Source organism: Saccharopolyspora antibiotica (genome assembly GCF_047200635.1).
In the GTDB taxonomy this organism is placed as follows: Bacteria; Actinomycetota; Actinomycetes; order Mycobacteriales; family Pseudonocardiaceae; genus Saccharopolyspora_C.
In genome coordinates this window covers 170,291-225,620 of sequence record NZ_JBJZOI010000006.1, presented here as the reverse complement: position 1 = coordinate 225,620, position 55,330 = coordinate 170,291, and the positions used below count along the sequence as shown (strand labels likewise).

At 73.5% G+C, this 55,330-nt stretch carries 57 protein-coding genes (2 of these 57 cut by a window edge); 32 read left to right on the top strand and 25 right to left on the bottom strand.

What is annotated here, in order from left to right; translation table 11 throughout:
* Window positions 1-83: the start of a helix-turn-helix domain-containing protein gene (locus tag ACL03H_RS06695; RefSeq protein WP_412810213.1), read on the bottom strand. 625 nt of this gene lie to the left of the window's left edge; the window shows 83 of its 708 coding nt (coding positions 1-83); it begins with the start codon at window positions 81-83; its stop codon lies beyond the left edge, outside the window.
* A 206-nt stretch (window positions 84-289) separates the two neighbouring features.
* Between ACL03H_RS06695 and ACL03H_RS06690 the strand changes: the two genes are divergently transcribed.
* From ACL03H_RS06690 to ACL03H_RS06675, 4 genes are all read left to right on the top strand, one after another.
* Window positions 290-547, top strand: coding sequence for a hypothetical protein (locus ACL03H_RS06690; RefSeq protein ID WP_412810212.1), 258 nt, complete (start codon window positions 290-292; stop codon window positions 545-547).
* Window positions 544-753 (top strand): hypothetical protein, encoded by a 210-nt coding sequence (locus tag ACL03H_RS06685; RefSeq protein ID WP_412810211.1) that lies wholly within the window; start codon window positions 544-546, stop codon window positions 751-753. The genes ACL03H_RS06690 and ACL03H_RS06685 overlap by 4 nt, the downstream gene beginning before the upstream one ends.
* Before the next feature lie 210 nt (window positions 754-963).
* Window positions 964-1,497 carry a PadR family transcriptional regulator gene (locus ACL03H_RS06680; RefSeq protein WP_412810210.1) on the top strand — a complete coding sequence of 178 codons (534 nt, stop codon included), beginning with the start codon at window positions 964-966 and terminating at the stop codon, window positions 1,495-1,497.
* Window positions 1,497-2,717, top strand: a complete 1,221-nt coding sequence (locus tag ACL03H_RS06675; protein ID WP_412810209.1) for a cytochrome P450 — start codon at window positions 1,497-1,499, stop codon at window positions 2,715-2,717. The genes ACL03H_RS06680 and ACL03H_RS06675 overlap by 1 nt, the downstream gene beginning before the upstream one ends.
* Window positions 2,718-2,744: 27 nt before the next feature.
* Here ACL03H_RS06675 and ACL03H_RS06670 read toward each other — a convergent pair whose 3' ends face one another.
* Window positions 2,745-3,608: an aldolase/citrate lyase family protein gene (locus ACL03H_RS06670; protein WP_412810208.1), complete on the bottom strand. Its 864-nt coding sequence runs from the start codon at window positions 3,606-3,608 to the stop codon at window positions 2,745-2,747.
* Window positions 3,609-3,857: 249 nt separating this feature from the next.
* Between ACL03H_RS06670 and ACL03H_RS06665 the strand changes: the two genes are divergently transcribed.
* The 3 genes from ACL03H_RS06665 to ACL03H_RS06655 all read left to right on the top strand — a co-directional run bounded on the left by ACL03H_RS06665 (window position 3,858) and on the right by ACL03H_RS06655 (window position 5,971).
* Entirely contained in the window at window positions 3,858-4,772 is a 915-nt protein-coding gene (locus ACL03H_RS06665) for a pseudouridine synthase (protein WP_412810207.1), read from the top strand.
* A 147-nt stretch (window positions 4,773-4,919) separates the two neighbouring features.
* Complete coding sequence (locus ACL03H_RS06660; RefSeq protein ID WP_412810206.1) at window positions 4,920-5,426, top strand: nitroreductase family deazaflavin-dependent oxidoreductase; 507 nt, start codon at window positions 4,920-4,922, stop codon at window positions 5,424-5,426.
* 50 nt (window positions 5,427-5,476) lie between these two features.
* Window positions 5,477-5,971 (top strand): GNAT family N-acetyltransferase, encoded by a 495-nt coding sequence (locus tag ACL03H_RS06655; protein WP_412810205.1) that lies wholly within the window; start codon window positions 5,477-5,479, stop codon window positions 5,969-5,971.
* Between the two features lie 141 nt (window positions 5,972-6,112).
* On the opposite strand, the gene ACL03H_RS06650 is transcribed toward ACL03H_RS06655, so the two are convergent.
* A complete protein-coding gene (locus ACL03H_RS06650) occupies window positions 6,113-6,739 on the bottom strand; it encodes a LysE family translocator (protein ID WP_412810204.1) in 627 nt (208 codons plus the stop codon).
* A gap of 435 nt (window positions 6,740-7,174) precedes the next feature.
* Here ACL03H_RS06650 and ACL03H_RS06645 point away from each other — a divergent pair, with 435 nt between their 5' ends.
* The 6 genes from ACL03H_RS06645 to ACL03H_RS06620 all read left to right on the top strand — a co-directional run bounded on the left by ACL03H_RS06645 (window position 7,175) and on the right by ACL03H_RS06620 (window position 14,191).
* Complete coding sequence (locus ACL03H_RS06645) at window positions 7,175-7,870, top strand: methyltransferase domain-containing protein (RefSeq protein ID WP_412810203.1); 696 nt, start codon at window positions 7,175-7,177, stop codon at window positions 7,868-7,870.
* Window positions 7,867-9,606, top strand: coding sequence for a thiamine pyrophosphate-binding protein (locus tag ACL03H_RS06640; protein WP_412810202.1), 1,740 nt, complete (start codon window positions 7,867-7,869; stop codon window positions 9,604-9,606). Before ACL03H_RS06645 ends, ACL03H_RS06640 begins: the two co-directional genes overlap by 4 nt.
* Before the next feature lie 25 nt (window positions 9,607-9,631).
* Complete coding sequence (locus ACL03H_RS06635) at window positions 9,632-10,684, top strand: Rossmann-fold NAD(P)-binding domain-containing protein (RefSeq protein ID WP_412810201.1); 1,053 nt, start codon at window positions 9,632-9,634, stop codon at window positions 10,682-10,684.
* The gene (locus ACL03H_RS06630) at window positions 10,681-11,826 is read left to right on the top strand and encodes a saccharopine dehydrogenase family protein (RefSeq protein ID WP_412810200.1); all 1,146 of its coding nucleotides are present in this window, start codon (window positions 10,681-10,683) and stop codon (window positions 11,824-11,826) included. Before ACL03H_RS06635 ends, ACL03H_RS06630 begins: the two co-directional genes overlap by 4 nt.
* A gap of 63 nt (window positions 11,827-11,889) precedes the next feature.
* Window positions 11,890-12,852, top strand: coding sequence for an EamA family transporter (locus tag ACL03H_RS06625; RefSeq protein WP_412810199.1), 963 nt, complete (start codon window positions 11,890-11,892; stop codon window positions 12,850-12,852).
* Window positions 12,853-12,970: 118 nt separating this feature from the next.
* Window positions 12,971-14,191: an ATP-grasp domain-containing protein gene (locus ACL03H_RS06620; RefSeq protein ID WP_412810198.1), complete on the top strand. Its 1,221-nt coding sequence runs from the start codon at window positions 12,971-12,973 to the stop codon at window positions 14,189-14,191.
* Here ACL03H_RS06620 and ACL03H_RS06615 read toward each other — a convergent pair.
* Window positions 14,182-15,069, bottom strand: coding sequence for an alanyl-tRNA editing protein (locus tag ACL03H_RS06615; RefSeq protein ID WP_412810197.1), 888 nt, complete (start codon window positions 15,067-15,069; stop codon window positions 14,182-14,184). The two genes, ACL03H_RS06620 and ACL03H_RS06615, sit on opposite strands and share 10 nt — an antisense overlap.
* A 308-nt stretch (window positions 15,070-15,377) precedes the next feature.
* Window positions 15,378-16,736 carry a pyridoxal phosphate-dependent decarboxylase family protein gene (locus ACL03H_RS06610; protein WP_412810196.1) on the bottom strand — a complete coding sequence of 453 codons (1,359 nt, stop codon included), beginning with the start codon at window positions 16,734-16,736 and terminating at the stop codon, window positions 15,378-15,380.
* Between the two features lie 425 nt (window positions 16,737-17,161).
* Between ACL03H_RS06610 and ACL03H_RS06605 the strand changes: the two genes are divergently transcribed.
* The 6 genes from ACL03H_RS06605 (at window position 17,162) to ACL03H_RS06580 (ending at window position 23,723) form a co-directional block, all read left to right on the top strand.
* On the top strand, window positions 17,162-17,326 hold the full coding sequence (locus tag ACL03H_RS06605) for a hypothetical protein (RefSeq protein ID WP_412810195.1): 165 nt from the start codon (window positions 17,162-17,164) through the stop codon (window positions 17,324-17,326).
* Between the two features lie 77 nt (window positions 17,327-17,403).
* A complete protein-coding gene (locus ACL03H_RS06600; RefSeq protein ID WP_412810194.1) occupies window positions 17,404-19,278 on the top strand; it encodes an ABC transporter ATP-binding protein in 1,875 nt (624 codons plus the stop codon).
* Between the two features lie 58 nt (window positions 19,279-19,336).
* Window positions 19,337-20,551, top strand: coding sequence for an FAD-dependent monooxygenase (locus ACL03H_RS06595; RefSeq protein ID WP_412810193.1), 1,215 nt, complete (start codon window positions 19,337-19,339; stop codon window positions 20,549-20,551).
* A gap of 240 nt (window positions 20,552-20,791) precedes the next feature.
* The gene (locus ACL03H_RS06590) at window positions 20,792-21,991 is read left to right on the top strand and encodes an ABC transporter substrate-binding protein (RefSeq protein ID WP_412810242.1); all 1,200 of its coding nucleotides are present in this window, start codon (window positions 20,792-20,794) and stop codon (window positions 21,989-21,991) included.
* On the top strand, window positions 21,988-22,899 hold the full coding sequence (locus tag ACL03H_RS06585) for a carbohydrate ABC transporter permease (protein ID WP_412810192.1): 912 nt from the start codon (window positions 21,988-21,990) through the stop codon (window positions 22,897-22,899). The genes ACL03H_RS06590 and ACL03H_RS06585 overlap by 4 nt, the downstream gene beginning before the upstream one ends.
* A complete protein-coding gene (locus ACL03H_RS06580) occupies window positions 22,896-23,723 on the top strand; it encodes a carbohydrate ABC transporter permease (RefSeq protein ID WP_412810191.1) in 828 nt (275 codons plus the stop codon). The genes ACL03H_RS06585 and ACL03H_RS06580 overlap by 4 nt, the downstream gene beginning before the upstream one ends.
* A gap of 307 nt (window positions 23,724-24,030) precedes the next feature.
* Here the strand turns inward: ACL03H_RS06580 and ACL03H_RS06575 are convergent, their stop codons facing one another.
* Complete coding sequence (locus ACL03H_RS06575; protein WP_412810190.1) at window positions 24,031-24,681, bottom strand: response regulator transcription factor; 651 nt, start codon at window positions 24,679-24,681, stop codon at window positions 24,031-24,033.
* A 17-nt stretch (window positions 24,682-24,698) separates the two neighbouring features.
* Window positions 24,699-26,081: a sensor histidine kinase gene (locus ACL03H_RS06570; RefSeq protein WP_412810189.1), complete on the bottom strand. Its 1,383-nt coding sequence runs from the start codon at window positions 26,079-26,081 to the stop codon at window positions 24,699-24,701.
* A 115-nt stretch (window positions 26,082-26,196) separates the two neighbouring features.
* On the opposite strand from ACL03H_RS06570, the gene ACL03H_RS06565 reads away from it, so the two are divergent.
* Together ACL03H_RS06565 and ACL03H_RS06560 are read left to right on the top strand one after the other, a co-directional pair.
* On the top strand, window positions 26,197-26,382 hold the full coding sequence (locus tag ACL03H_RS06565; RefSeq protein WP_412810188.1) for a hypothetical protein: 186 nt from the start codon (window positions 26,197-26,199) through the stop codon (window positions 26,380-26,382).
* A 27-nt stretch (window positions 26,383-26,409) separates the two neighbouring features.
* Window positions 26,410-27,426, top strand: coding sequence for a CobW family GTP-binding protein (locus ACL03H_RS06560; RefSeq protein WP_412810187.1), 1,017 nt, complete (start codon window positions 26,410-26,412; stop codon window positions 27,424-27,426).
* Between the two features lies 1 nt (window position 27,427).
* Here the strand turns inward: ACL03H_RS06560 and ACL03H_RS06555 are convergent, their stop codons facing one another.
* Together ACL03H_RS06555 and ACL03H_RS06550 are read right to left on the bottom strand one after the other, a co-directional pair.
* On the bottom strand, window positions 27,428-28,189 hold the full coding sequence (locus tag ACL03H_RS06555) for an MBL fold metallo-hydrolase (RefSeq protein ID WP_412810186.1): 762 nt from the start codon (window positions 28,187-28,189) through the stop codon (window positions 27,428-27,430).
* A gap of 96 nt (window positions 28,190-28,285) precedes the next feature.
* Complete coding sequence (locus tag ACL03H_RS06550) at window positions 28,286-28,927, bottom strand: carbonic anhydrase (RefSeq protein ID WP_412810185.1); 642 nt, start codon at window positions 28,925-28,927, stop codon at window positions 28,286-28,288.
* Window positions 28,928-29,330: 403 nt separating this feature from the next.
* Between ACL03H_RS06550 and ACL03H_RS06545 the strand changes: the two genes are divergently transcribed.
* Together ACL03H_RS06545 and ACL03H_RS06540 are read left to right on the top strand one after the other, a co-directional pair.
* Window positions 29,331-30,458: an NDMA-dependent alcohol dehydrogenase gene (locus ACL03H_RS06545; protein ID WP_412810184.1), complete on the top strand. Its 1,128-nt coding sequence runs from the start codon at window positions 29,331-29,333 to the stop codon at window positions 30,456-30,458.
* 61 nt (window positions 30,459-30,519) lie between these two features.
* On the top strand, window positions 30,520-31,035 hold the full coding sequence (locus ACL03H_RS06540) for a hypothetical protein (protein ID WP_412810183.1): 516 nt from the start codon (window positions 30,520-30,522) through the stop codon (window positions 31,033-31,035).
* Window positions 31,036-31,039: 4 nt separating this feature from the next.
* On the opposite strand, the gene ACL03H_RS06535 is transcribed toward ACL03H_RS06540, so the two are convergent.
* Entirely contained in the window at window positions 31,040-32,812 is a 1,773-nt protein-coding gene (locus ACL03H_RS06535) for an FAD-dependent oxidoreductase (protein ID WP_412810182.1), read from the bottom strand.
* Window positions 32,813-33,158: 346 nt separating this feature from the next.
* Between ACL03H_RS06535 and ACL03H_RS06530 the strand changes: the two genes are divergently transcribed.
* Together ACL03H_RS06530 and ACL03H_RS06525 are read left to right on the top strand one after the other, a co-directional pair.
* Window positions 33,159-34,016 (top strand): p-hydroxycinnamoyl CoA hydratase/lyase, encoded by an 858-nt coding sequence (locus ACL03H_RS06530; RefSeq protein ID WP_412810181.1) that lies wholly within the window; start codon window positions 33,159-33,161, stop codon window positions 34,014-34,016.
* Between the two features lie 69 nt (window positions 34,017-34,085).
* A complete protein-coding gene (locus ACL03H_RS06525) occupies window positions 34,086-35,570 on the top strand; it encodes an acyl-CoA synthetase (RefSeq protein WP_412810180.1) in 1,485 nt (494 codons plus the stop codon).
* A 46-nt stretch (window positions 35,571-35,616) separates the two neighbouring features.
* On the opposite strand, the gene ACL03H_RS06520 is transcribed toward ACL03H_RS06525, so the two are convergent.
* Together ACL03H_RS06520 and ACL03H_RS06515 are read right to left on the bottom strand one after the other, a co-directional pair.
* The gene (locus ACL03H_RS06520) at window positions 35,617-37,077 is read right to left on the bottom strand and encodes an aldehyde dehydrogenase family protein (protein ID WP_412810179.1); all 1,461 of its coding nucleotides are present in this window, start codon (window positions 37,075-37,077) and stop codon (window positions 35,617-35,619) included.
* A gap of 110 nt (window positions 37,078-37,187) precedes the next feature.
* Window positions 37,188-37,682: a MarR family winged helix-turn-helix transcriptional regulator gene (locus ACL03H_RS06515; protein ID WP_412810178.1), complete on the bottom strand. Its 495-nt coding sequence runs from the start codon at window positions 37,680-37,682 to the stop codon at window positions 37,188-37,190.
* A 244-nt stretch (window positions 37,683-37,926) separates the two neighbouring features.
* Between ACL03H_RS06515 and ACL03H_RS06510 the strand changes: the two genes are divergently transcribed.
* Both ACL03H_RS06510 and ACL03H_RS06505 read left to right on the top strand, forming a co-directional pair.
* The gene (locus tag ACL03H_RS06510) at window positions 37,927-38,328 is read left to right on the top strand and encodes a cold-shock protein (protein ID WP_412810177.1); all 402 of its coding nucleotides are present in this window, start codon (window positions 37,927-37,929) and stop codon (window positions 38,326-38,328) included.
* A gap of 25 nt (window positions 38,329-38,353) precedes the next feature.
* Entirely contained in the window at window positions 38,354-39,130 is a 777-nt protein-coding gene (locus tag ACL03H_RS06505) for an alpha/beta fold hydrolase (protein WP_412810176.1), read from the top strand.
* 20 nt (window positions 39,131-39,150) lie between these two features.
* On the opposite strand, the gene ACL03H_RS06500 is transcribed toward ACL03H_RS06505, so the two are convergent.
* The 3 genes from ACL03H_RS06500 to ACL03H_RS06490 all read right to left on the bottom strand — a co-directional run bounded on the left by ACL03H_RS06500 (window position 39,151) and on the right by ACL03H_RS06490 (window position 40,759).
* Window positions 39,151-39,555 carry a hypothetical protein gene (locus ACL03H_RS06500; protein ID WP_412810175.1) on the bottom strand — a complete coding sequence of 135 codons (405 nt, stop codon included), beginning with the start codon at window positions 39,553-39,555 and terminating at the stop codon, window positions 39,151-39,153.
* 194 nt (window positions 39,556-39,749) lie between these two features.
* Window positions 39,750-39,923 carry a DUF397 domain-containing protein gene (locus ACL03H_RS06495; protein ID WP_412810174.1) on the bottom strand — a complete coding sequence of 58 codons (174 nt, stop codon included), beginning with the start codon at window positions 39,921-39,923 and terminating at the stop codon, window positions 39,750-39,752.
* Window positions 39,920-40,759 (bottom strand): helix-turn-helix domain-containing protein, encoded by an 840-nt coding sequence (locus ACL03H_RS06490; RefSeq protein WP_412810173.1) that lies wholly within the window; start codon window positions 40,757-40,759, stop codon window positions 39,920-39,922. The genes ACL03H_RS06495 and ACL03H_RS06490 overlap by 4 nt, the downstream gene beginning before the upstream one ends.
* Window positions 40,760-40,953: 194 nt before the next feature.
* On the opposite strand from ACL03H_RS06490, the gene ACL03H_RS06485 reads away from it, so the two are divergent.
* Window positions 40,954-41,160 carry a hypothetical protein gene (locus ACL03H_RS06485; RefSeq protein ID WP_412810172.1) on the top strand — a complete coding sequence of 69 codons (207 nt, stop codon included), beginning with the start codon at window positions 40,954-40,956 and terminating at the stop codon, window positions 41,158-41,160.
* A gap of 285 nt (window positions 41,161-41,445) precedes the next feature.
* Here ACL03H_RS06485 and ACL03H_RS06480 read toward each other — a convergent pair whose 3' ends face one another.
* From ACL03H_RS06480 to ACL03H_RS06445, 8 genes are all read right to left on the bottom strand, one after another.
* Window positions 41,446-41,790 carry a TraR/DksA family transcriptional regulator gene (locus ACL03H_RS06480; RefSeq protein WP_412810171.1) on the bottom strand — a complete coding sequence of 115 codons (345 nt, stop codon included), beginning with the start codon at window positions 41,788-41,790 and terminating at the stop codon, window positions 41,446-41,448.
* Between the two features lie 91 nt (window positions 41,791-41,881).
* The gene (locus ACL03H_RS06475) at window positions 41,882-42,295 is read right to left on the bottom strand and encodes a DUF6896 domain-containing protein (RefSeq protein WP_412810170.1); all 414 of its coding nucleotides are present in this window, start codon (window positions 42,293-42,295) and stop codon (window positions 41,882-41,884) included.
* Window positions 42,296-42,350: 55 nt separating this feature from the next.
* A complete protein-coding gene (locus ACL03H_RS06470) occupies window positions 42,351-42,797 on the bottom strand; it encodes a hypothetical protein (RefSeq protein ID WP_412810169.1) in 447 nt (148 codons plus the stop codon).
* 8 nt (window positions 42,798-42,805) lie between these two features.
* Window positions 42,806-46,555 (bottom strand): RHS repeat-associated core domain-containing protein, encoded by a 3,750-nt coding sequence (locus ACL03H_RS06465; RefSeq protein WP_412810168.1) that lies wholly within the window; start codon window positions 46,553-46,555, stop codon window positions 42,806-42,808.
* Window positions 46,556-46,565: 10 nt separating this feature from the next.
* The gene (locus ACL03H_RS06460; protein ID WP_412810167.1) at window positions 46,566-47,264 is read right to left on the bottom strand and encodes a WXG100 family type VII secretion target; all 699 of its coding nucleotides are present in this window, start codon (window positions 47,262-47,264) and stop codon (window positions 46,566-46,568) included.
* On the bottom strand, window positions 47,261-47,578 hold the full coding sequence (locus ACL03H_RS06455) for a type VII secretion target (protein ID WP_412810166.1): 318 nt from the start codon (window positions 47,576-47,578) through the stop codon (window positions 47,261-47,263). Before ACL03H_RS06455 ends, ACL03H_RS06460 begins: the two co-directional genes overlap by 4 nt.
* Before the next feature lie 2 nt (window positions 47,579-47,580).
* Window positions 47,581-48,033: a YbaB/EbfC family nucleoid-associated protein gene (locus ACL03H_RS06450; RefSeq protein WP_412810165.1), complete on the bottom strand. Its 453-nt coding sequence runs from the start codon at window positions 48,031-48,033 to the stop codon at window positions 47,581-47,583.
* Window positions 48,034-48,760: 727 nt separating this feature from the next.
* Window positions 48,761-50,131 carry an MFS transporter gene (locus ACL03H_RS06445; RefSeq protein ID WP_412810164.1) on the bottom strand — a complete coding sequence of 457 codons (1,371 nt, stop codon included), beginning with the start codon at window positions 50,129-50,131 and terminating at the stop codon, window positions 48,761-48,763.
* A gap of 652 nt (window positions 50,132-50,783) precedes the next feature.
* On the opposite strand from ACL03H_RS06445, the gene ACL03H_RS06440 reads away from it, so the two are divergent.
* On the top strand, window positions 50,784-51,584 hold the full coding sequence (locus ACL03H_RS06440) for an AfsR/SARP family transcriptional regulator (protein WP_412810163.1): 801 nt from the start codon (window positions 50,784-50,786) through the stop codon (window positions 51,582-51,584).
* Window positions 51,585-51,587: 3 nt separating this feature from the next.
* On the opposite strand, the gene ACL03H_RS06435 is transcribed toward ACL03H_RS06440, so the two are convergent.
* Window positions 51,588-52,247 (bottom strand): DedA family protein, encoded by a 660-nt coding sequence (locus ACL03H_RS06435; protein WP_412810162.1) that lies wholly within the window; start codon window positions 52,245-52,247, stop codon window positions 51,588-51,590.
* Complete coding sequence (locus ACL03H_RS06430) at window positions 52,247-52,945, bottom strand: class I SAM-dependent methyltransferase (protein ID WP_412810241.1); 699 nt, start codon at window positions 52,943-52,945, stop codon at window positions 52,247-52,249. Before ACL03H_RS06430 ends, ACL03H_RS06435 begins: the two co-directional genes overlap by 1 nt.
* 132 nt (window positions 52,946-53,077) lie before the next feature.
* Here ACL03H_RS06430 and ACL03H_RS06425 point away from each other — a divergent pair, with 132 nt between their 5' ends.
* The 3 genes from ACL03H_RS06425 to ACL03H_RS06415 all read left to right on the top strand — a co-directional run.
* Entirely contained in the window at window positions 53,078-54,190 is a 1,113-nt protein-coding gene (locus tag ACL03H_RS06425) for a sensor histidine kinase (protein WP_412810161.1), read from the top strand.
* Window positions 54,187-54,837 (top strand): response regulator transcription factor, encoded by a 651-nt coding sequence (locus tag ACL03H_RS06420; protein ID WP_412810160.1) that lies wholly within the window; start codon window positions 54,187-54,189, stop codon window positions 54,835-54,837. The genes ACL03H_RS06425 and ACL03H_RS06420 overlap by 4 nt, the downstream gene beginning before the upstream one ends.
* A gap of 134 nt (window positions 54,838-54,971) precedes the next feature.
* Window positions 54,972-55,330 carry the 5' portion of a DurN family substrate-assisted peptide maturase gene (locus ACL03H_RS06415; RefSeq protein WP_412810159.1) on the top strand. It continues 13 nt past the right edge of the window, so the window shows 359 of its 372 coding nt (coding positions 1-359); its start codon is at window positions 54,972-54,974; its stop codon lies beyond the right edge, outside the window.

Genomic DNA, 55,330 nt, shown 5'->3' with positions numbered 1-55,330 from the left:
ATCCTGGCCATCGCGGCCAGGCTGACGCCAGCTTCCCTTCGCGCCCTCCGCAGTGTCGAACCCTCCTCCGCCTCTGAAAACACCTGAAAACCTCCGGCCGCTTCCCGATAACGCAGTGTGCCCACAAGATTACGCACAGCGTCAGAAGTGATCTCGCCGCAGCTCAGGATCGAAGGGGCAACAAACGATGAACGCGGAACATGCCCGCCCGGCGGGCAGAACCGGTACCGCCTCCCCCGTCCCGGCGTGGGCGGCGTCGCGGGGGCCGGTGGACACGCGGTGGCACGCCGTGCGGCGGACCAGCGGGGACGCGCTGCCGTCGCGGTGCGGCGCCTACGTCTACGGCCCGGTGCACCTGCGGCGCGGCGCGCACGTCCCGGAGGGCGCGGCGGATCGGGAGGTGTGCCGCGCGTGTTCCGCGGGCACCGGAGTCGTCGCGGCGGGAGCGCTGCCGGCAACGCCGATCGCCTGGCCCACCGCCGAACCGGTGGCGGGCGGACGGCACCGATGGCGGCACCGGATTCCGTGCACCCGGCGCCGCACGTGAGCGGGCGGCATCACTGGCGCCCGTCCGGAGACGGGATCCGGCAGGCCTTCCGGCGCTGGCGCTGGAACGGGAAGGCGGCGGACGTCTCGATCCGCGGCGTCCGCGCGGCGCTGACCGAGCAGCTCTCCGGGACCGACCGGGTCCGCGCTCTCTCCTGCCCCGGGTGCGACGCCGAACCGCACCACGAGCGGAACGGCGCCAGCTGATCCCCGCCAACTCCGGCCGCCGCCTCGCCTCCCCCGACCGGGCGCGGCCGGACACCGGGCCGGGCGCGGGCGCCTCCCCGCCCGCGCCCGGCCCGCCCCCGAACGACGAGCCCGAGGCCGCCGGGAGACCTCGGCGCGCGAACGGGAGGTTCGGCGCGAAGCGGTCGTCAGCCATCGACGGTCACCCTGACCTAGGTTATCGTGACCTAGGTGTGGATCGAGGTCCTGCTGCTCGCGAGTCTGGCGAAGCAGCCCAGCCACGGGTACGAGCTGCGCAGGCGCGTGGAGGAGACCACCGGCTACGCCCTGTCGAACAACTCCCTCTACCCCGCGCTGCGGCGCTTCACCGAGGCCGCCGCGGTGACCCGCACCGCCGAACCGCAGGAGGGCAGGCCGCCGCGGAACGTCTACACGATCACCGAGGTCGGCCGGGAGCTGCTGCACGACATGCTCGCCGAGCTGCCCGCCGAACTCGCCGGTGACGACTCGGAGTTCCTGGCCCGGCTGGCGCACTTCCACCTGCTGACCGCCGATGAGCGGCTGGGCGTCGTGGAGGCCCGCCGCCGGGCGCTGCGGCAGCGCCGGGCGCGGGTCGAGTCGCTCGCCCGCGACGGCATCGGTGGCTGGGGCCGGGAGGCGCTCGACGAGTCCGCCCGCCGCCTGCACGCCGAACTCGGCTGGCTCGACGGCATCGCCGCCCGGGCCACCGCGGATTCCCCGCCACCCCAGGAGAAGGAGCACTGATGAGCACCACCGCCGAAGCCCTCCCGCAGCTCCCGTTCGACCGGCCGAACGTGCTGGAGACCGCGCCGCTGTACGAGGTGTTGCGCAAGCAGGCGCCGATCACCCGGGTGCGCACGCCCGCCGGCGACCCGGCCTGGCTGATCACCTCCTTCGAGGAGGCGCGCGTCGTGTTCGGCGACGCGCGGTTCGGCCGCTCGCACCCGGCGCCGGAGCAGGCGTCGCGGATCTCGGACGCGGGCGTGCTCGAAGGCCCCCAGGGCGAGTACGACACCGAGCAGGCGCGGCACACCCGGATGCGCAAGCTGCTCACGCCCGCCTTCTCCGCGAAGCGGATGCGGCTGCTCACCGAGCACGTGCAGGAGCTCGTGCTCGGCTGCCTGGACTCGATGCAGGCCGCCCACGAGGCCGACCCGGCCGCGCCCGTGGACCTGCACGAGCACCTGTCGTTCCCGTTGCCGGTGCTGGTGATCTGCGAGCTGCTCGGGGTGCCGTTCGAGGATCGGGAGTACTTCGCCGGGCTCTCCGACCGGATGAGCCGGATGGGCACCGGTGACGCCGCGCAGGCCGCGCGGGCCGAGCTGGCCGGGTACATGGCCCGGCTCGCCGAGGTCAAGCGCCGCTCCCCGGGCGAGGACGTGGTGACCGACCTGGTGCGGGCGCAGGAGACCGACCCCGACTTCGACGACGGCGAGATGAGCACCCTCGCCTCCGGCCTGCTGTTCGCCGGGCACGAGACCACCGTGACCCGCATCGACCTGGGCGTGCTCCTGCTGCTGACCGATCTCCAGCGGCGCGACGCCTTCACCGCCGACCCCGCGGGTCGCGTGCAGTCCACGGTGGAGGAGATCCTGCGGGTGGCCGACCCCAGCGGGCTCGGGCTGCTGCGCTACGCGCACGAGGACGTGGAGATCGGCGGGCAGATCATCGCGCGCGGCGACGCGGTGCTGATCCCGACCGGCGCGGCCAACCGGGACGACTCCGTGCACGCCGAGCCCACGCGGTTCGACCCGGCCCGCAAGCCCAACGTGCACCTCAGCTTCGGGCACGGGATGCACTTCTGCATCGGCGCGAGCCTCGCCCGCACCGAGCTCAAGGTGGTGTTCACCGAGCTGTTCCAGCGGTTCCCGGAGCTCCGGCTGGCCGCCGAGGTCGACGCCCTCGACGTCCGCAGCGACCGCATCACCGGCGGCGTGAAGTCGTTGCCGGTCACCTGGTGGTGAGCGGCTGAGCGGCGACCGCCGACCGGGTCAGATCGCGGCGGGCTCCGGTGCGCGCTCCGCCGTGGGGCGGGCCCGCTGGAGGTAGCGGCGGGCCCTGGCGGCATCGGCCTCCTCGACGTCGGGGAGGCGGGCGGCGCTGCGCTTGAGCACGTCGTGGGCCCAGCGCAGCTCCTCCGCCGTCGGTGCGAACGCCGCGTTGATCGCCGCGAGCTGGCCGGAGTGCACGGCCGCCTTCGCCGTGCACCCGGAACCGGCCGCCCCGCGCGCCTGCCGCTCCAGCTCGGCCGGATCCGCCCCGAAGAACGGGGAATCGATGGCGACGACCTCCGCCGCCGAGGCCGCCCGCACCGCGGACGCGCGCACCGACGCCGCCACCTCCGGATCCCCGGCGCCGCCGAGGTCGGCGGCGATGTCGGCGGTGCTGGCGAGCACGCCCACGACCCGGGTCTGCGAGGCGAGCAGCCGGGGCAGGGCCCGCAGGCCGCGAGCGGTCTCGATCAGCGGCACCAGCATCGTCCGGCTGCCCGCCTCGAACAGCAGGTTCTCGATGACGCCGAGCGCTCCGGCGGACTCGGTGCGCGGCAGCACCAGCACGTCCGGGTCGTTCCCGGCGGAGATCAGCGCCGTCAGGTCAGCCAGCCCGACCGCCGTGGCCGCCGGGTTGATGCGCACCGAGGTGACCAGGCCGTCGCCGTGCGCGCCGCTCAGGTGCTCGACGACGAACGCGCGGGCGATCGCCTTGTCCTGCGGCCGCACCGAATCCTCCAGGTCCAGGATGACCGCGTCGGCCCCGCACCGGGCCGCGGCCTCGAAGTCCTCCCGCCGCGTCGCGGGTGTGAACATCCAGCTCCGCGCCGCCCGCACCGCGGTCTCCACGTCACCTTCCACCATGTCCGCTCCCCCCAGATCGGCCGTTCCCGACGGTAAGAGCAGGTCGGGCGGGCGGCCATTCCGAGCGGGGGCGGCCCCGCGTGATTCATCCGCCCGGGGGCAAGGCCGTCCCGGGCCTCGCCTCGCGGGCGGGGCCTGGGCCACGCGGGCCGCCGCACCGATCGTCGGCTCCCCCGCCCCGGCCACCGCGCGTCACCCGGCCGGGCTGGACGGCCGCCGCCGGCTGCGGGCCGTCTAGGCTGGCCGGTGATGCGACGCAAGCCCCGCTCCCCGCTCCCGCAGCAGGACGGCCTGGACGCCGTCCGCCTGCGCACCCCGGGGTCGGGTCCGTGGGCGACGGTGCGAGACCACCTCGTCGAGCGGCTTCCGGTGCCGGCCGTCGAGGTGGACCGGATGCTCGCGGAGCGCCGCGTGGCCGCGCACGACGGGACCGTCGTGGACGGCGGAACTCCGTTCTCGCCGGGCAGCGTCCTCTGGATGCGGCGGGAGCTGCCCGCCGAGATCCCGGTCCCCTTCGAGGTGGAGGTGCTGCACCGCGACGAGCACCTGGTGGTGGTGGACAAGCCGCACTTCCTCGCCACCACCCCGCGCGGCGGCCACGTCGCCGAGACCGCGCTGGTGCGGCTGCGCCGGAGCCTGGGGCTGCCGGAGCTCAGCCCGGTGCACCGGCTGGACCGGCCGACCGCCGGGCTCGTGCTGTTCACCGCGCACGCGGGAGCTCGCCGGGACTACCAGCTGCTGTTCCAGCACCGCGAGGTGCGCAAGGAGTACGAGGCGATCGCGCCGCACGACCCGGAGCTCGCGCTGCCCCGCGTCGTGCGCAGCAAGATCGTCAAGGAGCGCGGGGTCCTGCAGGCCCGGGAGGAACCGGGGCAGCCGAACGCCGAGACCCGGGTGGAGCTCGCCGAACGGCGGGGCGGCCTCGCCCGCTACCGGCTGCTCCCCGCGACCGGCCGCACCCACCAGCTCCGGGTGCACCTGGCCGCGCTGGGCCTGCCGATCGTCGGCGACGACCTCTACCCGCGGGTGCGGGAACGCGCCGCCGACGACTTCACCGATCCGCTGCGGCTGCTGGCGAAGGAGCTCCGCTTCACCGACCCGGTTTCCGGGCTGCCGCGCCACTTCACGAGCCGCCGAGCGCTGGAGTGGCCCGAGCCGCGCTGAATCCCGTCGCGCCGCGCGGGCTCCGTTCGCCGCGGTCGGCGGCCCCGCGCGGATGGGAATCCGTCGCGAACCGGCTCCGCGGTTGATCCGCCGGTGCGACACTGGCTGCGGGCAGCCGACGTCAGCACCGCGCGAACCGGGGGAACCATGACCGAACCCGCACCGCCCCCCGCGAACGCCCTCGCCCGGGCCGGGGCCCGGTTGCTCCGCAACCGCACCCTGATGCGCGCCCCGATCTGGCTCTTCCGCGCCCGCCTGGGATTCCTGCTGGGCTCCCGGCTGCTGATGCTGGAGCACGTGGGACGCCGGACGGGCGCGCGGCGCCGGGTCGTCCTGGAGGTCATCGGCCACCCGTCCCCGGACGTCTACCTGGTCGCCTCCGGTTTCGGCACCCGTTCGCAGTGGTTCCGGAACCTGGAGGCGCATCCGGGCGCGCGCATCTCCGCGGCGCGACACCGCTCGGTACCGGTGATCGCGCGCCGGCTCAGCACCGAGGAGGCGGCCGTCGTGCTCACCGGCTACGCCCGGCGGCACGCGAGGGCGTGGGCGCGGCTCAAGGGCGCCGTGGAGACGACGCTCGGCGCGGAGATCGACGTGCGCGACCCGGCGCTGCCGGTGGTCGAACTCCGCCTGACCCCGCCGCGGGCTCCCTGATCCTCCGGCCGGAGACGCCCGCTGGACCTCAGCCGCCCGGTCCGTCGAAGATGATCCGCAGGTGGACCATCGGCGCCGAGCCGGTCGCGGGTGCGGACGTCGAAGTCGCGCTGCGCGAGTACGTCGCCGAGGTCGGCCGACGCGTGCTCGGCCGGCCTGCGACCGAGGCGGAGATCGCGGCGGTGCTCGCCCGCGACCCGCACGGCGACCTCCGGCCGCCGCGCGGAGCGCTCCTCGTCGCTCGCGGTGCCGCCGGGGGCCTCCTCGGGTGCGCGGGCGTGCGGCTGCTGCGGGCTCTGCCCGGGAGCGCGGAGCTCAAGCGCCTGTACGTGCGCCCGGAGCGACGCGGCGCGGGCCTCGGACGTGACCTGCTGCTGGCGGCGGAGCGGACCTCCCGGCGGCTCGGCGCCAGCCGGATCGTGCTGGACACCAGGGCGGTGCTCGTCGAGGCGCGCGCCCTCTACGCCGCGCACGGCTACCGGGAGATCGAGCCGTACGACGACCAGGTCGACGCGGAGCACTGGTACGCGAAGCAGCTCTGCTGACCGCCTCCGGGGGAACCCCGGCCGCTCGCCGTCCCGCGTCGGCTCCGGGTGCGCGCCGCCCTCGCGAGGAGTCCGCCGCGAACGCCGGCACCGCCGCCGACACCGGCGACGCGGGGTCCGAGCCGGGCGTCCTCGCTGGCGCTAGCGGTGCAGGGCGAGGGCGATGCCGAGGGTGATGAACAGGCCGCCGGTCGCGGTGTCCAGCCGTCTGCGCGCCCGGTGCTTCTCCCGCAACCAGGCCCCGATCCGTCCACCGAGGACACCGACCGTGCCGTCCACGAGGAACTCCAGCACCACCAGCACCGCGCCCAGCACGACGAACTGCAACCACACCCTCCCCAGGGCCGGATCGACGAACTGCGGCAGGAACGCGATCGAGAACGTGACCATCTTGGGATTCAGCAGGTTCGTCCACAGCCCGGTGAGGTAGGCCGTGCGCGGGGACACGCCACCGACGTCCGGCAGCGCCGATCCCCGCCGTCGCTCCCGGATCGTGCGCACCCCGAGGTAGATCAGGTATGCCGCGCCGAGCAGCCGGACCACGGTGAACGCGGTGGGCGCGGCGGCGAACAGCGCGGCCAGCCCGGCCGCCGCGACGGCGACGTGCACCAGCTCGCTGGTCGCCACCCCGGCGGTGGCCAGCAGTCCCGCGCGCGGGCCGCCCCGGGTGCCGCAGCCGAGGACGAACAGCATGTCCGGACCGGGCGTGATCATGGCGACGAACGTGGTCAGGACGAACGCGAGGAGCAGCTGCTGGTCGACCGGCATGGCCCCGATGGTTCCACAGGGGACGCGCGGCGCCAGCGCGACACGGGAGCAGGAATCAACCGACTGGAATATGCCCGAACCATTCTTCGACATTTCCACCATCGAATGAAACGCACCAATTCACCCTTCTGGCAGATTCGCGGGAACCTCGAACGGTGATCCCATGAGCACTGCCGGACGACCGCGATCGCGGCGCACCGGACGCACCACTGGGGATGACCCCTCGCCGCAGGGGTTTCGCGCGGGATCCGGAACTCCGGACGCCGATCAGGGCACCGGGCCACGAGCCGACCGAGCCCTCGAACGGACGCGCTCACATGCGGCGACCAGGCAGGACAGCTTGACGGCGGGCGCCCGCGACGCGGTGACGCCACGCCGGGCACCGGTGGCCCGACGCGCGGAGACGTGCGCTGGAACTCGAATTCAGGGACGAAGATGACCGCGGAATCCACGGAATCGAACTCGTTGCACCACGATCTCGCGCATTTCTACCGCGATCGATTCGACCGCGGTTCCAGCCTCTTCGACATCTGGGAGGAAGGCGGCGCGGACGGTGATTCGATCACCCCCGCCACCTATCACCCCGGGTACCGGTACTGGATGGGTGAACTGCTCACCGGGGCGCTGGGCAAGCGCGGCGGCGGCCTGCTCAGCCTCGGTTGCGGCAACGGCGCCGTCGAGGCCGACATCGCCCGCGCCGGGTTCCCGGTGCTGGCCGTCGACGCGATGCCGGAGGCGGTCGAGCTGACCCGGCGCAAGGGGGTTCCGGCCGTCTGCGCCGACCTGTTCCGCTGGGAACCCGACGCGCCCTGGACCGTGCTCTACCTGGACGGCCTCCTCGGGCACCTGCACAGCCCCGAGCACGGGCTGCGCCCGGTGTTCGACCGGGTGCGCGGCTGGTGCGCGAGCGGGGGCGCCACGCTCATCGCCTCCAACGACTCCCCGCGCGACGGGGGCGACGTCCAGGCCGCGCCCGGTGTGGACGGCTTCCGCTGGCTCTCGGCCGAGTACATGCGGCGGCAGGCGCTCGAATCCGGGTTCGACGCGGTCAGCACGGCGCAGTTCCGCTACCAGCGCCCGCTGTCCGGGGAGCGCGTCCGCGCCGTCGTCACCTGCCACGTGACGCCGTGACCGGGGAGCGGAGCACCGCGACGGGGAACGGGGCCGAACTGCTCGTCGACGCGCTCGTCCGGCACGGGATCGACACCGTCTTCGGCTATCCCGGCGACACCGGGGTGGCGTTCTACGACGCGCTCGCCCGGCGGACCGCGGACGTCCGGCACGTGCTGGTCCGCGACGAGCGGCACGCCGGGTACATGGCGGACGGGTACGCGCGCACCCGGCGACGGCTGGCGGTCTGCGAGGCCGCGAGCGGCGCCGGGGCCGTGTACCTGGCGGGCGGGCTCGGGGAGTCCTCCGCCTCCGGCATCCCGGTGCTGGTGCTGACGACCGACAACAACCGGCGCAGCGCGGGCACCTCGGCGATCAGCGAGGTCGACCAGGAGCTGCTGTTCGCCGCCGTGACCAAGTGGCGCGGGCGCGCGGAGGCGGCGGCGGAGATCCCCGGGCTCCTCGCGGAGGCGATCGCGGCGGCCACCTCGGGCCGACCCGGCCCGGCGGTGCTCGTGCTGCCGGAGGACGTCCTGGAGGAGCCCGCCGAGGTCCCCGGCGCGGAGCCCGCCCCGGCACCGCCCGGGTTCCCGGCCGTGCGCCGGGCCGCACCGGAGGAGGCCGTGGCCCGGGTCGCCGCCCTGCTGGGCGCCGCCGAGCGACCGGCGCTGCTCGCCGGTGGCGGGGTCCACCTGTCCGGCGCGTGGCCGCAGCTGCTGCGGCTCGCCGAGCACGCGGCGCTGCCCGTGGCCACCACCATCCACGGCAAGGGCGCGCTCGACGAGGCGCACCCGATGTCGCTGGGCGTGGCCGGGTCGAACGGGGCCCGCGAGCACGCGCACGCCTGGCTGGCGGGCAGCGACTTCGCGCTGTTCGCCGGGACCCGCGCCAACGCCACCGACACCGTCGGCTTCACCGCCCCACCGCGCGGTGGCCCCGGCATCGCGCACCTCGACGTCGACGCCGCGCGCGCGGGCCGCACCTACCCGGGCGCCATCCCGCTCGTGGGCGACGTCGCGACGGTGCTCGACCAGCTCCGCGCCGCCGTCCCGGCCGCCGCCGAGGAGGTCCGCGCGCGCCGCACCGCCGAGCTCGCGGCCGAGCGGCGGCGGTGGCGCCGGCAGGTCGACGCGGCCCCGCTCCCCCAGACCCCGCCGGGCGTGCTGCGGCCGCGCGAGGTCGTCGAGGTGCTGCGGGGCGCCTTCGGCGACGCCTGGGTGGTGGCCGACGCGGGCACCCCGACCCCCTACCTGGCCTGCCACTGGGAGACCGGGGGCGGCGGCTGGCGGGTGGTGATCCCGCGCGGGCACGGGCCGATGGGGTACGCGGTCGCCGCCGCCGTCGGCGTCGCCGTGGCGCACCCCGGGGAGCGGGTGCTGTGCCTGACGACGGAGAACAGCGTCGCGATGGCGGTCGGCGAGTGGGAGACGGCGGCGCGGCTCGGTCTGCCGATCACCTACGTGGTGCTGGACAACACCTCGATGGGGTGGATCAAGATGATTCAGCACCTCTACCTCGGCGGACGCCACTTCGGCGTCGATCCCGGCCCGATCGACCCGGTGCTGCTGGCCCGGGGAACCGGCCTGCCCGGGGCCCGCACGCACGACCTGGACGAGCTCGCCGGCCTGGCCGCCGCGCAGGTCGCCGGACCGCGCGTGCTGCACGTCGCCGTCCCCGAGCACCACGAAGCGCCGCCGCCCGTGCGGCCGTGGCAGGCCGCCCTCTCCGGCGAGTCGACCGGCCGCCCCATCCACTGATCGCGCCAGGAGAGGACCCTCCACCGTGAGCACCGGACCAGCACCGCACCTGTGGCTGCGCAACGAGGACGCGCCCACCGAGCACCGGACCCCGCTGACCCCCGGCGACGCGGGCGAGCTGGTCGCGGCCGGAATCGCCGTGACCGTCGAGGAATCCGGGCGCCGCGCCTTCCCCGCCGCCGAGTACGCGGCGGCGGGCTGCCGACTCGCGCCCACCGGGAGCTGGCCGCGGTGCGCGGCGGAGACCGTCGTGCTCGGCCTCAAGGAGCCGGCCGGAACGCGGGAGCTGCGGCACCGCCACGTGTTCTTCGGCCACGCCTACAAGGGGCAGGCGGGAGCCGGGCGGCTGCTGGCGCGCTTCGCGGCGGGCGGCGGGGAGCTGCTGGACCTGGAGTCGCTGGTGGACGAGTCCGGTCGCCGCGTCGCGGCCTTCGGCTACTGGGCGGGCTACCTCGGCGCCGCGCTGGCCGCGCGGCACCGGGCCGGGACGCGGACCGCTCCGCTGCGCTCGACCTCCCGGTCCGAGGTGGACGAACGGGTGCGCGGGTGCGCCCCGGGCGCGCGCGCCCTGGTGATCGGAGCGCTCGGCCGGGCCGGGCGCGGCGCCTGCGACGCGCTGGCGCTGGCCGGGGCGGACATCACCCGCTGGGACCTCGCCGAGACCCGCGTCGTGGACCGGGAGCAGGTGCTCGCGCACGAGCTGCTGGTGAACGCGGTGGCCTCGGACCGGCCCGCTCCCCCGTTCGTCACCGCCGACGACCTGCCGCGCACCGACCGGCGGCTCTCGGTGATCAGCGACGTGACCTGCGACGTCACCTCCGATCACAACCGACTGCCGGTCAACGCCCAGGTCACCGACTGGGCGGAGCCGGTGCGGCGGCTGCGCGCCGACCCGCCGCTGGACGTGATCGCCATCGACAACCTGCCGTCCCTGGTTCCGCGCGAGGCCAGCGCCGCGTTCTCCGCGGACCTGCTGGCGCACCTGCGGACGGTGTTCACCGGAGCGCCCGTCTGGGAGCGGTGCGCCGAGGAGTTCCGGGCCGCGCTGCGCGGCCCGGTGGGAGGAGGAAACCGATGAGGTCACCCACCGGACGGGTCCACTGGCTCGGCACCGGCCTGTCCACCGGCAGCGGGCTGGGCCTGGTGTGCGCGGAGGCGGAGCGCACCCTGCTGTGGGGCCGCACCGCGGACAAGGCCGCGCGGCACCTCGCCGCGCTGGATCTCGCCGGGGCGGCCGATCCCCGCGCGCTCGCCCCGGGGGCGCTCGAAGCCGAGCTCAACCCGGGCGACCTCGTGGTCTCGATGCTGCCCGCCACCCAGCACGGCGGGGTCCTGCGCACCGCGCTGGAGCACGGCGCGCACTTCGCCTGCTCCAGCTACCTGAGCCCCGAGATCGCCGAGCAGGCGGAGCGGGCGCGGCGCGCCGGATCGGTGGTGCTCACCGAGTCCGGCCTGGACCCCGGCATCGACCACCTGCTCGGCCACGACCTCGTGCACCGCGCGTCGCGGGAGGTCGGCGACCGGCCGGTGCGAGCGCGGTTCACCTCCTACTGCGGCAGCAACCCGGCGGAGCCCGACGAGTTCCGCTACCGGTTCAGCTGGGCGCCGCGCGGCGTGCTCACCGCGCTGCTCACCCCCGCGCGCTACCTCGACGACGGAGAGGAGCGCACCGCCGAGCGCCCCTGGGAGGCGGTCCGGGAGGTCGCGGTCGGCGCCGAGCGGTTCGAGGCCTACCCGAACCGGGACAGCCTGCCGTTCATCGACACCTACCGGTTCCCCGCGTCCTGGCGGCTGGAGACCTTCATCCGGGGGACGCTGCGCCTGGCGGGCTGGAGCGCGGCGTGGAAGCCCGTGTTCGCCGAACTCCCCGAGGCGGACGAGGACCGGATCACCGAGCTGGCGGGGGAACTCGCGGCCGCGCACCCGAGCACCCCGGCCGACCGCAACCGGGTGGTGCTGTCGGTCGGTCTGGAGCTCGACGACGAGAACGGCCCGCTGTGGGCGGGGACCGAGGTGCTGGACGTGATCGGTGACGACGCCGAGAGCGCCACCCCGCGGCTGGTCTCGGTGGGGCTGGCCTGCGGAGTGCTCGACGTCCTCGCCGGGCGCACGGTCCCCGGCCTGCACCAGGCCGCCGCCGAGCGGGAGGCGGTGCGGCGCTGGCTGGACTTCCTCGACGGCCACGGCGTGCGGGCGACGTTCCGGGGCGGTGCCCGCTGACCCGGACGGCAACCGATCACCGAGACGCGCCCCGGGCTCGTCCCGGGGCAGGGGGGAACGTTCGTGCGACCGGACACCACGACGGGCGGCACGCTCGTCCGCGGCGTGCTGCCGCTGCTCACCTACGCCGTGCTGACCGCGGCGCTCGACGTCTACGGCGGGCACAGCCTGGAACTGGTGAGCCCGCCCGCGCTCGCGGCGCTGTCGTTCACCATGACCGCGCTGTTCTTCTTCGGGCTGGAGACGCACCGCCGCTCCGGGACCGGCTGGATCGGGGAGCTCCTCCCGCACCGGCGCAACCTGATCGGCGTGAACGCCACCACCGCGGTCACCTGGATCGCCACGTTCTACGCCCTGGACCACCTGGAACCCGCGGTGGTCAACGTGCTCGGTCTCGCGCTCGGCCCGGTGCTGACGCTGATCGGGGGGCCGCTGATGCGCCGGGGCAGCGCGGTGCTCGCGAGCGAGGTCGTGATCGCGATCGGCCTGTGCGCCGTGCTCGGCGCGCTGGTGTGGGGCTCGTTCACCGGCCGCAGCGCGCTCGGCGCGGTGTCCACTTCGGACGCCGTGCTCGGCGTCGGGTTCGCCTGCGCGTGCGCGGTGGGCTCGACGGCCAACATCCTCTACATGAAGCGGCTGAGCGACCGGGGATGCCCGCCGAACTCGGTGCTCGCGACGCGGTTCTGGCTCACCGCTGCCGTGACGTGGTGCCTGGTGGGGCTGGAGGACCGGCCGCAGCTGGCGGCGGCCCTGCTCCCGGCGGCCGTGATCGCGGTGATCGGCGTCGGGCTGCCGATCTACGTGCTGCAGATCGGCATCCGCCACACCGAGCCGATCACCACCTCGTTGCTGGTGTGCGCGTCCCCGCTGTTCGCGTTCCTGCTGCAGCTGCTCGACGGCAGGCTGCGCCCCTCCGCTTTCACGCTCGGCTGCATCTGCGCGTCGATGGCACTGGTCGCGGCGGGCACCCTCGCCCGGGCTCGCGCGGACTCGCGCCGACGCCGCGCCGCGACCGCCGAGCTCTGAACGACGACGACGCGCTGCCGGGCGGCAACCGGGGCGGCACCGGCGGAGGGGAAGCCGGGCGCGCCCACCGAGCAGGACGCGCGGCCGGGATCCGGTCGCGGAGGGAGGTCGCAGGACCATGACATGTGCCATCGTCGACGCGCACGGCGCCGGCCGGCTGCTGCCGGACGCGCTGCGGCGCCGGGGCGTCCGCTGCGTGCACGTGCGCTCCCCGTTCCCCGATCCGCGGCTGCCGGGCCCGCCGGAGGGCTTCGCGGCCGACCTCGCGCACGGCGGCGACCTCGCCAGCACCGCGCGGGCGCTGCGCGAGCTCGGCGTGCGCGCCGTGCTGGCCGGGGCCGAGTCGGGCGTCCTGCTGGCCGACGAGCTCGCGGCGGAGCTGGCGGTCCCGGGCAACGGCACCCGGAACCCGCTGGCCCGCCGGGACAAGCACGAGATGCAGCGCGCGGTGCTCAACGCGGGGCTGGCCGCCGCTCCCGGGCTGCGCTCCGCCTCGGCGGCGGAGGTCGTCGCCTGGGCGGTGGCCCGCGACGAGTGGCCGGTGGTGCTCAAACCCGTGCTCAGCGCCGGAACCGACAACGTGCTGCTCTGCGAGTCCCCGGAGCAGGTCGCCGCCGCGCACGCGAAGATCATGGGCTCGGTGGACCGCTACGGCCGCCCGAACGGGACCGTGCTCGCGCAGCGCTTCCTCGTCGGAACCGAGCACTACGTGAACTCGGTGAGCCGGGACGGGGCGCACCAGGTCGTCGAGGTGTGGCGCTACCACAAGCGGATCGTCGACGACCGCGCGATCTACGACTACGAGGACCTGCTGGACCCGACCGACCCGGCGGCCGAGGCGGTCGCGGCCTACGTCCGCTCGGTGCTCGACGCCCTCGAGGTGCGCAACGGCGCGGGGCACACCGAGGTGATGCTCACCGAGGAGGGCCCGGTGCTGATCGAGTGCGGGTCCCGGCTCGGCGGCGGTCAGCTGCCCGAGCTGCTGACCCGGTGCACCGGCACCAACCAGGTGGACGCGCTGGCCGGCTCGATCGCGGATCCCGAGCGGTTCCGCTCGGCGGCGGCCGAGCCCTACCGGCTGCGGCTGCGGCTGCGCTGCGTGAACCTGATCAGCACGCGCGACGGCGGGCGCGTGCCCGGCCCCGGGGACTGGGCCGCGGTGGAGGCGTTGCCGTCCTTCGCCGGAGCGGTGCTCACCGCCCCCGGGGGCACCCCGCTGTCGCGCACCGTGGACATGGCGACCTGCCCCGGCACGGTCTACCTGGCCGCGCCCGACGAGTCGGCGCTCGACGCGGACCGCGTCCGGCTTCGCGAACTGGAGCGGGACCTCTACGGGTGAACCGGGCGGGTGGTGTTGCGGATGACGAGTTCTCCCGCCTCGTCGTCGAACTCGGCGGTCGCGGTCATCGCGGCGATCTCCCCGAGGCGGGACACGTGCGTGCCGCCGCAGGGCATCTCAGCCGCCGCGTCCGGCAGCTCGCACACCCACTGCCGCCGGTCGGTGAGCAGCGGACCCTCGCAGTCGATCCGCACCGAGGCGTCCGCGTCGATCCACCCGGCGAGGGTCGCGTTCACCTCGGCCACGAACCGCGGCAGGTCCGCCAGGAACCCGGCACCGTCGAAACCGCGCTTGCGCAACGACTTCCCCAGCCGGTAGTGGTCGATGCTGCCGTCGACGTCGTGCCGGGTGCGCACGCACGTGGCCCGGTCGAAGTCGTGGTGCCCGCGCGAGTCCAGCGCGGTGGGCTTGCGCCACAGCTCGTGGGTGGCCGCGTTGAGCGCGTAGGCGAGCAGGTGGCACGCGGTGTGCGCCGCGCTGAGGCGCCGCCGCCGCTGCTCGTCCACCACGAGCTCGACGCGGGCGCCGGGCTCCGGGCGCGGTCCGGCGTCCTCCACGACGTGCGCGACCCGGAACAGCACTCCGGGCTCGTCCCGGCGGGCGTCGACCTCGTCGTCGACCAGCAGCGGTCCGCCCTCGCGCCGCGCCGCGGTCACCGAAGCGGCGACCGGGCGGGGAACCCCGTCGACCAGCATCGCTCCGCGGTCCTCCGGCTGGTCCGGCCAGAGCGGGTCGAGCGGGTGGAACGGGGTCCGGTCGGTGATGACCAGGAGCCGCCCCGGGGCGCGGTGATCGGGCAGCACCTCGGTGATCGTCGCCTCCGCGCGGAGACCACCGGCGGGGAAGGTGACCTCGGTGGGCACAGTCGTCTCGCTCACGGAGAGCGATCGTATTCGCGCGGTGCGTGCGAGGAGGAGCGGGTCGCCTCAGCGCCGTACCGGCGTGCGCTGCGCCGGGACTCCACCGCGCACGAAGCGGTGCCGTGCGTCGGCGATCGCGCGGGACTCGGCCCACACCGCGCGCAGGAGGGAGGGCCGGGCTCGGTGGGCGCGGACGGACTGGCGAGAAGACATGCGGTGAACCCCCGGTTCGCTGTGATGGCACGGCGCGGCGCCCGTCCGGGTCCCGGGCGAGCGCTTCTCCCGGGTGCCCCGCCGCACCTCCTGGCAAACGGCCTCCCGCCCGGTCATCCGGCGGCACGGCGGGCGAGCTCCTCCACCGCGGCGTGGCAGGTCCCGATCCAGTGCTCGTGCTCGGGTTTCAGCAGCGCGCCGCGCAGGATCCGGGCCCGGTCCCGGTCGGCGCGCGGCCGGTGCCCGCGCCGGTGCAGGTCTCCGGCGGTCACCTCCATCGCCGCCAGGTACGCCGACCCGTCGGCCATGCCGCCGCGCAGGATCGCCTCGGTGCGCCGGTCGATTTCGCTCATCGAGCCCGCCTCCGGCACGACGGCCAGCACGTCCAGCTCCGGGCGCTGGTAGGCCGACAGCACCGGCGAGCGCTCCAGCAGCTCCGCCCAGCGCAGCGCGGCCCGCCTGCTCGCGCGCAGCAGCCGCCCCAGCCCGTCCGGGGTCGGTGGCAACAGCCGGAACGTCAGCCACAGCGCGGCGGCCGCCGCACCGGGCCGGGAGCACTCCAGGGAGATCTCCCCCAGGTGCGGCTCGTCGGAGGTGAAGTACGTCCAGGGCGACTCGTGCCGGTAGAACCGCCGCACCGACGGATCCGCGAACAGCACCGCGCCGCAGCCGTAGGGCTGCAAGCCGTGCTTGTGCGGATCCACCACCACCGAGTCGCACTCGGCGAGCGCGCGGAACGGGGCGGCGGCCACCCCGTCGGGCGCGTCGTCGGCGATGAGCGCGAAGAACCCGCCGCAGGCGGCGTCGACGTGGATCCGGAATCCGTGCCGCCGCCGCAGTTCCAGCACCTCCGGTACCGGGTCCAGGGCGCCGAGCCCGGTGGTCCCGGCGGTGAGCACCACGGTCCCGATCCGCCGCGCGCGCAGCTGCCGCTCCAGCGCCGCCACGTCCATCCGGCCGGCCGGGTCGGCCGGGATCGGCACGAACGGCACGCCGAGCAGGTGGCAGGTCCGGGCGTGCGTGTAGTGCGCCTCGGCGCTGCCCGCCACCGCCGCGCCCGGGTGGATCTCCCGCGCCACGAACAGGGATTCGAGGTTGGCGACGGTTCCGCTGCCGGTGAGGTGGCCCAGCGCGCCCGGGATGCCGAGCATCCCGGCCAGCGAGTCGACCGCCTCCCGCTCCAGCTCGGTGGTGGCGGGTCCGCCGTCGAGCGCGTGGTTGTTCGGGTTCAGCAGCATCGCCGCCAGGTATCCCGCGGCCGCCACCGGGTGCGGCGGTTTGATCAGCTGTCCGAAGTAGCGCGGGTGGTGGAAGGGGTAGGTCTCGCGCAGCCTGCCCAGCAGCTCGTCGAACCCGGCGGTGAACCGGGCCTCCGGCACCACGGCGTCCGGGTGCGGCTCGGCATCGCCGAACTCCCGCTGCCACGCCGAGATCTCGGCGACCGCCCGGTCCGCCCACGCCCGCAGGTCCATCCGTGCCTCCTCCGCTGCCCGCGTCCCCACGGAACCACGCCCGTCGCACCGCGCGCCGCGCGGAATCCGGGAGATCAGAAGGAAATCCGGGACGATAGTCCTCTGTGCACGGCCGGACACGTGCTGTTCACTTGAGTGCAGGTGGGGTCGTTCCGCCGCAGAGGGGGGCACCTGCCTTTCGAGAAGATCCGGAGGATCGCGGAGGCCCGGAACAGGGGGCACCGCATCGCCTCGGCGAGAAAACGGATGCGAGGTACCGGGAAACCGGTGCCCGGCGGCCACGACTGGTGGCCGCGGGGGACATCGGCGACCGTGGTGAGCGCGGCGCCCGCGCGGCCGGGCGGCCGGATTCGTGGCGTGATCGCGGATCCGCGCTCGAATCCGCCTTCTCCGGGGAAAATCGCAACGCGGAAAGGTGCAAGTCGATGAGCAGCGTCAAGAGCGTTTTCGTGTACATCAACAACCACCGCCGCAGGCACGGCTGGGGCTGGGGCAACGGCTGGGGCTGGGGCAACGGCTGGGGCTGGGGCCACGGCTGGGGCTGGGGCCACGGCTGGGGCTGGGGCGGCGGCTGGGGCTGGGGCAAGTAACAGCCCACGCTCATGCCCGGTGACGCCCGCACCACCACGGTGCGGGCGTCACTCCCGTCGGCGACAGGGGGAACGACGTGCGGGGACCGATCCGGTGGCTCTTCGACCCACCGGCCGCGGAAGAAGCCGGACTGGTGGAGATGGCGCCGTCGATGGGCGTCAAGGAGGTGTTCCGCCGCTTCTGGCCCGATGCGCGGCCGTTCCGCTGGTGGATGCTGGCCAGCCTCGGCCTGGTGCTGCTCTCGCCGCTGCTGGACGCGGCGGCGATCTGGATGTTCAAGGTCCTCATCGACGAGGTCCTCACCCCGCGCGACTTCTCGCTGTTCCCCTACGTGGCCGCGGCCTACGCCGTGATCACGATCGTGACGGGCGCAGTGGGGTTCGGCGAGAGCTACCTGACGGTGTGGATCGGCGAGCACTTCCTGAACCGGCTGCGGATCAGGGTCTTCACGCACTTGCACACGCTGTCGGTGGACTTCTTCGACCGGCGGCGGCTCGGCGACACGCTGAGCAGGCTGACCACCGACGTGGCCTCGATCGAGAGCCTGGTGCTCTCCGGCATCACCCAGACCGCCGCCTCGCTGATCAAGATCGTGCTGTTCGCCGGGGTGCTGTTCTACCTCGACTGGCGGCTGGCGATCGTGGCGCTGCTGGTGGTGCCGCTGTTCCTGGCGATCGCGCGGTTCTTCGCGCAGCGCATCAAGTCCGCGTCCCGGGAGGTCGCGGGGCGCACCGGTTCCATCAGCACCGTCGCCGAGGAGAGCCTCGGCAACGCCCCGCTGATCCAGGCCTACGGCCGGGAATCCGCCGAGGTCGGCAGGTTCTCCCGGCAGAGCAGGTCGAGCCTGTCGGCCGAGCTGTCGGCCGCGCGGATCGGCGGCCTGTTCGAGCCGCTGGTGGACCTGCTGGAGGTCATGGCGATCATGGCGATCGTCGGCGTCGGGATCTGGGAGCTCTCGGCGGGCCGGATCACCCTCGGTGGCCTGCTGGCCTTCCTGGTCTACCTCTCGCAGCTCTACACCCCGGTGAGCAACCTCGGGCAGCTGTCCAACGTGATCTACGGTGCGGCGGCCAGCGCGGAGCGCATCCTGGAGCTGTTCAACCAGCGCCCGCACGTGCCCGCGCCGCGGAACCCGAAGCCGCTGGGCCGGGTGCGCGGCGCGCTGCGGCTGGAGGGGGTCGGATTCCACTACCCGGACACCGTCGACGAGGTGCTCACCGACGTGAACCTCACGGCCGAGCCGGGCCAGCGGGTCGCGATCGTCGGCGCCAGCGGCGCGGGCAAGTCGACGTTGACGAAGCTGCTGCTGCGCTTCTACGACCCGGATCGCGGCAGCATCAGCCTGGACGGCGCGGACCTGCGGGAGCTGGACCCCAAGGAACTGCGCGCGCAGATCTCCATCGTGCTGCAGGAAACGCTGCTGCTGGACGGGACCATCGAGGAGAACATCCTGGCGGGGAAGCCGGACGCCGATCGCGGCGAGCTGATCGAGGCCGCCCGGGCGGCCGACGCGCACGAGTTCATCGCCGCGCTCCCCGACGGGTACGCGACCCGGGTCGGCCAGCGCGGCCGGCTGCTCTCCGGCGGGCAGCGCCAGCGGATCGCCATCGCCCGCGCCATGATCCGGGACGCGCCGGTGCTGCTGCTGGACGAGCCCACCGCCAGCCTCGACGCCGAGGCGGGGCAGCGGATCCTCGGCCCGCTGAACCGGTTGATGGCCGGGCGGACCACGGTGGTGATCTCGCACAACCTGCTCACCGTGACCGACGCCGACCAGATCCTCTACCTCGAGCACGGCCGGGTCACCGGGCTCGGCACGCACGCGGAACTGCTGGCGGGCAACAACGGGTACGCCCACCTGTACCACCTGCACCACCCCTCGGGCGGGGTGGCGTCGGGTGCCCCCGCGCAGCGCAACGGTGATTCCAGCGAGGCGCGGGAGCGCGGTTGACCCCCGCGGCGGAACGGGAACCGGGCGGCAGGCGGCCGCCCTCGTCCAGGAGGTGTTCATGAAGATCACGTGCGTCGGAGCGGGACCGGCCGGGCTCTACTTCGCCATCTCGGCGAAGCTGCGGGACGCCGGGCACGACATCACCGTCATCGAACGCGATCCGCCCGGCGCCACCTACGGCTGGGGAGTCGTCTACTGGGACGACCTGCTGGACGCGCTCTTCGCCAACGACGCGGAGAGCGCGCAGCAGATCCGCTCGGCCTCGACGCTCTGGCAGGAGCAGCAGATCGTGCTGGGCGACGACATCGGGTTCCTCGGCGGCTACGGGTTCAGCGTGAACCGCTCGACGCTGCTGGACGTGCTCGCGGAGCGGGCCGCGGACCTCGGCGTGGACATCCGCTACGAGCACGGCGTCGAGGACCTCGCCGAGCTGGCCGACAGCGATCTGATCATCGGCGCGGACGGGGCGGGCAGCAAGGTGCGCACGCTGCACCAGGAGGCGTTCGGGACCCGGATCGAGACCGGGAGCAACCCCTACATCTGGCTGGGCACCGACAAGGTCTTCGACCGGTTCACCTTCGCCTTCGAGCAGACCTCGGCGGGCTGGGTCTGGTTCCACGCCTATCCGTCCAGCGCGGGGATCAGCACCTGCATCGTGGAGACCACCGAGCAGACCTGGAAGGCGCTCGGCTTCGACTCCCGGCCCGACGAGGACGCGGTGCGGCTGCTGGAGAAGATCTTCGAGAAGCCGCTTGACGGGCAATCGCTGATCAGCCGGTCGCGCGGGGAACCGGCGCGGTGGCAGCGGTTCAACCAGGTGTTGAACCGGACCTGGCGGCACGAGAACGTGATGCTGCTCGGCGACGCCGCGCACACCACGCACTTCACCATCGGCTCCGGCACCCGGCTGGCGATCATGGACGGGTTGATCCTGGCGCAGAAGCTGCACGACCACGAGCACACCGACGCCGCGCTGCGCGACTTCGACCAGCAGGGCCGGGCGGCGCTGCGTCCGCTGCAGGCGGCGGGGCGCACCAGCATGGCCTGGTTCGAGCGGGTGGACCGCTACCTGAACCGCGATGCCGCCGACGTGGCCTACGCGATGGCGGCGCGGCACGGCGTGCAGTCGCCGTGGCAGTACCGGGTGCACCAGGTCGGGCAGCTGAACGGCCTGCGCCGGGGCCTGCGCTGGTACGACAACGCGCACCGCTGGTACCTGGCCTGTCGCCGCGGCGAATCGCTCCGCCCGACCAGGCCCACCACCACCGCCTGAGGCCGGGCGAGCGGCCCGTTCGCCCGTTCCGGTCGGGCGAACGGGCCGTTCACCTCGCGCCGATCGCCACCCGATCGGGGGTTCTTGATCTTGCCGCCGCGATCGGCCGGCAGGAGTTGTTGACCAGCGCGACCGGGCGACCTAGCGTCAGCCGCCGTGCGCAGAACGACTTCGGGGGTGGGCTCCGGCCGATCCGGCGTGTCCCGGCGGTCCCTGCTGGCCGGCGCCGGGCTGGGGGCGCTGGGGCTGGGCGCCGCGTCCTGCGGGTCGAACACCGGGCGCGGCGGTTCCGCCCCGGGCTCGCTGCGGCAGTGGTACCACGCCTACGGCGAGGACGGCGTGCACGAGGCGGTGCGGCGCTACGCCGCCGAGTACCCGGGCGGCGAGGTCTCGGTCCAGTGGAACCCGGGCGATTACGACTCGAAGATCGTCACCGCCCTGCAGGGCGGCAGCGCCCCGGACGTGTTCGAGGCGCAGGTCAAGCTGGATTGGGTGCGCCAGGGCCAGGTGGTGCCGCTGGACGATCTGGTCACCGGGGTGCGTGGTGACTTCCCGGCCCGCGTGCTGGAGACCGCCACGGTCGAGGGCCGCCTCTACGCCGTCCCGCAGGCCGTCGACACCCAGGTGCTCTGCTATCGCCGCAGCAGGCTCGCCGAGGCGGGCGTCCGTCCACCTGGGACGGTCGACGAGCTGGTCGACGCCACCGCGCGGCTGAGCTCCCCGACGAGCAAGGGCCTGTTCGTCGGCAACGACGGCGGGGTCGGCGTGCTCGCCGGTCCGCTGCTGTGGTCGGCGGGCCTGGACTACCTCTCCCCCGACGGACGCCGCACCGGCTTCGACGACCCGCGTGCCGCCCGGGCTTTCGGCAAGCTCGCCGAGCTCGGCGCCAGCGGTGGCCTGCTGCTCGGCGCCCCCGCTGACTGGTCCGATCCCAGCGCGTTCACCAGCGGCCTCGCCGCGATGCAGTGGACCGGTTCGTGGAACCTCCCGAAGATCGCCGCCGCGCTCGGCGACGACTTCGGGGTGCTGCCCTTCCCCCCGCTCGACGAGCGGGGAGCGCCCTCCGTGCCGGTCGGCGCCTACGGCGCGACGGTCCACGCGCGCGGCGCGGACGTGGCCGCGGCGAAGGACTTCGTGCGCTGGCTGTGGATCGAGCGCACCGACCACCAGCTCGAATTCGCCACCGCCTTCGGCTTCCACGTCCCCGCCCGGACCAGCCTCGCCGAGCGGGCCGGGCCGCGCTCCGGCCCGGCGGCCGAGGCCGTCCGGTTCACCCGGGAGCACGCGCACCTCGTCGGTGGTCCGATGTGGACGTCGGCGGCGAACTCGGCGTTGTCCGACGCGCTGTTCCGCATCGCCCGCCAGGACGCCGATCCGGAAGCGGAGACCCGCGAGGCCGTGGCGGCCTCCGACGCCGAGCTGAAGCGCCTGCACGGGTGAGCGCCCGGCATCGCCGCGACAGCAGGGACTTCTGGCTGTTCGTCGGGCCGCTGCTGCTCGGGCTGGTGGTGTTCTCCTACCTGCCGATCGGGTGGAGCCTGTACCTGAGCTTCTTCGACGCGCGCGGCACCGTCACGCCCGAGGTGTTCGTCGGCGTCCGGAACTACGCCGACATGCTCGGCGACGAGGCGTTCCGCTCCAGCCTGCTGACCTTCACCGCCTTCGCGGCGGGCATCGTGCCGCTCACCTACGCGGGAGCCCTGGCGCTGGCGCTCGCGGTGGACCGGGTGCGGATCGCGAAGGCGTTCTTCCGGTCGGTGTTCTTCCTCCCGTTCGCCTGCTCCTACGTGGTGGCGGCGCTGATCTGGAAGACCTCACTGTTCTCCGGGGTGCGCTCCGGGGTGGTGAACTCGGTGCTCGGGGCGTTCGGCGTCGATCCGGTGGCGTGGACGGGCACCGCCGATCCCCCGCTGTACTGGATCGTGCTCATCACCGCGCGGCTGTGGCTCCAGCTGGGCTTCTACGTGCTGCTGTTCCTGGCCGCGTTGCAGCGGATCCCCCGGCACCTCTACGAGGCCGCCTGGCTGGACGGGGCGGAGCCAGGTTGGCAGGTGTTCCGGCACGTCACGCTGCCGCAGCTGCGCGGCACCAGCGTCGCCGTGCTCCTGCTGCTGCTCATCGGCGCGTTCCAGGCGTTCGACGAGTTCTACAACATCCTGGGCGACGCGCGCGGCTACCCGCCCTACGGCCGCCCGCCGCTGGTGTACCTGTACTACACGGCGCTGGGTTCCGGCGGCCAGGACCTCGGCCGGGGCAGCGCGGGGGCGGTGATCCTGTCGGTGCTGATCGCGGTGGTGACGCTGGTGCAGGGCAAGGTGCTCGGGTTCGGCCGGGGGCGGGAGCGGTGAGGCACCGGCTCGCGGCCGTGCTGCGGTGGCTCGCGCTGCTCGTCGCGGCCGCGCTGTTCCTGCTGCCGTTCTACCTGGTGCTCCGCAACGGGCTGGCCACCCGCGAGGAGATCACCTCGCCGGGGTGGACGTTCCTGCCGACCGAGCTGCGCTGGGAGAACTTCGGCGCGTTGTTCACCCGCACCGACGTGCCGTTCGGCCGCAGCCTGCTCAACTCGGCGGTGGTGGCGGTGCTGCAGACCGCGGGCGAGCTGGTGGTGTGCTCGGCCGCTGGTTACGGGCTGGCCCGGATCCCGCACCGGCACTCCGGGAAGGTGCTCGGCGCGGTGGTGGCGACGCTGCTGGTGCCGACCTCGGTGACCTTCGTGCCGAGCTTCGTGCTCGTCTCCAGCCTCGGCTGGATCTCGGACCTGCGCGGGTTGGTGGTGCCGACCCTGTTCAGCGCCCTGAACGCGGTGCTGTTCCGGCAGTTCTTCCTGGACTTCCCCGGGGACCTGGAGGACGCGGGCCGGATCGACGGGCTCGGGCGCTGGGGCGTGTTCCGGCGGATCGTGCTGCCGAACTCCACCGGGTTCCTCGCCGCGATCGCGGCGATCACGTTCATCGGGAGCTGGAACTCGTTCCTGTGGCCGCTGGTGATCGCGCAGGACGCGGAGTCGTGGACGGTGCAGGTGGCGCTGTCGGGCCTGCTCACCGCGCAGAACCCGCAGCCGCACCTGCTGTTCGCCGCGGCGGCGGTGTCGATCCTGCCGATCGTGCTGCTGTTCGCCGCGTTGCAGCGGTACCTGGTTCGCGGAGTCACCGAGACCGGCATCGACGGCTGATCGCCCGTCTCGTGCGACCGGCTCGCGCGGGTGGCGGAACCTCAGCGGCCGCCCGCTGCCGGGACAGGTCCCGCCCCACGCGCCGCGGGCGGGTTCAGCGACGAGGCGGCGCGCAACGCCGACGTCATCCCGGTGACATCCGGACGGCCGACACTGGGTTCCGACGAGCCGATCGCCATCACCTCAGGAAGGATCCGGACCATGCTGCACGCCCTCGGCACCCTCACCGTGATCACCGCAGGAATCGTCGGGTTCTGGGCGGGCTACCGCCACGACTCCCGCCGGAGCCCCCGCCCGGCCGCCTGACCTACTCCGCCAGCAGCCCGGCGTCGTGGGCGACGATGGCGGCCTGCACCCGGTTCGCGCAGTCCAGCTTGGTGAGCACCCGGCTCAGGTGCGCCTTCACGGTGCCGACCGCCATGTGCAGGCGCGCGCCGATCTCCGCGTTGGACGCCCCCGCACCCACCTGCCGCAGCACGTCGAGCTCGGCGGCGGTGAGCGCGGTGAGCCGTCGGCGCGCCGGTTCGGCCGCGTCCGCCGAGGTCAGGTGCCGCTCGATGAGCCTGCGGGTGATCTGCGGCGCGAGGATCGACTCGCCCTCGGCGACCAGGCGCACCGCGCGGATCAGCTCGGCAGGGCCGGTGTCCTTGAGCAGGAAGCCGCCCGCACCGGAGCGCAGCGCCCGCGCCACGTTGCGGTCCTCGCCGAACGCGGTGAGCACGATGCAGCGGGTGCGCGGCGACTCGCGGGCGATGCCAGCCACCGCGCTGATGCCGTCCCCGTCGGGCATCCGCACGTCCAGCAGCGCCACGTCGATCTCCCCGCCCCGGCAGGCGCGCACCGCCGACGGGCCGTCACCGGCCTCGGCCACCACCTCGACGTCGTCGGCGTTCTCCAGGATCAACCGCACGCCCGCCCGCATCAGCGCCTCGTCGTCGGCGATGAGCACTCTGATCATGCGCACCACGGTATCGGTCACCACCCCCGCACGAGCACCGCGACCAGCGCCGCGGCCAGCACCAGCAGCAGCAGGCCGAGCACCAGCAGCAGGCATCCGGCGCCGAGCGCGCGGGGCAGGGTGAGCACGTCGGCGTCCAGCACCGGTGGTGGCTCGCGCAGCGGCTCCGCCCGGGGCGCGGTCAGCGCGGGGTGCGCCGGCAGCTCGGCGGTGAGCGCGAAACCCCCGTCCGAGCCCGCTTCCCCGGCCAGCTCCCCGCCGAGCATCCGGGTCCGCTCCTCCAGCCCGGCGAGACCGCTGCGCAGGCCGGGCGCGGGACGGCGCGGGCCGCTCCCCGGGCCGTTGCGGACCCGCACCGCGATCCGCTCGCCGCCGCGCACCCGCACCTCCACGGCCGAGCCGGGCGCGTGCTTGTGCGCGTTGGTGAGACCTTCGCGCACGATGCGGTGCACGGCGTGCCTGCTCCGGGCGTCGGCGTCGTCCAGGTCCGGGCCGCCGGAACCGGGTTCCTCCCAGCTCAGCGCGACGGACATCCCGGCGGCTCGCGAGTCGGCCACCAGCCGCTCCACGTCCGCGCGGCCCCCGCCGCCCTCGTCCGGGACCTCTCGCGGGTCGCCCGCGCGCAGCACGCCGAGGATCTCCCGCAGCTCGGACATCGCCTCGCCCGCCGTGGTGCGCAGGAAGGCCGCCCGCTCCCCGACCCGCGGCGCTTCCTGCGCCGCGGAGAGCTCCAGCGCCCCGGCGTGCAGGGACAGCAGCGAGAGCCGGTGCCCGAGCATGTCGTGCATCTCGCCCGCGATGCTCGCCCGCTCGGCCGAGCGGGCCTGCTCGGCGGTGAGGTGGCGGGCCTGCTCCAGGTAGTCGTTGCGCTCCCGCAGCAGCCGCACGAGCGGCTGGCGCATCCCCAGCAGGGCACCCGCGAGCACCGGCAGCAGGAGCAGCACCACCGCGTCGGCGCCGGCGCCCAGCAGCACCTCGCGCGGCGCGGCGTCCGGTTCGGACAGCGCGTGGAGCGCCAGCCGCAGCACCAGGGCGATCAGCACCGCCGACCACAACCGCCGGGGCCGCATCGCGCGGCCCGCGCTGAACGCGACCACGACCGAGGCGATCGCGGTGCTGATCACCACGCTCGGCGCGAGCAGCGCGCCGGCCACGAGCGCTCCGCCGGGCCACCGCCTGCGCGCCGGCACCAGCGCGGCGGAGAACAGGGCGATGAGCGCGGTCAGCGGCCACGGCGGGGGTTCCAGCAGGGCGACCCGCATCGTGAGCGCCCCGGCCAGGAGCAGCAGCAGGAAGCAGCAGGACTCCCCGATCACCGTCCGGCGGGGCGCGGCCCGCACGTCCTCGCGGAGCCGTTCGGCTTCGCCGCGCAGCGCGGTGGGCAGGTTCTTCCAGGACACCGGGGAATTCTCGCCGCACCGCGCGGGCCGGGGTAGCGCCGGGTGGCCAGCGCTTCCCGGCCGATCGGACATCGGCCGTGGCCGCTCGGCGGCAGCCCGGGCCGGGTCCGGGCACGTGGTGAACGACCTGGCCGCGGTGCTGCTGAGGCTCCCCGGGATGCCGGGCGCGGAGCAGGCGGGACCACGCCGCGCGGACGTGCTCGTGGTCGTCCACCGCTGGTGGATCGACCGCTCGGCCCGCCGCGAGGGCTCGCGCACCCGGGTCCGGCCCGAACCGCTCCCGGCCGGGGACGCGCGATAGGTTCGAGCCGGACGCGAGGAGGTCTCGGTGGCGGGCAGGCAGATCCCGGTGGTGCTGGTCGCGGGTTTCCTCGGCTCGGGCAAGACGACGCTGCTCAACCACCTGCTCGCCACCGCGGGCGGTACCCGGATCGGGGTCGTGGTCAACGACTTCGGCAGCATCAACATCGACGCGATGCACGTCGCGGGCCAGGTGGACTCGATGGTGTCGCTGGGCAACGGATGCCTGTGCTGCGCGGTGGACGCCAGCGGGCTGGACGCGATGCTCGCCCGGCTCGCGGAGCCGAGCGCGGGCATCGACGTGATCGTGGTGGAGTGCAGCGGCCTGGCCGATCCGCGCGAGCTGATCCGGATGCTGCTGGCCGGGGAGGACCCGAACACCGGCTACGGCGGCCTGGTCGAGGTCGTCGACGCGGCGGAGTTCGAGCGCACCCGCGCCCGCCACCCGGAGTTCGCCACCCACCTGCGGTTCGCGGACGTGGTGGTGCTGAACAAGACCGACCGGGTGCCGCCCGCCGGGCTCACCGCGCTGCGCGCGGTGGTGGCCGCCGAGGCGCCGGGAACCCCGCTGCTGGAGGCGGTGCGCGGCCAGGTCGACCCGGCGTTCCTGTTCGACAGCGTCGAGCGCCCCGCCGACACCGGGCCCCGGCAGCTCTCGTTCACCGACCTGCTCGCCGGGCACGACTGCTCCGAGCACGCCCACGCCGCGTACCGCAGCGCGGAGTTCACCTCGGAGCGTCCGGTGGACCCCCGGAAGCTGATGGACTTCCTCGACGAGCGCCCCGCCGGGCTCTACCGGATGAAGGGGACCGTCCACTTCGGAATCCCCGGGTACCGGCAGCGGTTCCTGCTGCACACCGTGGGCAACTACGTCCGCTTCCACCGCTCGTCCTGGGCGGGCGATCCACCGCGCACGGCGCTGGTGCTCATCGGCACCGACCTGGACGAAGCGGACCTGCGCGCGCGGCTCGACGCCTGCACCACCGAAACACCCGGGAGCGGAGACGAGCACGCGATGCTCCCGGTGCTGCGCTACATCGCCTGACTCAGCGCAGGTGGCGGGCCGCGTTCTCGCGGGCCTCGCCGAGGGCCTTGCTCAGCGAGCCGGTGCGCAGCGGGCCGTGGCCGGGCAGCAGCGCGTCGGCACCGAGCCCCTCCAACGAGTCCAGCGCCTGCAACGCGCGGGCGCCGTCGTGGTGGAACATCGGCAGCAGCATCTGCGGCCCCCGCACCCGCGAGGTGGGATGGCCCGTGATCACGGCGTCACCGCTGATCAGGACCCCGCGCTCGGGCAGGTGGTAGCAGGTGTGCCCGGAGGTGTGGCCGTGCGTGGGCACCGGCACCGGCCTGCCGGGCAGGTCCAGCGCCCCCTCGCGGGGGAACGGCTCGGCCTCCGGGAGCGCGCAGGGCTTGAGCGCCCCGGCTCGCACGACGTGCGCCGCCCAGGGCAGCACCCCGGGGCGCCAGGCGTTGCGCAGGATCTGCTTCGGGGTGGCCTGCTGGAGGTAGTCGCGGCGGGCGTGGGCGACCTCCACCCGGTCCAGGTGCACGGGTATCCCGTACTTGCGGGTCAGCTGCGGCAGCGACCCGATGTGGTCGACGTGGGCGTGCGTGACGAGCACGGCCTCCACGTCCCGCATCCGGTAGCCGATCTCCCGCACCGACGCCTCCACGGCGTCGGCGTCGTCGGGGTAGCCGCCGTCGACGAGGGTCAGCGAGTCGTCCTCGACGAGGATGACCCAGTTGGTGCTGCTCCCGTGGACCAGGTAGGTGCCTTCGGCGGCCTGGACTACGCGGCTCTCGCTCATCAGATCCCTCCCGCGTCGATCATGCCGCATCCGCGCGGACCGGGAACAACGAGGTCACCCGGTCCGCCACGCGGGATGAGCGGACCCTGCGGCGGGTCAGCGCGCGATCGCGTGCTCGCCGAGGGAACCGTGGGCGGCGACGAGGCGGACGGTGCCCTCGTGCAGCCGGTAGGACAGGCCGGCGACGGCGCAGGTGCCCGCCTCGACCCGCTCCGCGAGCACCTTGGACCGCTCGACGAGGAAGTCCGCGGTCTTGCTGATGTGCTCGTCGACGATCTCGTCGATCGCGGTGCGGCCCGCGGCGCGGGCGCTGACCACGCTCGGGTAGACCCGCTCCACGACGTCCCGGACGAAGCCGGTGGGCGAGTTCCCGTCGTCGTAGGCGTTGGAGGCGGCGGTCACCGCGCCGCAGGAGTCGTGCCCGAGCACCACCACGAGCGGGGCCCCCAGCACCCCGACGCCGTACTCGATGCTGCCGAGCGCCTCGGAACCGGCGACGTGACCGGCGGTGCGCACCACGAACAGGTCGCCCAGCCCGCGGTCGAAGATGATCTCGGCGGCGAGCCGGGAGTCGGAGCAGCCGAACAGCACCGCGAAGGGCTTCTGCCCCGGGGCCAGCGCGGCCCGGTGGTCGGCGTCCTGGTTGGGGTGCAGCCGGTCGCCTTCGACGAAGCGAGCGTTGCCCTGGACGAGCAGGTCGAGAGCTTGGGCCGGACTGTCCGGATCGGAGAAGGGCATGGCTAGAAGTTACCCGAGCCGGAGCCGTCCGGCGGGTGCTCGGCGTCACGCCCGGAGCGGCCCACCGGGCACGACCCGGTCCGGAGGGGTGAACTCCGAGCGGCCCTCCCGGCACCCGGACCGACCGGACGACCCCGCGCTCACCCGGAAGGACCATCGAGAACAGCTGATCACCGACCCGAACCGGGCCGAACGGTCCAGCTCCGACCCCGGCTCTCCACTCGCGAAGTCAGCACTGACCGCTTGGCCGGACGCCGCGACACGTGCCACGGTCTGCGTGAGACTCAGGTCACCTTCCCCGCGGCCGGGAGACGCCGCGGCACCCACCCCGCCCGATGCCGACGACGCCATCGCTTCCCGGCGGACCTCGCCGTCCGCCTCGCCCCCGCGGGAGGACCGAACCGTGCAGACCAAGGCAGCCCTCCTCCACGAACCCGGGCAGGACTGGTCCATCGAGGAGATCGAGGTCGGAGATCCCGCCGCGGGCGAGGTGCGGCTGCGGCTGGCCGCCACCGGCCTGTGCCACTGCGACGAGCACCTGCGCACCCGCGCGGTGCCGGTGCCGCCGTACCCGGTGCTCGGCGGCCACGAGGGAGCCGGGGTGGTCACCGAGGTCGGCGCCGGGGTGACCGGGGTGCGGGAGGGAGATCACGCGGTGCTCGGGTTCCTCCCCGGCTGCGGGGCGTGCCGACCCTGCTCGGCGGGGATGCGGAACCTCTGCGAGCAGGGCGCCGGGCCGCTCACCGGCCGCGCCGTCGCCGACGGCACGCACCGGGTGACGCACCGGGGCAGGCCGGTGGCGCCGATGTGCCTGCTGGGCACCTTCTCCCCGCACGTGACGGTCCACCAGTCCAGCGTCATCACGATCGAGGACGACATCCCGCTGGAGACCGCCGCGCTGCTGGGCTGCGGGGTGGCGACGGGCTGGAGCTCGGCCACCGAGGTCGGCGCCACCCGGCCCGGCGACGCGGTGGTGGTCGTCGGCGCGGGCGGCATCGGGATCAACGCGGTGCAGGGCGCGGTCGCGGCGGGCGCGCACGTCGTGGCCGCGGTGGACCCGGCGGCGTTCAGGCGGGGCAAGGCCGTCGAGTTCGGGGCCACGCACGCCTTCGCCTCCGCGGAGGAGGCGCTGGAGCCGCTGCGCGACATCACCTGGGGCCGCCTCGCGAACACCACGATCCTCACCGTCGGCGAGCCGCGGGGCGATCAGCTCGGCGAGGCGCTGGCGTTGACCGCCAGGGGCGGGCAGGTGGTGGTCACCGCGCTGGCCGACATGACCACGACCGAGACGAGGATCGGCGCGTTCGAGCTGGCGCTGCCGCGCGAGCGCGTCCGGGGCGCGATCTTCGGCGGGACGAGCCCGCGAACCCAGGTCCCCCGGCTGCTGGAGCTCTACCGGCGGGGCAGCCTCAAGCTGGACGAGCTGGTCACCCGCACCTACGCGCTGGACGAGATCAACAAGGGCTATCAGGACGTGCGGGAGGGCCGGACCCTCCGGGGCCTGGTCCGCTACACCGAAGCCGACTGGTGATCCCGGCCCCGGCCGGGCCCCCTCGGCTCCCGGGCGGTCCGGCTGAGGCATGATCGCGACCATGCCGACCCCTCCCGGGACCACCGCCGCCGCGACGCTCGCGGCCGGGCCGACCGATCCGATGCACGTCGTGTTCGTGCTCGTCCTCGTGCTGCTGGGGACAGCGCTGGTCCTGGTGCTGGCGAGCAAGTGGAAGCGGTACCGCCAGGTGGCGGCCGAACCGAGTCAGCGCGAGCTGCTGTGGACGATTCCGGTTCCCTGGGACATCCGGCACGCGGTGCGCGAGCTGATGCGCGCCGGGGACCAGGTCCAGGCGGTCAAGGTGCTGCGCGAGGCGGTGCCCGCCGCTTCGCTGCTGCAGGCCAAGCTGCTCACCGAGCACCTGGTCGACCACGAGCACCCCGCCGACTACGCCGAGGTCGTGCGCGAGCTGCGCGAGCGGGATCCGGAGCTGCACGAGCAGCTGCGGCCGCTGGTGGCCCAGCGGGCGGAGATCGAGGTCGTGCGGCTGCTGCGCGAGCGCCTGGGCCTCGACCTCCGCGTGGCCAACGCCCTCGCGAAGGCCCTCGGCGAGTAGCGGTTCAGCGCGCGAGGATCGTCGTCAGCGCCGCCCGCAGGGCACCCTCCGGGTCGGCGGGCAGCTGGTGCGCGCGCCAGCCGATGTGCTTGTCCGGGCGCACCAGCAGCGCCCCGTCCTCGGCGACCTCCCGCAGCCGCGACCAGTCGAAGTACAGGTCCGCGACGTCCTGGCCGGGACCGATCACCACGGTCTCCAGCACGACCCCGAGCTCGTGGGCGATCGCGTCCGCGGCGTCCTTCCAGGAACGCCCGGTGATCCCGGTCAGCAGCGTGAACCGGTCGGCGGGCGCGAGGTCGAGGGTGGAGATCCGCCGGGTGCGGTCGCCGACCCACGCGTGCGGCAGCCGGGAGCCCGGCACCGTCGAGGCCTGGTAGTACAGCTCCGGGTCGCGCTCCGGCTCGGGCCGGGCGGAGCCGTCGGAGACCACGGCCCGGGATTCGTAGAACTGGCCCAGTTCCACGCCGTGCGCGTTGAACTCGTACTCCTTGAGCTCCATCGCGTGCCGCAGCGCCTCGCGCTTGGCCACGCCCGCCGGGGTGGCGTCCTTGCGCTGCTCCACGTTCGCCAGCAGCCGCTCCGGCGGACCGGGTTCGGCGATGTCCAGCGCCTCGAAGAACCGCCCGAACTCGCGGCCGGACCGGTTGGCGCGCAGCACGATCTGCTCCGCCACGGGCGCCCGCTCCTCGGTGTAGCTGTCCAGCAGCTCCTCGCCCGCGCGCCCGCGCAGCACCGCCGCCAGCTTCCAGGCCAGGTTGTAGGAGTCCTGCACCGAGGTGTTGGAGCCGAGCCCGTTGCTCGGCGGGTGCTTGTGCACGGCGTCCCCGGCGCAGAACACGCGACCGGCCTGCAACCGGGTGGCGTACTGCTCGTTGTTGCCCCACAGCGAGGTTCCGGTGATCCGCACGTCGAGCTCCGGCAGCCCGAGCAGCCCGCGGACGATCTCGGCGGCCCGCGCGTCGTCGAGCACCGGGGGCTCGCCGCGCGCGTCGTACCCGCACACGATCATCCACTCGTGCCAGGGCCGGACCATCCGCACCGCGGCGGTTCCGATGCCGCCGATGTTCGAGCCTGGCTGCACGACCCAGTAGAGCACCGAGGGGCGGTGCGCGACGTGCTCGGACAGGTCGGCGCTGAAGGTGATGTTCATGGAGCCCGCGGTGTCGAGCTCGCCGCGCATCGGCAGCGCGACGTCGGCGGCGACCTTCGAGCGGGCCCCGTCGGCGCCGATCAGGTACCGGGCCCGGATCTCGTGCTGGTGCCCGGTGAACCGGTCCCGGACCAGGGCGGTGACGCCGTCGGCGTCCTGCTCCAGCGACAGGTACTCGGTGCCGAACCGGGTCACCGTGCCGCGCCGGGTGGCGTTCTCGATCAGGATCGGTTCGAGGTAGTTCTGCGGGATGTCGCAGTTCCACGAGGGCGAGGCCAGCTCGTAGTCGGCGTGCCGGGCCGGATGGGTGCCCCAGGTGCGGATCCGGCCGAGTTCCTCGCCCGCGAGCGCGGTGCAGAAGACGGTGTCGCCCATCAGCTCGTGCGGGGTGGCCTCGGCGAGCACCCGCTGCTCGATGCCGACGTCCCGGAAGATCTCCATGGTGCGCTGGTTGGTGATGTGCGCGCGGGGGGTGTTCGCGGTCCACCGGTGCTTGGTGACCAGCACGTTGCTCACCCCGAGCGTGGACAGGAACAGCGCCGCCGAGGCGCCCGCGGGGCCGGACCCGACGATGAGCACCTCGGTCTCGATCCGGTTCGGCGACGAGGCTCGGTCGGGGTCCGCCATCTGCACTTCCTCCTGCGCCGGCCGGGCCGCGGCCTCGGATGAGACCTCCGCGGACGGCCGGATCGCGTCCACGCCGCCGTGCGGCGGCCCGGGTTCGGGCTGATTAGAGCCGTCGCCCGATCCGCGATCAAGGAGCTCCCGCGTCGGAATCCACTGTGGACCAGATCCGGACATCTTTCGAGCGAGTGGTTTTCGCACCAAATGCGGCGGGGAAAGGTGTCTCGGCACGCATATGGATCACCATTGTGATCCCGAACACGAGACCTCGCCGGGACGCACTTGACCACCCGTTCCGCGCGCTGCTACATATCAATCAGGAATCCTGATTCAAACGACGAGGTGGCTGATGAGTGCTGCGGTGACCGGCGGCGCCCCCGAACCGTGGGGCGACACCGTGCTGGTCGAGTTCGACGAGGGCATCGCCTGGGTGACGTTGAACCGGCCCGAGAAGCGCAACGCGATGAACCCGGCGCTCAACGAGGAGATGGTCCGCGTCCTCGACCACCTGGAGGGCGACGAGCGCTGCCGGGTGCTGGTGCTCAGCGGTGCGGGCGAGGCGTTCTCCGCGGGGATGGACCTCAAGGAGTACTTCCGCGAGGTCGACGCCACCGGCAGCACCGCGGTGCAGGCCAGGGTTCGCCGTGCCAGCGCGGAATGGCAGTGGAAGCGGCTCGCGCACTGGCTCAAGCCCACGATCGCGATGGTCAACGGCTGGTGCTTCGGCGGCGCCTTCACCCCGCTCGTGGCCTGCGACCTGGCCGTCGCCGACGAGCGCGCGCGGTTCGGGCTCTCCGAGGTGAACTGGGGGATCCCGCCGGGCGGCGTGGTGAGCCGGGCCCTCGCGGCCACCGTCAGCCAGCGCGACGCGCTCTACCACATCCTCACCGGTGAGCCCTTCGACGGCGCGGAGGCCTCCCGGATGCGGCTGGTCAACGAGGCGGTGCCCGCCGAGCGGCTGCGGGAGCGGACCCGCGAGCTCGCGCTCAAGCTCGCGTCGATGAACCAGGTGGTGCTGCACGCGGCGAAGGTCGGCTACAAGGTCGCCGCCGACATGCCCTGGGACCAGTCCGAGGAGTACCTCTACGCGAAGCTGGACCAGTCCCAGTTCACCGACCAGGCCGGGGCCAGGGCGAAGGGCCTGACCCAGTTCCTCGACGACAAGACCTACCGCCCGGGGCTGAGCGCGTTCGACCCGGAGCGGTGACCGCGCCGGGCCTCCCGTTCCGGCCCGGCGCGAGATCGTGTCCCGCAGTCTTCGGCGAGAGGTGGACCGGTGCGGAACCAGGGGCTGGGATCGTGGCCCGCGCGGCGGGCGAGGATGACCCCGGACCGGATCGCGCTGCGCCACGGTGACCGCTCCATCACCTACGCGGAGCTGGCCCGGCGCACGGCCCGGCTCGCGCGCGGGCTCGCCGCGGCCGGGGTGCGGTCGGGTGACCGGGTGGCCTACCTCGGGCCGAACCACCCCGCGTACCTGGAGCTGCTGTTCGCCTGCGGTGCGCTCGGCGCGGTGTTCGTACCGCTGAACTTCCGGCTCAGCGCCCCGGAGCTGGAGTTCGTGCTCGCCGACTGCGACGCGGCCGCGCTCGTGCGCACCCCCGAGCACGCGGGCACCGCGCTGCGCACCGGGGCGCTGCTCGTCGAGATCGGCGCGGACGGGGAGGTCCCGCTCGGCGCGGACGACGAGCCCGAGCCGCTCGACCTCCCGGTCTCCCCCGAGGACCCGTGCCTGGTCATGTACACCTCGGGTTCCACCGGCCGCGCCAAGGGCGTGGTGCTCACGCACGGGAACCTGACCTGGAACTGCGTGAACGTGCTCGTGGAGACCGACCTCTCCGGCGACGACCGGGCGCTGATCGCCGCTCCCCTGTTCCACGCCGCCGCCCTCGGCATGGTCTGCCTGCCGACGCTGCTCAAGGGCGGCTCGGTCGTGCTGCACTCCGCGTTCGACCCCGGCGCCGTGCTCACCGCCTTCGAGCGGGAGGGCGTGACGCTCATGTTCGGGGTGCCCGCCATGTACGACGCGATCGCCGCGCACGAGCGGTGGGCCGAGGCGGACCTGTCCGGGGTGCGGACGCTGCTGTGCGGCGGCTCGCCGGTGCCGACCTCGACGATCCGGCGCTACCTGTCGCGGGGCCTGAGCTTCGTGCAGGGATACGGCATGACCGAGACCGCGCCGGGTGCGCTGCTGCTGGACCCCGAGCACCTCACCTCGAAGCTGGGTTCGGCGGGGGTGCCGTCGTTCTTCACCGACGTGCGGGTCGTCGACGACGCCGGCCGGGAGGTCGCGCCCGGGGAGCGCGGCGAGGTCGTGGTCAGCGGGCCGAACGTGACGCCCGGCTACTGGCACCGCCCGGAGGAGTCCGCGCGGTCGCTGCGGGACGGCTGGTTCCACTCCGGCGATGTGGCCACTGTGGACGGTGATGGGTACGTGCGCGTCGTGGACCGGATCAAGGACATGTTCATCTCCGGCGGGGAGAACGTCTACCCCGCCGAGGTGGAGAACGAGATCCACGACTTCCCCGGGGTCGCGGCCTGCGCGGTGATCGCGGTGGCGGACCCGAGGTGGGGCGAGGTCGGCCGGGCGGTCGTGGTGCCCGAGCCCGGCGCGGAGGTGGACCCGGCGGCCCTGCTGGAGCACCTGCGCGGGCGCCTCGCCGGGTACAAGGTCCCGCACTCGGTGCGCTTCGCCGGGTCCCTGCCCACCACCGGCTCCGGCAAGATCCGCAAGGCCGAGGTCCGCGAGATCTTCGGCTGAGCGGGGACCGGGCCGGCGACCAGGTCCGGCGCGGCGGACACCAGGCTCAGAAGGGGTAGCGGGGAGCGGTGGCGCGGAGGGTCCACCACTGGGTCTCGCTGAACGCCTCCGCGTTGGCGCGCGGGCCCCCGACCCGCGCGTTCCCGGAGGCCCCGACCCCGCCGAACGGCGCGTTCGCGTCGTCGTTGAAGGTCTGGTCGTTGATGTGGACCTGCCCGCTGGGAATCCGGTCCGCGAGCGCCGTCGCGGCCGCCAGGTCACCGCTGAGCACCCCGAGGCTGAGCCCGAACTCGCTGTCGGCGGCGAGCGCCACCGCCTCCTCCGCGTCGGAGAACGGGCGCACGCACGCGACCGGGCCGAAGACCTCCTCGGCGTAGGCCGGGGTCCGGGAGGTGCAGTCGGCGAGCACGGTCGGCCGGTGGAACAGGCCCTCGTGCGCTCCCCCGGCGACCAGCCGCGCTCCGGACGCGGTGCTGCGCTCGACGAGGTCCCGGACGTGGTCGAGCTGCCGGTCGTCGATGATCGGCCCGAGCTGCACGTCCTCCCGGTACCCGTCGCCGACCCGCAGCGCCTCGGCCTTGCGCCCCAGCAACTCCACGTACTCCTCGTAGATCGACTCGTGCACCAGGTGCCTGCCGATCGCCATGCAGACCTGGCCGGAGTGGATGAAGTTCCCGAACGCCCCGCAGGACGCGGCGGCCGCCACGTCCACGTCCCCGAGCACGACCAGCGCGCTGTTGCCGCCGAGCTCCAGGTGCGCCCGGGTGAAGGTCCGCGCCGCCCGCTCCCCGATCACCCGGCCGGCCGCGGTCGAGCCGGTGAACGACACCACCCGCACCTGCGGCGCGTCGATCAGCGCCGAGCCGACCTCGACGCCGCCGGGCAGCAGTTGCAGCGCTCCCGGGGGGAGCCCGGCCTCCTCGAAGATCCGCGCGATCACCACTCCGCCGCACACCGCCGTGCGCGGATCGGGTTTGAGCAGCACGCCGTTCCCGAGCGCCAGCGCTGGAGCGACGGAGCGGACGGCCAGGATCAGGGGGAAGTTGAACGGGGAGATCACCGAGACCACTCCGGCCGGGACCCGGCGGCGCACGCTCACCCGGGGCGCCGGGGAGTGCAGCAGCTCGCCGTGCGGGGCGGTGGCCAGGGCCGCGGCCTCGGCGCACTCGGCGGCGGCGGCCGCGGTCTCGATGCCCGCCTTGAACCGGGTGGAGCCGGACTCGCGCACGATCCAGTCGTCGATCTCGGCCGCGTGCTCGGCGAACAGGGCGGCCGCCCGGGAGAGCACCGCCGCCCGCTCGAACGCCGGGGTCGCCGCCCAGTCCCGCTGGGCCCGCGCGGCGCGTTCGGCGGCGTCCAGGGCGTCCCACTCGCTCGCGAGCCCGAATAAGGCGAGCACGTCGCCGGTCGCGGGTTCGACGGCCCGCCCCGGCGGCCCGCCGCCGCCCGGAACCCATTCGCCGGTGAAGATCCGGCCGCTCCACTCCGCACCTCGCAGCACGCCCATCGCCCGCTCCCGCCTCGCCACACCAATGACTCAGGAAGCCTGATGATGATGCAGCGAAACGCCCCGGACAAGCCCCACCCGGCACGACGCCGGCCGCGGAACGCGGGGAATCAGGAGCGGCGGGCCTCCGACACGGCGGCCAGCGCGGCGGCCCCGTGCTCCAGCCCCTCGCGGAAGGTGACGCGCTGCCCCGGGCTGAGATCGGCCAGCAGCTCGTCCTCCAGCTCCTGCACCGCGGGGGCGCACTCCGCGAGCAGCCGACGGCCGTCCGCGGTCAGCGAGGCGAGCAGCACCCGCCGGTTGCCCTCGTCCGGACCGCGCTCGATGAGGCCGCGCTTCTCCAGCGTCAGCACCATCTCGTGCATGGTCTGCGGCCGCAGGAAAGAACGTCGCGCCAGCTGCGCGGAGGACAGCGCGCCCTTGTTCTGCAGCACGGTCAGCGCGGTGTACTGGAGGGTGGTCAGGCCCAGCGGGCGGAGCACGTCGTCCAGCAGCGCGCGGATCACCAGCTCCAGCCGCTTGACCAGGTAGAGGGTCAACGGAGGGCGTGCGTTCCCGGCGTCGGCATCGTCCGCCGACCCGGGTCGCTCTGCTCGGCTGCTCACCTCGCACATGGTGTCATCCCCGGCCCGCCCGCCGCGCACCACCTGCACAGGACGGGAATCAGCTTCACTGATCGTTCGAGGCGGCTGGGCCGAGCCACACCCGGTCCACTGTGGATGGTCATCGGGCGTCCCCGCCGCAAGGACCATCGGCGGCGGCCGAACGGCGGAGCCCGCTCCGGCCCTCCGCGCACGGCTCACTACGATGCGTGCGAAACGTTTCTTTCGACGCTCGGGGGTCCACTCGATGGTGAACGGCAAAGTCGTGCGGTTCGACGACGATCGCGGCTACGGCTTCCTCGCACCGGACGACGGCGGCGAGGACGTGTTCGTGCACGCGAACGACATCAGCGAGTCGAAGCAGCTGTTCCGCCCGGGCGCCCGCGTCGAGTTCGAGATCGAGGAGGGCGATCGCGGACTCAAGGCCTCGCACGTCCGGCTGCTCGAAGCGGACCGCGCACCCGAGACCCGCCCGCGCCGCGACGCCGAGGACGACGGGCTCTGCGACGTGCTCTCCGTCCCCGAGTTCCGCACCGAGCTGACCGAGGCGCTGCTCGACGCCGTCCCCACGCTCACCGCCGCGCAGATCGTGCAGGTCCGTCGCAGGCTCACCGAGCTGGCCAAGCAGCACAACTGGATCGAGTCCTGACGCCACGACCGCCGGGAGCGCCACCGTGCACCTGACCACCGACGACGGGGCCCGCCTGGACTACCGGGTGGCGGGCCCGGCCGGGGCGCCCGGTCTGCTGCTGCTCGCCGGTCAGGCGAACTCGCAGCGGTGGTGGGACACCGCGCGCCAGGACTTCGAGGGCCGGTTCCGGACGGTCACCTTCGACTACCGCGGCACGGGAGCCACGACCGCACCGGAAGGTGACTGGTCGACGCGGTCGTTCGCCTCGGACGCGGCGGCGGTGCTGCGCGCGGCGGGCTTCGACCGGGCCCACGTCTACGGCACCTCGATGGGCGGCCGGGTGGCGCAGTGGCTGGCGATCGAGCACCCGGAGCTCGTCGACCGGCTGGTCCTCGGCTGCACCACGCCCGGCGGCGCGCACGCGGTGGAGCGCGACCAGCGGGTGCGCCGCTCGCTGCTGAACCCGGATTCGGGGCAGCGGCGGCGGGCCCTGTTCGAGCTGATGTACTCGGCCGCCTGGTCCGGCGTCCCGGAGCGGAGCCCGGTGCTCGGCGATCCGACGATGACCCCGGCGGCGACCCGGCTGCACCTGCGGGCCAGCGCCCGGCACGACGCCTGGGAGCGGCTCCCGGACATCACCGCTCCCACCCTGGTGCTGCACGGATCGGACGACCTGCTCGCACCGGTCGTCAACGCCGAACTGCTGGCCGGGCGCATCCCGGACGCCACCGCGACGATCTTCCCCGGCGCCCGGCACGCCTACTTCGACGAGCTCCGCCCGGAGGCCTCCGAGCTGGTGGTGCGCTTCCTGACGACCTGAGCGCCGGCCGGGCCCGCGGGCTACCGGACGCTGCGGAAGTTCTCGGCCGGGACCTCCAGCAGCTCGCCGGAGGCGAACCGCACCGCCACCCGGTCCGGCAACCAGCGCACCTCGCGGATCCGCGGCTCGCCGGAGGAGCCGAACTCCACCGACACCGGGTAGTAGGAGGACTCCGCCCCCGGCCCGAGGTGCAGCTCGTGCTCCACCCCGGTCGGGCGCAGGATCCGCAGCAGCCGCAGGTCGCTGGAGTGCTGGGCTCCGCCGTGCTCGTAGGTCACCCCGGCGGCCGCCGAGGTCTCCTCGTGCAGCACGTCCTCGCGCAGGGCGATCGAGGACGGCCCGAGGAGGACGACGGCGAACGCCACCAGCGGCACGAGCGCGAGCAGTGGCGCGAGCGCGGCCGGGAACGTGCGGTTGCGCGGCACTGCGGCCCACTCCCCTGGTCGACGGCGGCCCGGCTCCCGGGCCACCACCAGCGTGGCCGCTCGCGCGGGGGGTGATCCTCGGCCGATGGGCCGCCCCTCGGCACCGATCGGCCGATCCGCCCGGCGCCGTGCCGGGTTCTCCCGCTCGCCGGCCGGGAACTCGTGCGCCCCGGCCGAGGCGGGCAGGCGCGTGATCACTCGGCGTCGAACCGGCCCCGCTTCACCGCGGCGATGAACGCCGGGACGTCGACGCGCAGCACGGGCCCGGCGGGATCTTTCGAGTCGCGTAACCGGCGCAGATCCACCGCCACCTCGACGCAGGCCGAACCGTTCTGACTCTTGCTGGACTTCAGCCACCGCTCGCTCATGTTCGCTCCAGACTCCTGATCCGCCGGGTGATGAGTTCCCGGGACTCCGCCGCGCCGAGGGCCGCCGTGCGCAGGTCGTCGACCGCGCGCTGGTAGGCGCGGATGTCGTCGTGCTCGTGCAGGAACAAGGTGGACCGGCGGTTCTCCAGCTGCACGATCGGCGTGGACACCTCGGATTCGAGCAGCGTGAACGCGCCTTCCAGCGCCGGTTGCCAGCCGCTGCGGAACGGGACCACGCGGATCTCGACGTTCGGCCGGGTCGCCACGTCGCACAGGTGCCGGAGCTGCGCCGCCGTGATCGGCGCGTCGCCGATCACCTGGTGCAGCACCGCCTCGCCCAGGTAGGCGCGCAGGCTCACCGGGTCGGGCCGGGTGAGCACCTCGCGGCGCCCCAAGCGCAGCGCGACGCGCGCGGCCACCTCGCTGGCGGGCACCCCGCCCGCACCCATGATCGCCCGGACGTACCCGGTCTCCTGGAGCAGTCCGGGAACCAGCAGCGGGGCGACCTCGGTGATCCGCGTCGCCGACGCCTCGAAGTCGATCAGGGCCGCGAGCTGCTGATCCCGCTCCGGCAACGCGGTCGCGACCCACGGCGGGTTCTTCGTCTCGTAGGACAACGAGACGATCTCCTGGAAGCGGGTTCCGTTGACGTCGAGGGCACCGAGGATCTGCGCCACCCGCTCCGGGGTGAAGGGCCGCTCCCCGTTCTCCCACCGCGAGATCTCCCCGGCGTGGCGGCCGATCCGCTCCCCCAGCTCGCGCAGGGTCAGTCCGCGCTCCTGGCGGATCTTGCGCACGGCCAGGCCCAGCGCGCGTGCCTTCGGGGTCGCGGCCATCCGCTCCACTCCCTGCTCGTCAGCACGGCGCTCGAACGACGTTCACCCGCTGCGCAGCTGGCAACGTGGTTGAGCCGACCACCATGCTCCTACGAAGATCGCTCCTACCAAAACGCGCCGAAGTTACCAGCCGCATCGACAACGCGGCGGGATCGGCGCCTGGCGTTCACCGAATCGAGCTAGGAGTCCGACCCGTGAAGCAGCACGCCCCTCCCGAGTCGATGACCGAGCGCCGCGCGGGCGCTTCGGAGATCGCGACCTGGACGCCGCTGGAACGCACGATCCGCACCTGCTACTACTGCCGCCAGCCCTACTCGACGGCACCGGACGCGACGAAGTGCGAACGCATCCACGAGGCGCTGGCCGCCCTCGAACGGGATCCGGGCAGTGAAGATCGGTGACCCGTGCGGCGCGGTGGTCCCACTACCGCCGCACCACCCGGTGCTGGGATGCACCTGGATGAGTTCGCTGCTGGAGCCCACCTGGCACCTGGTGCCCGCGCGGTACGAGACGTTCCGGATTCCCTGCGCCTGCGGCCACTTCCTCACCGGCCCGGTGCACCGGCGGCTGCTCGACCATCCGCCCGGCGGGAGCAGGTGCGGCGCCTGCCTGGTCACGACGCCGCTGCGCCCCCGCCCGGCTCCGACTCCGTCGCACCTGACCGGAGCGGTTCACCGCGCGGGCGCTCAGCGCCGGGACGCGCAGTCGATGCACGTGGTGGTGGCGGGCAGCGCCGCCAACCGCTCCTCACCGATGGGTGCTCCGCACCGCTCGCACCGGCCGTAGGTTCCGGCCTCGATCCGCTCGGCGGCGCGGTCAAGCTCCACCAGCTCGCGCTGGGAGTCCGCGAGCAAGCCTTGCACCTGGGCGCGCTCGAACGCGATCGTCGCGCCCTCCGGGTCGTGCTCGTCATCGGCGCCCGACCAGGTCGAGACCTCCCGGATCTCCCCCAGCTGCCGCCGCAACGACTCCACCCGGGCCGCGACCTGCCCCCTGGCCCGCACCAGCACCTCACGCGCGTCCGACGCCACGCCTCGCACAACGCCCGAGCCACCGCCACCATTCCGCCACGACCACGGCGAGCCGCGCGGAGCGGCGCCCGCAGCAAAGCGAAGACCGGAGCTACGAGATATCGGCCGTGTACCACCTGCCGCGCGACTGAAGCACACCCCTATCGATCAGCTCCGCACAAGATTCCTGAATCCGCTCACTCCCCGGCGAAATCCCGCCGCCGGAGGTCTCGAAGAACATGCTCAGACGCCAGACGTCGAACACGCGAGCACCATCATCGAAGAAGTCGACATCGACATCCGCTTCCGCCCCGTTCACCCCGACGAACAGGCAGCCGACGCCGTGGATCGAGTACTCCACCCCGCTGCCCAGCCGCCCCTTCCTCCGAATCTTCTTCTCCATCGCGAGCTCGACGACATCGCGGAGATTCGCCGCCCCGGGACACGGTGAAACAATCTCCCGCGTTCCCGCGTCGACGGCGTCCAGGTAAGCTCGTACTCCTTCCACCACGTCAACCGGCCGCAATCAAGACCTCCGCGGCGCCGCCACGCCTAAATCCTCTTCGCCTGGCGCCCCGCCACTATCGGGACGCTCTTATCGCGTCAAAAATTTGCTGAGCGCTGAACGCATCAAGCCCCAACCCTTCCCGGTGGACCAAAACTCTCCAGTCCTCACCAATCCCTTCAGCCGTCCGCACCGCATCGAAGGCGCGCGCGAACATGCTTCGCAACCGACGCTCCACCTCGCTATCGTCGGTTGAAGTGTCCGAGGACGGAAACGGCGAGGTGGCGACAACACGACCAGGAAGCCCATCGCCTCGCGAGTTGGTCAACACTTGCGACTCCCCGACCACCGGCGAGCCACCATACCGATCGTGCGCCAAATAAAATTTCATCAAAATCGCATCACAATCGGCGGCGACCTCGCCAACCGCGCCGCTCCTCACCAGCACACCATCAATTTCACTGAACAAATCGCCCAGTTCCGAAGCGACACCTTCAGACTCAGCCGCTAGCACGATCCGCATTGATAATCCTATCCAATAGCCGCATGAGGAAGAACTCGGGGCCGCGTGAGATTCCCGAGAAGCTCGCTCGGGAGCGCCACCCCAGGCAGCCCGCCCGCTACATCAGATATGTAAGGCAGCACACTTTCCGCGGGGATGCTATCGCGCTGAATCGTGGTACGCACGATCGTGTAGGCGCCTTCGTTCGGCCAGTTTCGATACGCTTCCCTGGCATACGCTGAAGCATCCGCAGCACTCTGCGAGAAGTACTTCGTCTCAATCCCCCTAGGATTCGAGAAACTTCTATCGTTCTGCAGGATATCTTGCAGTTCATCTTCCTTGACCGCCCGATACAACTCGACGTGGTCATCCTTGCACGACCAAAGACCGAGCGGATCATAATTCGTGCTCGGGTTCGCCACGTACCGGTGTGGGTTACTTCCCGCCGCCAGGCCCAGCGGGTCGCCGCTGGTGTACCGGCCCGTGGACGGGTCGTAGTGGCGGTGGAAGTTGTAGTTCAGGCCTGATTCCGGATCCGCGTACTGGCCCGGGAAGCGCAGCGGCGTGTACGCGCCGGTGCGGCTCTGGTCGAGGGTGCGGCCCCAGAGCGTCGTGCGGTGGTACCAGGCGACACCGCCCTGGTCGTTGATCAGCTCCGCCGGGGCGCCGACCAGATCCGTCACGATCGCGTAGAACTGCTGGTCCACCCACTGCTGCGGGGCGTGCCGCAGCGGCGCCCGCTCGCGCTGCGCCAGCGGGCGGAAGGAGCCGGGCTCGTAGTCCCACACCGTGACGCGCAGGTCGCCGGGCACGCCGCCGGAGCGGGCCTGCTCGGCCAGGACAACGCCGTCCCAGGTGAAGTCCACCTGCTCCAGCACCCGGTCGCCGGGGCCGAGGCGCTGCTTCGCGACCCGCCTGCCCAACGGGTCGTACCGGTAGCGCCAGCGCGAACCGTCGGGTGTGAGCACTCCGGCGAGCCGGTCCTCGGAGTCCCAGGAATAGCGCCAGGTGTCGGGCTTGTGCGAGAGACGCCGCCGCTGGCGCAGCACCAGGCGGCCCTGGGCGTCGTGCTCGTAGCGCGTGGAACCGGCCCGGCGCACCAGGGTTCCGGAGTACTCGCGCTGCCCCACCTCGCTCGCGTCGGAGGACCCGGCGGACACCGGCCAGGCCGCGCCCGTGACGTTGCCGGCGGCGTCGTAGGCGTAGCGCTCGGTCCAGCCCTCCGCCCGGACCGCGGTGACGCGGCCCGCCCGGTCGAGCTCGAAGGTGCGCGGGCCGCTGAGGCTGTCCCGCACCCCGGCGAGCAGGCCGTCGGCGCGGTACCGGTACGAGCGCTCCTGGATGCCGCGCCCCCCGGCGCCGGTGAGGCGCTGGGACAGCAACTGGTGGTTGGCGTCCCAGGCCTGGGTGAGAACCGCGTTCGGGCCGAGCCGGCGGGAGACCTCGTGCCCGGCGGCGTCGTAGCCGAACAGCAGCGCGCGCTCCCCGACGTGCAGGGCGGTGGGCTGGTGGTTCGCGTCGTACTCCCAGCGGCTCTCCGCGCCGGACGGCGTGCGGCGGCGGATCCGGCGGCCGAGGGCGTCGTAGGCGGAGGTGACGGTGCGGCCGTTGACGGACTCGGCGAGCACCCGGCCCGCCGCGTCCCGGTGGAGGTGGATCCGGGTGTCGGCGTCCGCCGCCGCGACGAGGCGGCCGGCGTCGTCGTAGCCGAACGTCGTGGTCCCCTCGGCGGTGCGGCGCTCGACGACGTCGCCGCGCACGTCACGGACGAAGGTCGTGGTCTCCCCTGCCCCGTTGGTGCGGGACACCAGCTGCCCGGCGGCGTCGTGGACGTAGCGCACCGCGCGGCCGTTGAAGTCGGTCTCGCGCACGAGGTTGCCGACCTCGTCGTAGTCGTAGCTCCACACCAGGCCCTGCTCGTTGGTGACGCTGGTGAGCCGGAGCTCGGTGTCGTAGCCGAACTCCAAGCGGGTGCCGTCGGGACGCACCTCGGCCGAGGGCAGGTCGAAGTGGGTGACCTCGGTCCGGGTGGCCTGCCCGAGCGCATCCACGTGGGTGCGGAGATTGCCCTCGCCGTCGTAGCTCCAGCGCTCGGTGGCGCCATCGGGGAGCGCGCGCCACGCGGGTTTGCCGTCGACGGTCCAACCGAAGCGCGTCACCCCGCCCAGCGGGTCGACGACGGCGGCGACGCGGCCGAAGCCGTCGCGCTCGTAGCGGGTGGTGGCCCCCGCCGCGTCGGTCACCGCCAGCGGCAGGCCCGCGGCGTCGGTCTCGACGCGACGGGAGCCGCCCAGGGCGTCGGTGATCGTGCTGAGGTGGCCGAGCTCGTCGTAGGTCCAGCTGGTGACCGCGCCGAGCGGGTCGATGACGCGGGTCAGGTTGCCGCGTTCGTCGTACTCGCGGCGGGAGACCGAGCCGTCGGGGCCGATCACGGTGATCGGCGACCGGTGCGCGCCGTACTCGAAGCGGGTCTGCGAACCGTCCGGGCGGGTCGCGGCGAGCAGGTTCCCGACCTCGTCGTACTCGTAGCGCACGACGCGGCCGAGCGGGTCCGCGCGGGACAGCAGCCGGTCGAACTCGTCCCACTCCGAGCGGACGACGCCGCCCGCGGCATCGACCTCGCGAACCGTCTGCCCGCGCTCGTTGAGGTGGTGCTCGGTGCGCTGTCCCAGCGAGTTCGTCCAGGTGGTCAGCCCGTCCTCGTAAGCCAGGGTGCCGCTGAGGAAACCCCCGGAGCCCTCGGCGCGCACGGCCCGGCCCTCGTGGTCGTATCCGTAGCGGTACCAGGCACCGTTGCGGTCGGTCCAGCTGATGAGCCTGCCCGCGTCGTCGTACTCGAAGGTCAGCGGTAGCCCGGAGGCGTTGACGACCTCGGTGAGCCGCCGCCCGGTGTAGCCGTAGCGCAGCAGCGCGAGGTCCGCACCGCCGTCCGCCTCCCGCAGGTGCAGAGCGGTGATCAGCCCGTCCTCGGAGTCGACGCGGATGCGGTACCCGCAGGAGTGCCGGATCTCCACGGGAACTCCGGCGGCGTCCCGCTCCACGTCGATCCGGTGGCCGTTCCGATCGGTGATCGCCAGGAGCGGCAGCACCGCCCCGACGGATCCGAAGTGCAGGGTGCGTCCGAGGTCCGCGTCGGTGATCGCGTAGCCGTCCTCCCCGCGGGACAGCGCGCGGCGCGGCCCGGAGCGGGGCAGCACCGGCTCGTCACCGGTGGGCTGCGGGTAGAACAGCAGCGTGCCGTCGTCCGCGGCGAAGTGCACCTCGCCGCCGTCGAGCTCCAACCGCTGGTCCACGGTGGACGTCCAGTTCGGACCGAAGTGCCTGCCGACGCGGTAGGACGACAGGTGCGTGCGGTTCAGCACCAGCGGCAGGACCCCGGCGAGCTCGACGTCCCGCTGCGCCAGCACCACGTCCCCGCTGGCCACGTCGATCGGGTCGCCGCAGGTGTTCTTGTCCTGCGCGGGCACGCCTTCCGCGACGGCACCGCGGTTGTGCTGGCCGATCGAGCCGGGATCCGACCCGGGCCGGGTGCTCTCCGGGGCCGCCTCACCCAGGCCCGGCCCGGTCGGCGGCGGGCTCGTCGTCGGCGGAGCGGCCGTGCTCGTGGACGAGGCGGGCCCGGCACCACCGGGTCGGCCGGCCTGCGCCGTCTGCTGGATGCTGTCCTGCGCGCCGGAGACGCTGCGGCTCGCGTCGATGTTCCCGTGCCGCTGGGAGGGCCTGCCGCTCCCGGGCGCGTCCCCGCCGTTCCCGCTTCCCCCGTGAGGTTTCCTGGCCACCGTCCCCGCCTCACCCGTCGATGAGCTTGCTGAGGTTCGTGAGGCTGTCGATCAGACCACCGACGTACCCGGTGATCCGCCCCACCCACTTGGCGACGGCCGAGGCGATCTGCGCGGCCACGACCGGAATGGTCACCACGAAGATCGCCTCGGCGGCCCACACGATCACCCGCGCCACGAGGTCCGCGATCAGGTCCCGCACGATGTCGCGCGTCGCCTGCACCAGGCCGCCCGCACCCGAGGTCGCCGACGCCATGGCCGCCGAGGTCGCGCCGAGGCCACCGATCGCGTCGACGTTCGCGCCCATCATGCTCCGGTAGGCGTCGGCCGCTCCGCCGGTCCAGCCACCGAGGTCGGCGTCCAGGTCCGCGCTCAGGTCCGCGGCCATCGCCGAGAGCTCCCCGGCCATGTTCTCCCAGGTCGCGGCGTGCGAGCTGACCACGTCGGGGATGCCGGTGAGCTCGTCGAGCATCTCCCGCAGCGGCTCGAAGTGCTCCATCGCCCAGCCCAGCCCGTTGGACAGCAACGTGCCGAACGGGTCGAGCACGGCCGAGGTGACTTCGAGTCCTACCCCGACCCCGGCGAGCACGTCGTCGACCCAGCCCTCGCTCTGGATGGCCTCCACCAGACCCTGCACGCTGTCGGCGGTGCCCGCGCCCGTCCACGGCTTCGTGGTGGACTCGACCGGGGCGACCAGGTCGTCGCTCACAGCAGGCCACCTCCGGCGGCGCGGAGGTCGTCGCCGTGCTCGACCTCGCGGCGGTCGTAGTCCTCGGCTGCGGCGCGCAGCGCGGACGCGGCCTGCCCGAGGTTCTCCTCCACGTAGGAGATCAGCTCGTCCTGCCTGGTGTGGCGCCCTTCGAGGACGCCCGCGATCCAGGCGCAGAGGGTCCCGTAGGCCTGGTCGTCCCGCGCGATGTGCGCGCTGGCCGATTTGACCGCGCCGAACCGCTCCTGGAGCGCCTCGACCTTCCGGGCGTGCTCGCGCAGCCGGTCGGCGTCAACGTCGAACCCACCGCCCATGGTCAGCTCCGGAAGTCCTGGGTGACGTCGTAGTCCTCGTCGTCCTCCGGCGGGCGCCTCCGGGGCTCGGCGGGCGCCGGGCCACCGCGCAGGCGTTCGCCGATGCGGGAGGCGATCTCCTGCCCCGCGGCGGAATCCGCGCCGAGGGTGTCGGCCACGACCTCCTCGGAGCGGGTCGCGGCCTGCTCGCGCGCGGCGGCGAGCGCGGTCATCACCGCCCGCGCCACGTCGTCGGGCGAGGTGCGCCGGATCTGCTCGGTCAGGCGCAGGGCGACGAGCGAACCGGTGGAGTCCACGGTCGCCTCGGCCATGCCCTGCGGGTCTCCGGCGCTCACCCGGATCTCGCCGATCCGCTCGCTCATCGCACGGGTGTTCTCGGCCATCCGCTCGGCGCGCTCGCGCCACGCGGCGAGGCGTTCGCGAGCCGCGTCCGGGTCGAGCACGTCGTCGTTCACGTCCGGCCCCGGTGGGCCACGGGTGCTCCGTTCAACACGGCCACTCCTCCAGCGATGATCGCGGACACGGCTCGGTCACCAGAGTGGCACCCGCGATCAGCGCGCGGCCCGGAACGACCTCTCCTCACCGGAACGGACCATCGCCCGGTCTTCGCCACCGACCGGGGCCGCGCCGCCGGGCGGTGGACGGGGGCGGGACCGAGGCGGCCGAACGCGGTCGGGTGCTCCGGCGGGAACGTCCGGGCGGGCAGCGCGGCCTGTACGCTCCGTGCAGGCAGGCAGCGCCGCTCGCGCGGGCCGACCATCGATCGAGGAACCGCGAAACCGCAGGTCGCGGGGCTGAACACCGCGGCGGGGCCGACCCGGATGATCTGTGGCACGCCTCACAGATCGACTTCGTGATCGCTTGAAATACACAGCTCCGGTGCGGCGATGCACGGAGCGGGGAGAAGGTCGGGCAGTGGCAACGAGGGGCCGGTTTCGAACGCCTTGATCAGCCTTCACACGACGCTCCCCGGACCAACATCATCGTCGCGTTGTCACAGGAGACCCGAAATGCACCACATCATCGTCCCGCTGTCGGTCGAAGCCGCCGGACTGTTCGCCATCGCGGGTGCCATCACCGCGTGGACCCGCTCGGTCCTGCGGGCCCAGCCCCGCTGAAGCCCGCACCCGCGAAAGGGCCCCGCAGCGCGCCGCTGCGGGGCCCTTCACCGTTCCGGGGAGGTCAGTCCTCGGCGCCGACCAGTTCCTTGGCCTCCTCGTGGTCCACGGCCGACGGCGGCGATCCGGGCAGCCGGCGACCCGCCGACTCCGTTGCGAAGTACACCGCGACCGCACCGATCACCCCGGCGGCCATCAGGTAGTAGGCCGGGATGTCCAGGTTGCCGGTCAGCGCGATCAGGCTCGCCACCACCGTCGCCGTGGTCCCGCCGAACAGCGACACCGAGATGTTGAACGCGATGGACAGCCCGCCGTAGCGGATGTCGGTCGGGAACAGCGAGGGCAGCATCGACGGCGAGGTCGAGTTGAAGCACAGCAGCATCAGGCCCATGAGCAGCAGGCCCGAGAAGGTCGCCACCGTGCCGCCGGCCTTCAGCAGCATGATCGACGGGATGGACAGCACCACCAGCAGCGCGCACCCGGTGTACATCACCGGTTTGCGCCCGATCCGATCGCTGAGCCGTCCCACGAAGGTGATCAGCACCATCGAGATCAGCAGCACGATGATCTGCAGCACCTCGGAGACGGTGCTCGGCGTGCCCGCGTGCCCGTGGTCGGGCAGCGTCTGGGTGAGGTAGGTCGGCATGTAGCTGGTCAGCATGTAGTTGGTGACGTTGAAGACCAGCACGATCCCGCCGCAGACCAGCATCGCGGGCCAGTGCGTCACGAAGATCTTGCGGAACTCGGCGAGGGTCTGGTTGCCCTCGCGCCCCTCGGACTCCGCCGCGATCTTCGCGAAGGCCGGGGTCTCCTCGAGCTTCATCCGCAGGTAGAGCCCGATGCCGCCGATCGGACCGGCGATGAGGAACGGGATCCGCCACCCCCAGCTCAGCAGCGCTTCCTCGGACAGCGCGATCTCCAGCACGGTGGCGAAGGTGGCGCCGAGCGCGTAGCCGGTCAGCGTGCCGAACTCCAGGAAGCTGCACAGGAAGCCGCGCCTGCGGTCGGGCGCGTACTCGGCGATGAACGCCATCGCACCGCCGTACTCCCCGCCGGTGGAGAAGCCCTGCAGCAGCCGCGCGAGCAGCAGCAGCATCGGAGCCGCCACGCCGATGGCGTGGTAGTCGGGCAGGATGCCGATGATGAACGTGCTGATCGCCATCATGATCACGGTCAGCGACAGGACCTTCTGCCTGCCGATGCGGTCGCCCAGCGGGCCGAAGAACAAGCCGCCGAAGGGCCGGACCAGGAACGCCGCCGCGAACGTGCCCAGCGTGGCGATGGTGCCCATCGTGGGCGACAGGCCCGCGAAGAAAACACTTTCGATCTTGACCGCGAGGTAGGAGTAGACGCCGAAGTCGAACCACTCCGTGACGTTGCCGATGGCCGCCGCGCCGACCGCGCGCCGGATCACGTTCGGCTCGGTGACCGTCACGTCTGATACCGAGAAACCGCCCGATTCCGCATCGGACGACGCTGCCCCTGACAAGGCGAACACCCCTTCAACTGCGTGGAACCGCCCGCGCGGGCGGCCGGCCGAGCCCTGCTCAGCTACTCGTTGCCGGATCTCGGCGAGCCACCCTAGTGGCAACATCGATCACTTCGGAAACAGCGTCCGCGATTCGCGATGATTCGGCAGCGAGATCCTCAGATAAGGGATAACAGCAGCTCAGACGGCACATCTCGGACATGGAACGCAAGGACGGCATACCGGACGAGATCGTCTCCGGGCTCGCCGACCACACCCGCGGGCCGAGCTTCACGACCGGCCGAACGACATGCGCCGAAGGTCGAGCAATTTTTCTCCCCGCCATTCGTTGCAACTAATTCAGCACAATTGCAATGCCTGCGGAACACCTACTTTCGTCGGACCCCGAAGGGGCATTGCGGAATTCTTGAGAGCGGTGCTAGAAAGGGAGAATAATCCACCGCGCCCAGGTCGGCCACTTGATCGGCACGATCCGCCCGCGTCCGCCGGAACCGCAGCTCGGACCGCCCGCCACGGGGACTCACCACCCGCGCGGCCGACCCGCTCCTGAGCTGCTTCCGGGCCCGAGCGACACCACCGCACATCTGGGGGATTCCGCGTGAGCCAGTCGCTGACGTTCCGCGTGCTCGGTCCGCTCTCGGTGCATTCCGGGACCCGCTCGTTGGACATCCCGGGAGCGCGGCAGCGCATCCTGCTCGCGGCACTGCTGGTCCGGTTCAACCAGGTGGTCCCGGTGGACGAGCTGGTCGACCGGATCTGGGGCGAGTCGCCGCCGCACCGGCCCCGCAGGGCGCTGCACACCTGCATCACCCGGCTGCGGCACGCGACGGCCGGGCAGGACGAGCGCGGGCTCATCCGCACCTCGCACTCCGGGTACGCCATCGAGGTCGCGCCGGAGAACCTGGACCTGGCCCGGTTCACCCAGCTGCTCGACGAGGCCCGCGCCGCCGCCCGCCGCGAGGACCCGGTGGCCGAGCACCGCGCGCTGGACCGGGCGCTGGCGCTGTGGCGCGGACGCGCCCTGCCCGACGTGGAATCGGACTCGCTGCACCGCGACGTCGTCCCCCGGTTGCACGAGCAGTGGATCTGGGCGCTGGAACGGCGCGGCGAGCTGGCGCTGCGGCTGGGACGCCACCACGAGGTCGTCGGGGAGCTGCGGGCGCTCACCGTCGAGCACCCGTTCCACGAACCGTTCTGGCAGCTGTTCGTCCTCGCGCTCCACCGCTGCGGGAGGCGGAGCGAGGCGCTGCTGCACTACGCGGAGCTGGCGGGCCGGATGCGCGAGGAGCTGGGCGTGGAGCCCGGCTCCCGGCTGCGGGCGCTGCACCTGGCGGTGCTGCGCGACGAGGTCGGGACGCCCGCCGCCGACAACCCTCCGGCGCGGCGCGCGGTGTCCTAGCACCTAGCGCTCCGGCCGCAGCGAGGCCACCGGCCCCGTCCCGGAGGCCTCGTCCCCGCTGCCGCCCGAACCCCGCTTCCGGGAACGGCGCCACAGCACGACACCGAGCAGCACCAGCACGGCCAGCACCACCGGGATCACCCCGAACGCCCCGGACACCTCCGCGGCCGAGGCCCCGGCGAGGTAGCCCAGCCCGCCCTCACCGCACGCCCACAGCACCCCGGCGAGCAGGCTCCACGGCGCCATCCGCCGGTACGGCAGCCCCGAGGCCCCGACCAGGTGCGGAGCCGCCGAGCGCACCAGCGGGACGAATCGGCAGGGCACCAGCGCGGGGCCTCCGCCGCGCCGGAAGAGATCGCTGGCGCGGTCCCAGGCGCGCGGCGCCCTGCGCGCGAAGCGCGTCTCGCGCAGCCGGGGCCCGAGGCGCAGTCCCGTCCAGTGGCCCAGCGCGTCACCGCACACCGCGCCGAACGCGGCGACCAGCACCACCAACCACAGGTCCAGCACCCCGGCGTAGGCCAGCGCCCCCGCGACCAGCAGGGGCCCCAAGGTCGGCACGAACGGGCTCACCACGAGGACGCCTTCGACGAACACCAGCGCGGCCAGCAGCGCGTAGCCCGCGGGCGGCGGGAGCTGCGCCAGCCACTCCCCCGGAGACGGCATCAGCGATCCTCCTCGGGTGCGCGCAGGTGCCAGACGTGCGCGGGCGGCAGGTTGCGCCACACCGTGCCGCGCCCGACCCCGCAGCGCTCGGCGTACTCCCGTTCCACGGCCATCGCGGCCCGGTGCCGCCGGGCCTCCGCGCGCCCGCTGAACAGGCCGCGCGCCCACCGGGTGCCGAGGTAGCCGAAGAACGTGAGATCGCCACCGGGGATCAGCAGCGCGAGGTGCCGCCGCAGCATCGCCCGCACCTGGGCGGGCTCGAAGTTGGTGAACGGCAGCCCGGACACGACCACGTCGTAGCGGTGCTCCAGCTCGACGTCCAGGATCGATCGCTCGTGCAGCCGCACCTGCCCGGCGACCGCCGCGAGCGCGAGGTCGTGCCGCAGGGCCGATTCCAGCACCCGGACGAAGTGCGGGTTGACCTCCACGACGTCCAGCCGGTCGGCCGGGCCCAAGCGGGTGGCGAGCTCGCGGGTCACCGCCCCGGTGCCCGCCCCCACCTCCAGCACGCGCACCGGGTGCCGTCCCCCGGGCGGGTCCAGCGGCGCGGCCAGCCGCGCCGCGAGGGACCGGCCGCTGGGCGCGATCGCGCCCGTGGTGCGGAAGCTGCGGAACGCCTCCCGCGAGAACTCGAACCGCCCGGGACGGGACGTCGGCTCGGGACGGGGATCGCGCTCCGGGTGGGCAGTCGGCTCCATCGGGTCCACGCGCTGCACGCTACGGAACGCGCGGGCGGGCGCCATCGATCACTCGGCCAGGGTGATCCGGTACGAAAGTAGGGGGTCACCCCGTTCCTATCCTCGACGCAGGTGGTGGTGAGGAGGAGTGCGGTGAGCGAACGGGCGAGCCGGCCGTGGGCCGAGGCGCTGCTGCTGGTCGTGGTCGGCGCGCTCTCCGCCCAGGAGGCCTACGTGGGGGCGGGCGGCGAGCTGCTGAGCCCGCAGGTCGCGGCGGCGCTGCTCGCGGCGGGCTCGTTGCGCTGGCGGTTCCGGTTCCCGGTGGTGCCCGCGGTGCTCGCGGTCGCGCTCGCCGCGCTGCTGGGCGCGGTGCTCCCGCTGCTGGTGGTGCTGTTCTCCTTCGCCGCGCGCGGGCGCCCGCTGGTGGCCGTGGCGTGCGCGGGCGCGGCGATGCTGGGCAACCTGCTGCTGCCGGAGCACGCGCTCTGGGAGACCCGGCTCTACGGTCCGGTGCTGCTGCTGCTCGCGGTGGTGGCGCTGGGGATGTGGGCGGGCGGGCGCAGGCGGCTGGTGGAGAGCCTCGCCGCGCGGGTCGACCAGCTGCGGGTGGAGCGGGAGCTGCGGGCCGAGCAGGCGCGGCTGACCGAGCGGGCCCGGGTGGCCGGCGAGCTGCACGACGCGCTGGCCCACTCGCTCAGCGTGCTGGCGCTGCACACCGGCGCGTTGCAGCGGCACTCGGCGGTGCTGCCGCCGCGGGTGGCCGATCGGATCGACCTGCTCCGGGCGACCTCGACCGACGCGCTGCGGGACCTGCGGGACGTGCTCGGCGGGCTGCGCTCCCCGGACGCCGAGGGCGCGCCGGGGCCGCGCCAGCTCCGGGAGCTGCCGGTGCTGCTGGAGGAGGCGCGGGCCGCGGGCCAGGAGATCGATGCCGAGATCGAGGGGGATCCGGCCGCGATCCCGTTCAGCCACCGGCTCGCGCTGCACCGGGTGGTGCAGGAGGCGCTGACCAACGCCCGCAAGCACGCCCCCGGCTCGCGGGTCCGGGTGCGGGTCCGCCACGGGCCCCCGGAGTCCACCGCCGAGGTGGAGAACGCGGCCGGCGAAGCGGGCGACCGCGCGGAACCCGGCGGCTACGGTCTGGTGGGGCTGGCCGAGCGGGTCGAGGGGTTGGGCGGTCGCCTGGAGCACGGTCCGGCGGGCGCCGGGGGCTGGCGGCTGGCGGCCCGCATCCCGGTCGACGAGCGCACCTCGGGAGCAGCATGATCCGCACGCTGATCGTCGACGACGACACCCTGGTCCGCCTGGCGCTGGCCGACATCCTCGACGACGACCCGGAGATCGAGGTCGTCGCGCAGGCCGCCGACGGGATCACCGCGGTGGAGCGGGCCCGCGCGCACCGGGCGGAGGTGGTGCTGATGGACGTGCGGATGCCGCGCCTGGACGGCATCCGGGCCACCGAGCGGCTGCGGGCGCTGCCCGATCCGCCGCAGGTGATCACGCTGACCACCTTCGACCTGGACGAGTACGTCTACGGCTCGCTCGCGGCGGGGGCGGCCGGATTCCTGCTCAAGGACACCGATCCCGCGGAGATCGTGCGCGCGGTGCGGGTGGTGGCGGCCGGCCAGGCGATGCTGCACCCGGCGGCGGCGCGCAGGCTCGTGGACCACTACCACGAGGACGCCCGCCCGGAGGCCGCCGCGGCCCGCGCGAAGCTCGACCGGCTCACCCCGCGCGAGCGCGAGGTGCTGGCGCGGCTCGCGGCCGGGGACGGCAACGCCGAGATCGCGAAGGCGCTGGGGATGCGGGAGAGCACGGTGAAGGCCCACGTGAGCCGCATCCTCACCGCCCTGGAGGTCGGCAACCGAGTCCAGGCCGCCCTGTGCGCCTGGGCCGCCGGGCGCCCCGGCTGAGCGAATCCCCCGGCAGCGCAGCGGATTTCGCCGCGCCAGCGCCGTTCACGGGGCGTTGAAACAACATTGAAGGCGGGCTGCAACCGCTGCCGCCTACCGTCGATCCCACGGAGCACCGGCAGAGGGGATCGCGGATGAAGCACGCGGACGAGCCGACCATCTACCAGGACGTCGACGCCATCCGGCGGATCCAGCAGCTGATGGTGTTCTGCTCGCTGATCCCGCCCGACGGGAAGCTGCGGGAGGTGCTGGAGCTCGCGCTCGCCTCGCACGAGGAGCCGACGCTGTCCCGGCTGACCCCGCTCACCGATCTGCACCCGCACGCGACGAAGGCATGGCTGGAATCGCTGTGGCTGCGCGAAGGCCTGTCCCCCGAGGAGAAGGAGATGGTCGCCTGGCAGAACGACACCGAGAACGTGGGCCCGGCGCTCGTGGAGTTGCAGAACGCCGAGCGGCAGCTGGGGATCGAACTCGTGGCCCGGCTGCGGAACGC

Excerpts from the sequence above, each read along its gene's own strand:
- ACL03H_RS06670 (WP_412810208.1), bottom strand. The coding sequence starts at position 3,608 with ATGGTGGAAGGTGACGTGGAGACCGCGGTGCGGGCGGCGCGGAGCTGG.
- ACL03H_RS06540 (WP_412810183.1), top strand. The coding sequence starts at position 30,520 with ATGCCGACCCCTCCCGGGACCACCGCCGCCGCGACGCTCGCGGCCGGG.
- ACL03H_RS06530 (WP_412810181.1), top strand. The coding sequence starts at position 33,159 with ATGAGTGCTGCGGTGACCGGCGGCGCCCCCGAACCGTGGGGCGACACC.
- ACL03H_RS06550 (WP_412810185.1), bottom strand. The coding sequence starts at position 28,927 with ATGCCCTTCTCCGATCCGGACAGTCCGGCCCAAGCTCTCGACCTGCTC.
- ACL03H_RS06555 (WP_412810186.1), bottom strand. The coding sequence starts at position 28,189 with ATGAGCGAGAGCCGCGTAGTCCAGGCCGCCGAAGGCACCTACCTGGTC.
- ACL03H_RS06630 (WP_412810200.1), top strand. The coding sequence starts at position 10,681 with ATGAGGTCACCCACCGGACGGGTCCACTGGCTCGGCACCGGCCTGTCC.
- ACL03H_RS06490 (WP_412810173.1), bottom strand. The coding sequence starts at position 40,759 with ATGGCCGCGACCCCGAAGGCACGCGCGCTGGGCCTGGCCGTGCGCAAG.
- ACL03H_RS06605 (WP_412810195.1), top strand. The coding sequence starts at position 17,162 with ATGAGCAGCGTCAAGAGCGTTTTCGTGTACATCAACAACCACCGCCGC.
- ACL03H_RS06610 (WP_412810196.1), bottom strand. The coding sequence starts at position 16,736 with ATGGACCTGCGGGCGTGGGCGGACCGGGCGGTCGCCGAGATCTCGGCG.
- ACL03H_RS06455 (WP_412810166.1), bottom strand. The coding sequence starts at position 47,578 with ATGGGCGGTGGGTTCGACGTTGACGCCGACCGGCTGCGCGAGCACGCC.
- ACL03H_RS06435 (WP_412810162.1), bottom strand. The coding sequence starts at position 52,247 with ATGCCGTCTCCGGGGGAGTGGCTGGCGCAGCTCCCGCCGCCCGCGGGC.
- ACL03H_RS06645 (WP_412810203.1), top strand. The coding sequence starts at position 7,175 with ATGACCGCGGAATCCACGGAATCGAACTCGTTGCACCACGATCTCGCG.
- ACL03H_RS06665 (WP_412810207.1), top strand. The coding sequence starts at position 3,858 with ATGCGACGCAAGCCCCGCTCCCCGCTCCCGCAGCAGGACGGCCTGGAC.
- ACL03H_RS06655 (WP_412810205.1), top strand. The coding sequence starts at position 5,477 with ATGATCCGCAGGTGGACCATCGGCGCCGAGCCGGTCGCGGGTGCGGAC.
- ACL03H_RS06660 (WP_412810206.1), top strand. The coding sequence starts at position 4,920 with ATGACCGAACCCGCACCGCCCCCCGCGAACGCCCTCGCCCGGGCCGGG.
- ACL03H_RS06430 (WP_412810241.1), bottom strand. The coding sequence starts at position 52,945 with ATGGAGCCGACTGCCCACCCGGAGCGCGATCCCCGTCCCGAGCCGACG.
- ACL03H_RS06650 (WP_412810204.1), bottom strand. The coding sequence starts at position 6,739 with ATGCCGGTCGACCAGCAGCTGCTCCTCGCGTTCGTCCTGACCACGTTC.
- ACL03H_RS06495 (WP_412810174.1), bottom strand. The coding sequence starts at position 39,923 with ATGAGCGAGCGGTGGCTGAAGTCCAGCAAGAGTCAGAACGGTTCGGCC.
- ACL03H_RS06520 (WP_412810179.1), bottom strand. The coding sequence starts at position 37,077 with ATGGGCGTGCTGCGAGGTGCGGAGTGGAGCGGCCGGATCTTCACCGGC.
- ACL03H_RS06535 (WP_412810182.1), bottom strand. The coding sequence starts at position 32,812 with ATGGCGGACCCCGACCGAGCCTCGTCGCCGAACCGGATCGAGACCGAG.
- ACL03H_RS06510 (WP_412810177.1), top strand. The coding sequence starts at position 37,927 with ATGGTGAACGGCAAAGTCGTGCGGTTCGACGACGATCGCGGCTACGGC.
- ACL03H_RS06595 (WP_412810193.1), top strand. The coding sequence starts at position 19,337 with ATGAAGATCACGTGCGTCGGAGCGGGACCGGCCGGGCTCTACTTCGCC.
- ACL03H_RS06420 (WP_412810160.1), top strand. The coding sequence starts at position 54,187 with ATGATCCGCACGCTGATCGTCGACGACGACACCCTGGTCCGCCTGGCG.
- ACL03H_RS06575 (WP_412810190.1), bottom strand. The coding sequence starts at position 24,681 with ATGATCAGAGTGCTCATCGCCGACGACGAGGCGCTGATGCGGGCGGGC.
- ACL03H_RS06470 (WP_412810169.1), bottom strand. The coding sequence starts at position 42,797 with ATGCGGATCGTGCTAGCGGCTGAGTCTGAAGGTGTCGCTTCGGAACTG.
- ACL03H_RS06675 (WP_412810209.1), top strand. The coding sequence starts at position 1,497 with ATGAGCACCACCGCCGAAGCCCTCCCGCAGCTCCCGTTCGACCGGCCG.
- ACL03H_RS06620 (WP_412810198.1), top strand. The coding sequence starts at position 12,971 with ATGACATGTGCCATCGTCGACGCGCACGGCGCCGGCCGGCTGCTGCCG.